This is a genomic window from Pantoea endophytica (assembly GCF_002858935.1).
Lineage (GTDB): Bacteria > Pseudomonadota > Gammaproteobacteria > Enterobacterales > Enterobacteriaceae > Pantoea > Pantoea leporis.
The window spans coordinates 1-57,671 of sequence record NZ_PJRT01000020.1 but is presented as its reverse complement, the minus strand read 5'-3'; the positions used below and the strand labels follow the sequence as shown (position 1 = coordinate 57,671).

Here is a 57,671-nt window from a genome sequence, read left to right as displayed (position 1 = left end):
AGACGACCCATTTCAGAACGCAGACGGTCACTGAACTTACGTTTCAGCAGCACTTCTGCCTGAGAAACGTCGCCACCACCGGTTGCCAGGTAGTAACGGCTGAAGTCACTGATGCGCCACTTGATGTAAGAATCAACGATCAGGTCTTTCTTCTCTTTGGTAACAAAGCGGTCAGCCTGGTTATCCATGGTCTGAATGCGCGCATCCAGTGATTTCATGGTTTCGATAAACGGAATTTTGAAATGCAGACCCGGTGCGTACACCAGCGGTTTGTTTTCGTCATCACGCAGAACCTTACCAAAGCGCAGCACGATGCCGCGTTGGCCTTCCTGCACCACGAACAGTGACGCGTAAAGCACCACCAGCACTACAATAATTACGGCGATGATTGGCTTACGCATCGATTACTCCCTCCCCTGGCGCTGGGTATCGTTGCGCAGCGCATTGGCGCGACGCTGATCCATGATGCTGTCTGGACTGTAAGATGAAGAATCTCCACGGCTCGCATTACTATCGGACGACGAAGGAGACTTCATTAGATTCGTCATTTTCTGACCGCCCTGGCCAGATGCCTGACCACCGCGCATCAGTTGATCCAATGGCAGGACCGTCAAATTATTACCACGATCGCTGATCAATACCTTGCGGGTATGACTCAGCACACGTTCCATGGTTTCAATATAGAGACGCTCTTTCGTGATTTCTGGTGCAGCTTTATATTCAGGCAGCAAGCGAGCAAAACGCGCCACTTCACCCTGCGCTTCTAACACCGTACGTTCTTTGTAAGCACGACCCTCTTCGAGGATACGTTGCGCCTGACCATTAGCACGCGGCTGAACTTCGTTCGAATAAGCTTCAGCTTCACGAACATACTGTTCACGGTTTTCACGCGCGGCAATCGCATCATCAAACGCGGCTTTTACTTCTTCTGGTGGACGCGCCGCCTGGAAGTTTACGTCCAGCAGGGTAATACCCATATTGTACGGACGGATAGTTTCGTCAAGCTCACGCTGAGTTTCGCTACGTACCACGGTACGACCTTCCGTCAGGATGCGGTCCATGGTTGAGCGACCAATCACGCCACGCAAGGCGCTGTCGGTGGCCTGACGCAGGCTGTCGTCGGCGCTGGTCACGGCATACAGATAACGCTCAGGATCCGTCACGCGATACTGCACGTTCATCTCAACGCGCACTACGTTTTCATCCGACGTCAACATCACGCCAGACGCGGCCAGTTCACGTACGGCTTCTACGTTTACGGCGCGAACCTGATCGACGAAAGTCGGTTTCCAGTTGAGGCCTGGCTCAACCAGATGGCTAAATTTGCCAAAGCGTGTGACGACGCCACGTTCCGCTTCTTTGATGGTGTAGAAACCGCTAGCCGCCCAGATAACGACTGCCGCTACGGCAACAATGCCAACCACTTTGCCACCGCTACCGCCGCTGCGCTGGCCATTGTCATTCTGTTTGCCACCGCCCAGTCCGCCGAGTTTTTTACTCAACTTTCGGAAGATATCATCCAGATCAGGTGGTCCCTGATCGCGACCTCCTTTATTTCCCCCAGAGTTGCCGCCTTGATTATTGCTGCTTCCCCACGGGTCGCGGTCCTGTCCGTTATTTCCGGGCTGATTCCACGCCATGTTTCTACTCCATTTATTGTATTTACGTTTTTTACCCTTCATCTTTCGGATTGCAGCTTCGTTGGCTGCCTTCGTTCACCCCAGTCACTTACTGATGTAAGCTCCTGGGGATTCACTCAGTTGCCGCCTTGCTGGAATCCGAAATATTCCGGTAAATCCTGCACATACGGCCTGCAACGATAATGACGACAATCTAAAAGATATTGAGTAAAGGCGTTTGGGCAATTTCAAACAATATAACTGGCTAGCGACGGCTCTTGTTTACACAGACGACGCCAATCAACTATCGGCATACGCACGTGCAAACTCACACAGCCATCATCTTCATTCCATTCTTTTTCTATAGCATGCAACTGATAAAAACGACTGCGCAAACGGCCCGCTTCCGGCGGCAGACGTAAATCGTACTGCGCGATTTCACCGGCTAAACGCTCAGAGAGCGCCTGCCACAGCAACGGCAGACCCACGCCGCTCTGTGCAGATAACCACACACGAATCGGCTGGTTCTCTTCGTTGCGATCGATACGCGGCACAAAGTCCTCCAGCATATCGATTTTGTTCATGATCAACAGCGCCGGAATTTCGTCAGCTTCAATCTCTTCCAGAACTTCATTTACCGCATCAATGTTGTCATTCACGCGCAAATCGGCAGCGTCAATCACATGCAGCAGCAATGTCGCCTGACGCGTTTCCTGCAGCGTGGCTTTAAACGCCGCGACTAAGTCGTGCGGCAAATGACGGATAAAACCAACGGTGTCTGCTAAAACCACTTCACCCACATCCGCCACATTCAGACGGCGCAATGTTGGATCAAGTGTCGCGAACAGTTGATCCGCTACGTACACATCCGCAGAGGTAATCGCGTTGAACAGGGTGGATTTACCGGCGTTGGTGTAACCCACCAGCGAAACGGTTGGCACGTCAGCTTTGGCACGCGCTTGTCTGCCCTGATCGCGCTGTTTTTCGACGCGTTCAAGACGGGAGAGAATCTGACTGATACGGCCACGCAGCAAGCGTCGGTCCGTTTCCAGCTGAGTTTCACCCGGACCACGTAAACCGATACCGCCTTTCTGGCGTTCAAGGTGTGTCCATCCGCGAACCAAACGGGTTGCTAAATGGCGTAGTTGTGCCAGCTCGACCTGCAATTTACCCTCATGGGTGCGGGCGCGCTGGGCGAATATATCGAGAATTAAGCCGGTGCGATCGATTACGCGACATTCGCACAGCCGTTCAAGATTACGTTCCTGAGCAGGAGTTAAGGCATGATCGAATAAAACGACCGATGCTCCACTCGCTTTTACCGCATCGGCAATTTCAACTGCCTTTCCTTCACCGACAAAATATTTGGGATGTGGCGCTTTACGGCTGCCCGTAATGACTTGCAGCGCTTCAACGCCCGCAGAAGAGACAAGAGTTTCAAACTCCTGCAAATCTTCCAGCTCTTTGTCTTGGGAGAACCAGATGTGTACCAGTACGGCCTGCTCACCGGCATCATAACGGTCAAACAAGCTATAACCTCGCTAAAATAAAATAACCAGGACAGGAAAACGTGCTCGTTCTCCAGCCCTGGCTTTACGGCAGCGCAAAATTATTCTGCGTTATCGCCGTCTTGTTGTGGCTGCGACTGAGCGCTTTGATTGCTTCCGCTGTGATGATAGTTGCTGCTACCACCGCTGCCGCCCGCGTTATTGCTATGGTGCGACACTGGACGAGAAGGAACCACTGTAGAGATGGCGTGTTTATACACCATCTGGCTGACCGTGTTTTTTAACAGAATGACGAACTGATCAAAGGATTCAATTTGCCCTTGCAGCTTAATACCATTCACCAAATAGATCGAAACCGGTACACGTTCACGACGCAATGCGTTCAAAAACGGGTCTTGTAAAGATTGCCCCTTAGCCATTCTATCTTTTCCTTATATGCTTGTTGTTTGTTGCTTTAAGAACCGTGGTTCAGAAAAACTGCGTAAAAATTTGCGCACGATAACGGACCAATTGTACACAATCATCCCTGCTACGCACTAACTACCTTAAGCACCGCATTACGCGCTAACTCTGGCTCATCACTGTTTAACCAGTGTACTTCAGGCCAGCCACGTAACCAGGTCATCTGGCGTTTAGCGAGCTGCCGAGTGGCGCAAATTCCCCGATAAACCATTTCGTCGTAATCGATTTCACCTGACAAATAAGACCACATCTGGCGATAACCAACACAACGAATGGAAGGCATGTCCGTATGCAAATCACCTCGCGCAAACAGTGCACGAGCCTCCGCTTCAAATCCTGACGCTAGCATCTGGTCGTAACGCAACGCAATGCGTTGATGTATCAGTTCACGACTCGCAGGTGCGATAGCAAACTGGTACACGTCGTAGGGTAACGCTTCGCCGGAGGTTTTTGTCAGTTCCGTTAAAGTTTTACCCGAAATAAAAAAAACTTCCAGTGCTCGCGAAAGTCTCTGCGGATCATTCGGATGAATACGACTACCGGCGACCGGATCGATTTCACACAGCTGACGGTGCAAGGCTTCCCACCCTTTCTCCGCCGCCATTTGCTCTATTCGCTGACGCACCTCGGGATCGGCCGAGGGCAACGGCGACAATCCTTCAAGTAATGCCTTGAAGTAGAGCATGGTTCCACCAACAAGCAACGGAATCTTCCCCTTCCGGGTGATATCCGTCATTTCTGCCAACGCATCGCGACGAAATTCTGCGGCGGAATACGCTTCCGCCGGATCGCGAATGTCCAGCAAACGATGGGGCGCCAGTGCTAACTCTTCTGCCGACGGTTTCGCCGTGCCAATATCCATCCCGCGATAGATTAAGGCAGAGTCAACGCTAATAAGTTCCACCGGAAGTTGCTGACGCAGCGAAATCGCTAATGCCGTCTTACCGGAGGCGGTAGGCCCCATCAAAAAAATTGCCTTTGGCCGGCTAGCCTGGTTTAGTTCACTCATGCTTCAACGCGTTTAGCGCGCTCTCAATCTCAATGGTCTGTAACAGACCTGAAGGCGGCGACTTCAGCAGTTGCGGACAAAGCCTTTCCAGCTCTGCCAGCAGTGCAATCGCCTGCGAGTGATTCCAGTGAGCGTCTTCTGCATCATCTCGACGCGCCAGCCATTGGGCCAACGTGGATGCAGAAACCTCTTGCTGCCGGGCCAGGTAGCCTAACAGTTCTGGAATCAAGATTTGTAAATTTTGTGTTCGTAACGGTAAAGGCACCGCGCGCAACGTCACGTGTTGCCCTTCTCGTTGTAAATCAATGCCCATCTGGCTCAGCAGCGCGGCATGATCGGCGATGGCAGCCAGCTCAGGCGCAGCAATTTTCAGGCGCACCGGGATCAGCAGCGGCTGCGGTTTTAAACCTTCTTCCCTTGGTTCAAGCTGGGCCTGTTTTAGCCAGCGCGCCGCCACGGCCAGCGATAACAATTGCAATGCGCTACCACGTTCCAGCAGCGCATATCGATCCTGCAAAACACTCAACACACGGCCGAAGCTTTGCGCATGGGCGGCCAGCGGCGCTTCACGCTTTTCCGGCAGACATACCGGAGCCGCGGCAGGAACTGGCGCAGCGTGCGGCGTTTCTACCATCGGCGTTTTCATCAACTGCTTATAGGCATTACCTTCACGCGCACTGTAAACCGGCTCTTTGTTCTGCCAGTTCGCGGCCGCAGAAGCGCCGCCGCTGCGTGGCGTGTTGCTGGGTTGTGCAAAGTGGTTCGCGCCTGCCGCCTGACGGTTTTCTGGCTGCCACTTTGGCGCTGGTTCTTCGGCGTGGGCGATGGGCAATTCCGGCGCGCGGCTGGCTTGCAGCGCACTCATCACACCTTGCCAGATAAAATCATGTACCAGACGCGACTGATGAAAACGCACCTCGTGCTTAGCCGGATGGACGTTGACATCCACCTGATGCGGGTCGATCTCCAGATAGAGCACGTAAGCCGGCTGTTGCTCGTCACCAAGCTGCGTTTGATAAGCCTGACGAATCGCGTGATTGATGAGCTTGTCGCGCATCATGCGTCCGTTGACGTAGCAATATTGCAGATCGGTAACCTGGCGCGAACCGTGAGGATCGGCGACCCAACCGCGCAGCGCTAAATCATCGTGCTGCCACTCAATGCGTAAAGCGTGCTGCATAAACGTGGTGCCGCAAATGGCCCCTAAACGCCGCTCCCGCTGCGCATCTTCACTGACCGCGCGATACTGACGCATTAACTTACCGTTGTGGCTAAGCGAAATAGCGACGTCAAAGCGTGCCAGCGCAATACGACGAATCACCTCATCGATATGGGTAAACTCGGTCTTTTCAGTGCGCATGAATTTGCGGCGAGCGGGCGTGTTATAGAACAGGTCGAGCACTTCCAGCGAGGTGCCCACCGGATGCGCAGCCGGTTTCACCGTCACATCCATGTCGCGCCCTTCCGCGTAGGCTTGCCAGGCTTCGCTTTGGTCGGCGGTGCGTGAAGTCAGCGTTAAACGAGAAACGGAACTGATACTGGCGAGCGCTTCGCCACGAAAGCCGAGGCTCATGATCGCCTCAAGGTCATCAAGCGAAGCAATTTTGCTGGTCGCATGCCGCGCCAATGCCATTGCAAGCTCGGCTTTGGCGATGCCGCAGCCGTTGTCGCGAATGCGGATGAGCTTCGCGCCACCTTTCTCAATATCGACGTCAATGCGCGTGGCGCCGGCATCAAGGCTGTTTTCCACCAGCTCTTTTACGACCGACGCCGGGCGCTCAACCACTTCGCCTGCGGCAATCTGGTTCGCCAGCTGCGGCGGTAAAATCTGTATTGGCATGGTGGTGATCCTTCTGGCTGGTTGGCTCACGGGGAGCCAACAATCAGGATTGCGGAATTTTTAAGTTTTGCCCCAGCATCACATTGCTCGACTTCATATTATTCGCCTGTATGATGGCTTTTGAGCTCACGCCATAGTGCGCGGCAATCGCCGTGAGGGAATCACCGCGCACCACTTTATGCCGGGTTGGACGACTCGCCGCCACGCTGACGCTGGATTTCGCGGGCACCTTCAGGCGCTGTCCCACCCAAACCACATCGCGCTTCAGGCTATTCATCTCACGTAACGTCGCCATGCTCACGCCATATTTTGCCGCGATGCCCGACAGCGTTTCGCCACGCGTGACGGTATGACGCTGCGTTGCGCCGGTATATTGCACCGTGCCGGTCGCCGGGTTGCTGGCGACGCTAACCGCTGGTGCGCTGTCCAGCGGCCGGTTTTCCTCCTTTGGGATCGATTGCAGCGGATGCGTAAGGAAATAATTGCGCAGGCCTTTATAAATCGACTGAGCAATCTTCTCCTGATACGCGCTGCTGCCAAGCAGCCGCTCCTCCGCGGCATTACTAATAAAGCCGGTTTCAACCAGTAAAGAGGGAATATCCGGGGAACGTAAAACGCCAAGGCTGGCATGTTCCGGCAGACGCTTATGCAGCGGCGTAATACCGCGCAACTGCTGCAGGACTTTGACGGCGACGTCATAACCTACACGCTGTGAATGACCAAACTGCAAATCCAGCACTGCCTGGCTAAGATAGGGATCGGCTTGGCTGTTCGCCAGCAGATCCCCTGCGCCGCCCAGCAGCTCAGATTGTTTCTCTTTCTGTTCCAGCCAGTTCGCCATTTCATTATTGGCGCGGCGGTTAGACAGCACCCAAACCGATGCGCCGGTGGCTGAGTGATTTGGCGCGGCGTCGGCGTGAATGGATACCAGCAGGTTCGCGTTCTCTTTACGCGCCACTTCTGAGCGGCCCATTACCGAGATGAAATAGTCGCCGTTACGCGTCAGCACCGGTTTGAACATCGGATCCTGATCCATCAGCGCTTTCAACTTACGCGCAATTGAGATGGTGACATTTTTCTCGTGCAAACCGTGCTGGCCGGATGCGCCGGGATCCTGACCGCCGTGCCCGGCATCAATCGCCACAATTACCACATCGTTGCGACTAACCGAGTTGCCGGGACGCACGGTGGTATTGCTGCTGGTCACCGCTGTCACCTGATTGGCGTTGAACGGATTGCCCTGGCTGCTGCTGCTCGGCTGGCTTTCACGCGCGGTGGTAACAGGCGCGGCAGCGGCCGGGCGCTTCGCTGGCTGCGTCCCACGAATGGTGAACACCACGCGATAATTACTGCCATCGCGCTGCGTGCTGGCGCGCGTCTGCGCGGGCTGCGTCAGTTCGAACACCAGACGCAGGCTTTGCTTATCCTTCGGCTGGCTATGGCGAATGCGCTGCACAATATTTTCGCCGCTAAAATTGAGCGGCAATCCTTTAATCGCGCCGCTTTGACGAATATCCAGCACCACACGATTGGGATTGTGCAGCGGGAAAAAACCATACACGGGCTGACCGTTAAAGCTCAGGGTGACGGTGGCCTGGCTATCGCCATTTTCGACTTTGATATCCGATAACGTGGCAGACAACGCCGAGGCAGAAAACAGGCACAGCAAGCCCAGTACAATGATTTTCATCCGTGACATCATGCCGGATCCCTGCCTTGCTGGAATTGGGTTAACAGCGCTTCGCCCGTGGCGGAAACCGCGCTTATTTCGGCTTCACGCGCCGCATCCACGTAGCGCAACGTCAGCGCTAAATCGGGCTCAGGCAGCACGCCGGTGCCCCTCTGCGGCCACTCCACCAGACAGAGCGCATCGCCGGCGAAATAGTCGCGGATGCCCATGAACTCTAGCTCTTCGGGATCGGCAAGACGATAGAGATCGAAATGGTACAGCGTGCGAGAGCCGAGCTCGTAGGGCTCGACCAGCGTATACGTTGGGCTTTTTACATTGCCTTGATGGCCGAGCGCCTGCAGAAAACCACGGCTAAAGGTGGTCTTACCGGCACCCAAATCGCCATAAAGATAGATCACCAGCGCGCTGTTGCAGACGCGCGCCAATTGCGCACCCAGATTCAGGGTTGCCGCCTCATCGGGCAAAGGGATAACACAGGTCTTCATGCTTTATTGTTGGATCATCTCTGGATTAACAAACTGCCACAGCAGCTCGAATAAATCAGTGGCTAACATGCCGCGAGTACCGCGCTGATGCGCGACGGCATCGGCTGTTGCCCCATGCGCGACACAGCCTGCGCAGGCTGCATCAAGTAATGTCAGTTTCTGGCCGAGCAGAGCGGCAATAATCCCGCTCAGCACATCGCCCATGCCGCCAGACGCCATGCCCGCGTTGCCCACATCGGCAATGGCGATGTCACCCGCCGCGCTGGCAATCACCGTGCCCGCGCCTTTCAGAACCACCACGCCGCCGTAGCGTTTCGCCAAGGCGCGCGCAGCGTGTAAGCGGTCACTCTCAATCTCGCTGGTTTTCACCCCTAGCAAGCGCGCAGCTTCGCCGGGATGCGGCGTAATGATGCGATTCTGACGGTTATCCTGCTTGATTGCCAGCAGGTTAAGCGCATCCGCATCCCAAAGCATCGGCTTTTCACTGACCGCGATCTTTTTCAGTGCCTTCTGAGCCCAATCGCGCTGGCCGAGCCCCGGTCCAACGGCGATCACATCCGCCCACTCCAGGGCCTGATCCAGCCGTTCATCGCTCAGCGCATCAACCATTAACTCCGGTCGCGCGGTGAGAATCGGACCAATATTATCTTCATGTGTCAGCACGCGCACAAGTCCGGCGCCGGTTCGCAGGGCGGCTTCACCGGTCATGCGAATCGCGCCCGCCGTGCCGCTGTCGCCGCCGACCACCAATAGCCGCCCCTGATCACCTTTATGAGAGGTAGCGCGACGTGGTTTCAGCCAGCACGTTAAATCCCCGGCGTCATAGCGTGAAATCGGTGCCTGCTCAGCGGCAAGATATGCCGACAAGCCCAACTCATGGTTGTGCAGAACGCCAACGTAATCGCGCGCCTTGCCGGTCAGTTGGCCGGGTTTCAGCGTAATCATGCTCAACGTGTGATCGGCGATGACCGTTTTGCCCGGCGCCGTGCCATTAGCCGCCAGCAAACCAGAGGGAATATCGATCGCCAGCACCGGTGCGGCATGCGCGTTGATGAGTGTGATCAGGCGATCGTAAGGATCGGCGGGCGCGCGATTCAGGCCGGTGCCGAGCAGCGCATCGACGATCACCTCAACCTGCTCCGGCCAGGGCGCATCCGCCGCATGAATCACACCGCCCGCCGCCAGCCATGCGTCTTGCGCCTGCTGCGCCTCTTCTGGCAAGGCTTTGCTGCCTGCGCACGCCAGCAGCGTCACGTTCAATCCTGCTGCCTGCGCCAGTCGCGCCACCACATAACCATCGCCGCCATTGTTGCCGTGCCCGCACAGGATCAACCAATGCTGCGCCTGCGGCCACAGCTGGCAGCCTAATTCATAGCTGGCTTGGCCAGCACGTTGCATCAGCTCAAACAGCGTTAAGCCCAGGCTATCGGCGGCATCGCGTTCCAGTTGCGCCATCGCCTGCGCAGGCCAGACAGAGTGTGTTAAACTGCGCGCGTTTGCTTCAATTGCCTGGTTTCTCATGTCATATCCTCTCGATCTTCAACAGCTCGCTGAACAAATTAAACAGTGGGGACGCGACCTCGGCTTCCAACAGGTCGGTATTTGCGATACCGATCTGAGCGCCGAAGAGCCCAAACTGCAGGCGTGGCTGGATAAGCAATATCATGGCGAGATGGATTGGATGGCGCGCCACGGCATGATGCGTGCGCGGCCGCATGAGCTGCTGCCTGGCACGCTGCGCGTGATTAGCGTACGCATGAATTACCTTCCAGCTAAAGCCGCCTTTGCCAGCACCTTAAAAAATCCGCAGCTGGGCTATGTAAGCCGCTATGCGCTGGGCCGCGACTATCACAAAGTATTGCGCAATCGACTGAAAAAGCTCGGAGAAATGATTCAGGCGCACTGTGGCGAACGCAATTTTCGTCCGTTCGTCGATTCCGCACCGATTCTGGAACGCCCGATTGCCGCTAAAGCCGGTTTAGGCTGGACCGGCAAACATTCGCTGATCCTCAACCGTGAAGCGGGTTCGTGGTTCTTCCTCGGCGAACTGCTGATTGATCTGCCGTTACCGGTCGATCAGCCCCAGGAAGAGCAGTGTGGACGCTGTGTCGCCTGTATCACTATCTGCCCCACTTCCGCTATCGTCGAACCTTACGTGGTCGATGCGCGTCGCTGCATCTCCTATCTCACCATCGAGTTGGAAGGCGCAATTCCTGAAGAGTTCCGTCCGCTGATTGGTAATCGAATTTATGGCTGCGATGATTGCCAGCTGATCTGCCCGTGGAATCGTTACGGCCAGTTAACCGATGAAGATGATTTCTCGCCGCGCGCGGTGCTGCATGCGCCGCCGCTCACCGATCTGTTCAAATGGGATGAAGCCAAATTTCTGCGTATCACCGAAGGTTCAGCGATTCGGCGTATTGGGCATTTGCGCTGGTTGCGAAATATTGCGGTGGCATTGGGCAATGCGCCCTGGGCAGAAGAAAATATGGCGGCATTAGCATTGCGCAGCGGCGAACATCCCCTGCTTGATGAGCATATTGAATGGGCGATTGCACAGCAGTTGCAGAAACGCGCGGCGCAAGCGGTAGAAGTGCAGCCAGCGAAGAAACAGCGACTGGTGCGCGCGGTCGAAAAAGGCCTGCCGCGTGATGCGTGATTGAGCAGTCGCACAGGATAAAACGCTTTTCCACATGCTGTGAATAAAATTATCCCACTGAATCGTGACGGAGATCGTAATTTCGTCTTAAGGGCAAGATCACAGTCTGAAATAGTTATAACCACTTAAAAATCAATCAATTAAGCGATTATTGTAAATATTCACGTCGTATTTAGCGCGCAGGGGTTTGTCCAGAGCTTGTGGATAACTCTGTTCAAAACAGTTTTAAACAACGGGGAAAACGCCGTCAGAAGCTTGCAGGCACATTGTGGATAACCTGTAAGATAACTGCATCAGACAACAAGCATTATCGCTGCTAGCGAGGCGTGCAAAATTTCCAGAAAAAAACGGTGTCGCATGCGATCAAAAAAGATCTGCAGCTGTTTTAATTCTGATTGCGCCTAAGGGCAAATAACATTAGTGAATATGAAAATCTGGAGCGGGAAACGAGACTCGAACTCGCGACCCCGACCTTGGCAAGGTCGTGCTCTACCAACTGAGCTATTCCCGCATAATCTTCGTATTTTAGTCTGCTACTGCGTTGGCTGCCTTCACTCACCCAGGTCACTTACTCATGTAAGCTCCCAGGGATTCGTTCAGTTGCCGCCTTGTTGCAAACTAAAATACTCGATTCTGACTCTTCGTATTTTTGTCACAACAATCACGCTAACGACTAAATCCGTGATTTGGATGGTTTACTACAAACTCTGGAGCGGGAAACGAGACTCGAACTCGCGACCCCGACCTTGGCAAGGTCGTGCTCTACCAACTGAGCTATTCCCGCATTAGAGGTTTACTACTCAACGAAAGTTTGGAGCGGGAAACGAGACTCGAACTCGCGACCCCGACCTTGGCAAGGTCGTGCTCTACCAACTGAGCTATTCCCGCATAATCATCGCCTGTTTATCTGCTGCTGCGTTGGCTGCCTTCACTCGCACAGGTCACTTACTGATGTAAGCTCGCTGTGACTCGTTCAGTTGCCGCCTTGCATCAAATAAATATGCTCGATTCTGAACTTCGCCGTTACTGCTTTTACTTTTTCGTTCCGAATTCCGAATCAAATTCTTCACCGGTACGGGGTGCGCATTATACGAGAAATCCTTTCAGTCGCAAGAGTCTAAAAGCAAAATTTTGCGCTTTCCGCGCGTTCGCTGCTTTTATCGACAACCTGATGATTTCCTGCGCACCCGCGGCGGTTAAAGCTGCAGGAAGTGCTCGCGATAGTACGCCAGCTCGGCGACGGACTCGCGAATATCATCCAGTGCCTGATGGCTACCGGACTTTTTAAAACCTGGCAAGATATCTGGTTTCCAGCGGCGCGCCAGCTCTTTCAGCGTGCTGACATCAAGATAGCGATAGTGGAAATAGGCTTCCAGTTCAGGCATGTACTTAAACAGGAAGCGACGATCCTGACCAATACTGTTGCCGCAAATCGGCGAGGTGTTCGCCGGCACCCACTGTTTCAGGAACTCGATGGTGGCCAGTTCCGCCGCACGGTCATCGTGCTCGCTGGCTTTGACGCGCGCCACCAATCCGCTATTGGTGTGCGTGCGCACGTTCCAGTCATCCATCAACGCCAACTGATCGTCAGATTGATGCACCGCGAACACCGGGCCTTCTGCCAGGATGTTAAGGTTGGCATCGGTCACGATGGTAGCGATCTCAATAATGCGATCGCGTTCCGGATCCAATCCGGTCATTTCGAGGTCGATCCAAATCAGGTTGTTTTCATTTCCAGCTGTCATGCGTTTCCCGCCTGTTGCCAAAGTCGTCATTAAACTCATTTCAGGTGTATCATAGACGTTTTGCCCAGCAGGGCGAAACCTGGCGAAAGCCGTGAGAGGATGCGTGAGTAAAAACAAACTGTCGAAAGGTCAACAACGTCGCGTAAGCGCCAACCATCAGCGTCGTCTGCAGCAACGGAGCGATAAGCCGGAGCCGGATGATAGTCTGTTTGGAGAAGCGGCTGATGGCGTGGTGATCAGCCGTTTCGGCATGCACGCAGACGTGGAAGATAGCGAAGGCGTTGTGCATCGCTGTAACATCCGCCGCACTATTCGCTCGCTGGTCACTGGCGATCGCGTTTTATGGCGCGCTGCCATTGGCGGCGGCAAAGGGATCGTCGAAGCGGTACACGAACGTAAGACGGTGCTAACGCGCCCAGACTTCTATGACGGCGTGAAACCGATCGCCGCCAACATCGATCAGATCATTATCGTTTCGGCGATCCTGCCAGAGCTGTCACTCAACATCATTGATCGTTACCTGGTCGCCAGCGAAACTCTTGGCGTGGAACCGCTGCTGGTGCTCAACAAAACCGACCTTTTAGATGCCGAAGGCCGCGCGTTTGTTGATGAGCAGATGGAGATCTATCGCAACATTGGTTATCGCGTTTTGATGGTTTCCAGCCACGCCAAAGATGGCCTGGTTGAACTGGAAAGCGCCTTAACCGGCCGCGTCAGCATCTTTGCCGGCCAATCTGGCGTGGGTAAATCGAGCCTGCTGAATAACCTGCTTGGTCTGGAGGTAGCGGCTGAAATTCTGACCAACGATGTGTCGAACGTTTCTGGATTAGGCCAGCACACCACCACCGCGTCACGCCTTTACCACTTCCCGGCGGGCGGCGATGTGATCGATTCACCGGGCGTGCGTGAGTTTGGTTTATGGCATCTGGAGCCGGAACAAGTGACGCGCGGCTTTGTCGAATTCCGTGAATTCCTTGGCGGTTGCCGTTTCCGCGACTGTAAGCACGATACCGATCCTGGCTGTGCCATTCGCGAAGCGGTGGAAGAGGGCAAGATTGATATCTCCCGCTTCGATAACTACCACCGAATTCTGGAAAGTATGGCGCAGGTAAAGACGCGTAAAAACTTTTCCTCCGACGCAGATTAAGCAGTACAACGGCACATTCGCCAACGCGCTGGGGCGCTGCTACAATCCGCCCCCTTTTTTGTTAACGACACGTAATTAAGCCAGGAGGCAACGGTGTTTGATCGTTTTAAACTCGGCCTGAATCATATTTTGCCTAAAAAAGGCCTCACCGAACTCGCCGGTTGGGGTGCCAGCCGCCGTGGTGGCTGGCTCACTAAAGCGGTCATCGACCTATTTGTCTGGTACTACAAAGTGGATATGGCGGAAGCCAGCAAGCCACATACCGGCAGCTACCGCACCTTCAATGATTTCTTCGTGCGTCCGTTAAAAGAGGGCGCGCGTCCGATCGATACTGATGCCTCATTACTGGCGCTGCCCGCCGATGGCGCGATCAGCCAGCTGGGCCGCATTGCCGGCGATCAGATCTTCCAGGCCAAAGGTCACACTTACAGCCTGCAGGCGCTGCTGGCCGGTAACGACGATCTGGCGGATCAGTTTCATGACGGCGAGTTTGTTACCACTTATCTCGCCCCGCGCGATTATCACCGCGTGCATATGCCGTGTAACGGCATCCTGCGCGAAATGATCTATGTGCCGGGCGATCTCTACTCCGTCAACCCGCTGACCGCACGTAACATCCCGAATTTGTTTGCGCGTAACGAGCGCGTGATCTGCGTATTCGATACCGATCATGGCCCGATGGTGCAGATCCTTGTCGGTGCCACCATTGTGGGTAGCATCGAAACCGTGTGGGCGGGCACCATTACGCCACCGCGCGAAGGTGTGATTAAACGCTGGCGCTATCCGTCTGCCGATCATGATGGTGCGGTGGTGCTGTTGAAAGGCCAGGAAATGGGTCGCTTCAAGTTGGGTTCAACCGTGATCAACCTGTTCGCGCCGAATCGCGTGAAGCTGGCAGAAAGCCTTGAAGCCGAAAGCAAAACCCGCCTCGGTCAGCCGCTGGCCATCGCCCTGCCTCAGCCTGGCGACAGCGTCTCACTTAGCAAATAACCCGGAATCTCTCCCGTGCGTGTTTTCCTCTCCTTGCTGCTGAGCCTTGTGCTCAGCAGTTCTGTATTTGCAGCCACCGTTCCGCAATCCAGCCAGCTAAAGCAGGAACTGGATGCGGCTAAATCGGCGAAAACCTCACCCGCGCAAACCGAGCAGGTGCAGGCGCTCGAATCGGCGATCAATTTCCTCAACGAGCGCGATGAGTCGCTGGAGCGCGCGAAGCAGTATCAGCAGGTGATTGATGATTTCCCGCGGCTGGCGCGCGAATTACGTCAGCAGATCGCCACGCTGACGGACAGCAGCAAGGCGGTGCGCAGCAATATGAGCAGCGCCGAGCTGGATCAGGAGCTGTTGCAGGTTAGCAGCCAGCTGCTGGAGGAAGGCCGTCAGGCGCAGCAGGAGCAGGATCGCGCGCGCGAGATCAGCGATTCACTGTCGCAGCTGCCGCAGCAGCAAACCGATGCACGCCGGGCGATGACCGAAAGCGATCGTCGCGCGCAGAGCGCTTCGACGGCGACTACGCCGCTGGCGCAGGCGCAGATTTACGCGCGTCAGGCGGAAAACGCCGCCAACAAAGCGCGCGTGGACGAGTTAGAGCTGGCGCAGCTTTCGGCGAATAACCGTCAGGAACTGGCGCGTATGCGCGCTGAGGTGCATCAGCGCAAAGCGACTCAACTGGATAACTATCTGCAGGCGCTGCGCAATCAGCTCAACAATCAGCGCCAGCGCGAAGCTGAACTGGCGCTTGAGCGCACCGAGCAGCTGGCGGAAAACAGCGGCGATCTGCCGAGTTCGATCAGCGATCAGTTCCGCGTTAACCGCGAACTCTCCGCAGACCTCAATCAGCAAGCGCAGCGCATGGATTTAGTCGCTTCACAGCAGCGTCTGGCCACCAATCAGACCTTGCAGGTGCGTCAGGCGCTGAGCACGCTGCGTGAGCAGTCGCAATGGCTGGGGGCATCCAATCTGTTGGGCGAAGCCTTGCGTGCGCAGGTTGCCCGTCTGCCAGAGATGCCGAAATCTCAGCAGATTGACAGCGAAATGGGCCAGCTGCGCGTACAGCGTCTGCATTATGAGGATCTGCTGGAGCGCCAGCAGGAACTGCGCAAAGCCAAGCAGGATGACGGCACGCCGTTCAGCAGCGATCAGGTACGTATCCTCGAAGCGCAACTTAAAACCCAGCGCGAACTGCTGAACTCACTGATTTCCGGTTGCGATACGCTGATTCTGGAAATCACTAAGCTCAAAGTTTCCAATACGCAGCTGCAGGATGCCTTAGCCGAAGTTAAAGATGCGACGCATCGTTATCTGTTTTGGACCGCTGACGTTAATACCATCGGCCTGAATTTCCCGGTGGAGATGGCGCAGGATCTCAAGCGTCTGTTGTCGCTGGATACCGCCGGCCAGCTCGGCAAAGCGCTGGCGATGATGTTTACCAATCGCGAAACCGTGTTGCCGATAATTGGTGCGATTCTGCTGGTTGGCTTCAGCATCAGCTCACGTCGTCACTACAACGCCTTTATGGAGCGCTCCGCCAGCCGCGTCGGCAAAGTGACGCAGGATCGCTTCAGCCTGACGCTGCGCACGGTATTTTGGTCGATTCTGGTGGCGGTGCCGCTGCCGGTATTGTGGGCCGCGCTCGGTTACGGTTTACAGCATGCCTGGCCTTATCCGTTCGCCGTGGCGATTGGCGATGGCATCACCGCCACGCTGCCGCTGCTGTGGGCCTTTATGATCAGCGCGGCGTTTGCACGTCCCGATGGCTTGTTTGTGGTGCATTTCCGTTGGCCGCAAGCGCGCGTGGCGCGTGCCATGCGCTATTACTCGCTGTCGGTAGGGCTGATTGTGCCGCTGATCATGCTGCTGATCGCCTTTGCCAATCTCGACGATCCGCAATTCTCCGGCACGCTGGGACGCGTGTGCTTCATCCTGATTTGTGGCGCGCTGAGTATCGTTACCGTTAGCCTGAAACGCGCCGGTATTCCGCTCTATCTGGATAAAGAGGGCAACGGCGATAACTTCGTAAACCGCATTTTGTGGAACCTGATGATTGCCCTGCCGCTGGTGGCTGCCCTCGCCTCCTGCATCGGTTATCTCGCCACCGCGCAGGCGCTGCTGGCGCGTCTGGAAACCTCGGTGGGCATCTGGTTCTTCCTGCTGGTGGTGTATCACATCATCCGCCGCTGGATGCTGATTCAGCGCCGCCGCATCGCCTTTGACCGTGCACGTCAGCGTCGTGCCGATATGCTGGCCAACCGCGCGCGCAGCGAAGAAGAGAAAGAGCAATCAACGCCAGCGAATGCCGACACCATCGAAATCGATGAGCCAAGCATTGATCTTGATGAGATCAGCGCACAGTCGCTGCGTCTGGTGCGTTCAATCCTGACGCTGATTGCGCTGGTTTCGGTGATTGTGCTGTGGTCAGAAATCCACTCGGCGTTTAGCTTCCTTGATAACATTCCGCTGTGGAATGCCAGCACCACCATTCAGGGTGTGGACAGCGTGCAGGCGATTACGCTGGGTGCGGTGTTGATTGCGATTCTGGTGCTGATCATCACCACGCAGCTGGTGCGTAACATGCCCGCGTTGCTGGAGCTGGCGCTGTTGCAGCATCTCAGTTTGGCGCCGGGCACCGGTTACGCCATTACCACTTTGACCAAGTATGCTTTGATGCTGATTGGCGGCTTGATTGGCTTCTCAATGATGGGCATTGAGTGGTCGAAGCTGCAGTGGCTGGTTGCTGCGTTGGGTCTGGGTTTGGGCTTCGGGATGCAGGAGATTTTCGCTAACTTTATCTCCGGCCTGATTATCCTGTTTGAGAAACCGATCCGTATTGGCGATACCGTGACCATTCGCGACCTGACTGGCAGCATTACGCGCATCAACACGCGTGCCACCACCATCACCGATTGGGACCGCAAAGAGATCATCGTGCCGAACAAGGCTTTCATTACTGAGCAGTTCGTGAACTGGTCGCTGTCGGATTCAGTGACGCGTGTGGTGTTGACGATTCCAGCGCCCGCCAGAGTCAACAGTGATGAAGTGACCAACATTCTTAAGCAGGCAGCCGATCGCTGCACCTACGTGCTCGATATGCCGGCGCCGGATGTGTTCCTGGTCGACCTGCAGCAAGGTATTCAGCTGTTTGAACTGCGCGTGCATGCGGCGGAGATGGGGCATCGTATGCCGCTGCGCCATGAACTGCATCAGCTGATTCTGCGCGGCTTTGAGGAGCACGGCATTGAGATGCCGTTCCCACCATTCCAGGTACGCATGGAGACGCTAGGAAAGCAAAACCCCGCGACTAACGGTGCGCCCGCTAATAAGACCTTCAAATCTGGCGGATTATAAAAACAAAACGCCCGGCAGATGCCGGGCGTTTTTTATTGCCGCTTAGAGTTCATCACTTCACAAACTCTTCGCCCTGCGAGATATCTTTCTTCAGCGTTTCCAGCATGCCGTTTAGCGCCTGCTGTTCAAAGGCACTTAGCGTGCCCAGCGGACGGCGTTCAACGATGCCGTTTTTGCCCAGCAGCAGCGGCTGCGAGAAGAAGCGGGCATATTCGCCATCGCCTTCCACATACGCGCACTCCACCACGTTGGCTTCGCCTTGCAGGGCACGAATCAATGACAGGCCAAAACGGGCCGCTGCCTGTCCCATCGACAGCGTCGCCGATCCGCCACCGGCTTTGGCTTCCACCACTTCGGTGCCCGCGTTCTGAATACGTTTGGTGAGATCCGCCACTTCCTGCTCGCTGAAGCTCACGCCTTTCACCTGCGACAGCAGCGGCAGAATCGTTACGCCGGAATGCCCGCCCACCACCGGCACTTCAATCTCGTTAGGCTGCTTGCCTTTTAACGCCGCGACAAAGGTATTGGCACGGATGATATCGAGGGTGGAAACGCCAAACAGGCGATTCTTGTCATACACGCCGGCTTTTTTTAGCACTTCGGCCGCAATCGCCACCGTCGTATTCACCGGATTGGTGATGACGCCAATCAGCGCTTTTGGCGCGGTACTGGCAACCTGTTCGATCAGGTTACGCACGATACCGGCGTTGACGTTAAACAGGTCGGCGCGATCCATGCCCGGCTTACGTGCCACACCCGCGGAGATCAGCACCACATCAGCACCATGCAGCGCAGGCGTAGCATCTTCACCGCTAAACCCTTCCACGGTGACTGCCGTTGGGATATGACTGAGATCGACCGCCACACCGGGCGTTACCGGGGCGATATCGTAAAGTGAGAGAGCTGAGCCTGCGGGTAATTGCGTTTTGAGCAGCAGTGCGAGCGCCTGGCCAATACCACCAGCGGCACCGAGAACGGCAACTTTCATCCTGAACTCCTTATTAAGGTGGGGCAGAGATATGCCGAAAATCCATCAGGTTACGAGTTTAATCAACTTCTCAGGCGATAGCGACTAAACCTGTCGCGCACTAAACACTACGCCGCAATCGGCTCCCGAGACATCTCCACTTCAGAAGTCGCCTGAATGATTCATTCGCAGCCAGAAGACAATGGACGGCAATGATCATCGATATTGTTGTTACCACTTCAATAATATAACAACTTTGCAACCTTCGCTTTGCGCGTCCACCCGCGATTTTGGTGCAACATCATATTCTGTTATGATGCCCGCCCCGCAGGTCATTACCGCGATTCTCTTACCAGACTTATTGCATAAAAATTCATCTAAATGCATAATAATTTATCTGCCGTGGGCCTGTTGCCCTCTGCAACCCCTTTTTAATTGGTAGCTTATGCGAAACCCATCGAAACAAGACGACTTGATTAAGGCGTTTAAAGCCTTATTGAAGGAAGAGAAATTCAGCTCCCAGGGCGAAATCGTGCAGGCGCTGCAGGAAGACGGCTTCGAGAATATTAATCAGTCCAAAGTTTCTCGCATGCTGACCAAGTTTGGCGCGGTGCGCACGCGCAACGCCAAGATGGAGATGGTTTACTGCCTGCCTGCTGAACTCGGCGTGCCCACTACCACCAGCCCGCTGAAAAATCTGGTGCTGGATATCGATTACAACGATGCGTTAGTGGTGATTCACACCAGTCCGGGCGCGGCGCAGCTGATTGCGCGCCTGCTGGATTCGCTGGGCAAAGCGGAAGGCATTCTCGGCACCATTGCCGGTGATGACACCATTTTTATTACCCCCGCGCGCACCTTCTCGGTAAAACAGCTGTACGACGCGATCCTGGTTTTATTCGAACAAGAGCTATAAAACCCTGCTGCATACCGGCAGTTCCTCTGCCGGTTATCTTGCCCTTTGCGCTTCATTTATAACCATTCTGTTACAAATCCCTTTGTAAATAATAAGTTATCCATATGCCTGTCGGTTCTTTTCAGCCGCTATCATTGGTACGACCTTTATGCCCGTTTAACCTTATGCGCTATTTTACGCTGCTTTACACATTGTGCTCAGTGTCTTTCCCTTCTCTATCTGTATCAGCCAGCGAGATCAACCACGATCTTTCGCACTAAAAGATAATTTGATGTAGATCATTGTTTTTACGGTGAAATAACCACCTATGGTTAAGATCCAGGCGTTTTTTATAACTTCAGGTTCTAAAAAAGTGCCATAAGGATAAAGAATTACAACCAAACATTATTAGCTCGGTATTAATTTCATGGGTGATTAGATCTATACTTGTTTTCGTGATGCAAATCACACGAAAGAAAAAGATAAAAATAGACGACGAGGAAAATTATCATGAACGTTAAAACTACTATCGCGACTTTAAGTGTTCTCTCTGCCCTGTCATTTGGTGCTTTTGCAGCAGATTCTATTAATGCCGAACAGGCAGCGAATCTGCAACCTGCGGGCACCATCAGCGTCAGCGGCGTGGGCGGTTCTCCAATGGATATCCGTCAGCAGTTAAACGATAAAGCCGACCAGCAAGGTGCTAAAGCCTATCGCGTGGTTGAGGCGAATACCGGTGACAGCTACCACGCAACCGCTGAGCTGTACAAATAAGTTATTGACTTAAAAAGCAATGTGAACGGCGACCCGTTTGAGACGCTCTTGCCTCTCAGGTTGCCGGCCCCCATTTCAGGAGAGTGAATCATGAAAACCAAATTAGCTATCGCAGTACTGGGCTTGGCTTCTGTTCTTTCTTTTGGCGCGAATGCCGCCAGCCTGGTTTCAAACCAACAAGCTGAACAGCTGCAATCTCTGAACCAAACCATCAGCGTGAGCGGTGTTGACGGCGACCAGACCAACGTGCGTCAGGAACTGTCACAGAAAGCCGATGCGCAGGGTGCCAGCCATTACCGCATCATCGAAAGCAACCGTGGCGATACTTTCCACGTAACTGCTGAACTGTACAAATAATCACTAATTGAACGTCCGGTGCCTTGATGGCGCCAGGCAATAGATCGACGACCCGCCACCCCTTTTCTGCCGCAGGTTGTTGATTAAACGAGGAGAAAATTATGAAAATCAAAACAACCATCGCAACTGCTACCCTGCTTTCCCTGTTCGCCTTTGGTGCTTCTGCAGCACAACTGGTCACCGAACAACAGGCGCAGAATCTGCAACCTACCGGCAGCACCATTTCAATCAGCGGAACCGGCGGTTCGCCAATGGACTATCGTGCCGAGCTTTCTCAGAAAGCGGATGAGCAAGGTGCCAGCGCTTACAAAGTGATTGAAGCGAAAACCGGCGACAGCTACCACGTGACAGCTGAGCTGTATAAGTAATTCCTCGTCAATTAAGACGAACCCTTTGGCCCCGCTCGCCGGGGCCCTTTTTACTTTATATTGAAGCGGAGCTGGCCTTCCAGCTCCTCTTCTGCTTCATCAAATAGCAGGATCAATGCGCCATACCGGCGTTTCTGCCCTTTCCCCAGATTTACAAATTCAATCTCCAGCGGCAACGGCAGTTGCTCACCGACAATCGCATCCCAAAGATCGTCAAGATCGTTGATGGCGAGATCGGCTAACGCAAAACGATCGCTAAACTGTCGATAAAAATGGGCTTGATCGACAATCTCGTCGAAATCGAAACGCTCGGTTCTCATCATGACGCCCTCTTGGTTGTTGCGGCTAGCTGAGCCCGCCGAGGTGCAACGCTTTAACTTCCAGATACTCTTCCATCCCCAACACCGATCCTTCGCGTCCCAGTCCAGACTCTTTCACGCCGCCAAACGGTGCCAGCTCAGTGGATACCGCGCATTCGTTAATGCCGATCATGCCCGCTTCCAGCGCCGCTGAGACGCGGAATACCCGCTGCAAATTCTGCGTGTAGAAGTAAGCCGCCAGGCCAAATTCGGTATTGTTGGCACGCGCAATCACCTCGGCTTCATCGTCAAAGCGGAAGCAAGCCGCAACCGGACCAAACGTCTCTTCCTGCGCCAGCTTCATCTCTTCATGCGCTTCGCCAATCACCGTTGGTTGCCAGAAGTTGCCGCCAAGAGGATGACGTTCGCCGCCGACCAGCAATTTGCCGCCTTTACTCAATGCATCTTTGACGTGCTCCTCCACTTTCTCCAGCGCGGACGGCTCAATCAGCGGGCCAACGATCACGCCTTCTTCCACGCCATTTCCGACTTTTAGTTTGCCCACCGCATCGGCCAGTTGATTAACGAAGCGATCGTAGACCGCGTTGTGCACATAGAAGCGGTTGACGCTGACGCACACCTGCCCGGCGTTGCGGAATTTGTTGGCAATCGCGCCCTGCACCGCCGCATCAATATCGGCATCATCAAACACGATATAGGGCGCGTTGCCGCCTAACTCCATCGAGACCTTTTTCATGGTCTCAGCCGCATTACGCATCAGCGTTTTGCCCACCGCGGTGGAACCGGTAAAGGAGATTTTGCGCACCGCCTTGCTGGCCATAATCGCGTCGCTGATGGCATGCGTATCGCCCGCCACCGCATTGAGTACGCCATCAGGCACACCGGCTTTCTGCGCCAGCGCCAGCAACGCGAAGGCGCTCAGCGGTGTGTTGTTAGCGGGTTTGATTATGCCGGTACAGCCCGCGGCCAATGCGGGGCCAAGTTTGCGCGTCAGCATCGCCATCGGGAAATTCCACGGCGTGATCGCCGCGACCACACCAATTGGTTCGCGCGTCGCCAGAATGCGCGAGCCCGGTTTAGCCGGCGGGATGATTTCACCGTTGGCGCGTTTCGCCTGCTCGGCAAACCACTGAATAAAGCTGGCGGCGTATTCCACTTCACCTTCGGCTTCTGTAAGCGGTTTACCCTGCTCGGCCGTCATCAACTGGCCGAGCCAGCTTTTATTCTCGATGATCAGCTGATACCAGCGATAGAGGATTTCGGCACGCGCCTTGGCGGTTTTATCGCGCCAGGCGGGAAACGCACGCTGCGCGGCGGCAATCGCCTGTTCGGTTTCTTGCTGGCCGGCTTTCGCCACGTTAGCGATAACTTCGCCGGTGGCAGGATTGGTCACCTCAAAGGTGGCGCTGGCGTTATGCCACTGACCATCAGCGAAATAGCCGGTCTTGAAAAATTCGTGTTGTTGCAGGGAAGTGGACATCGGTTTTCTCCTGTCAGTTTGCGTCCTGTCAGGAAAGTATAGATGCCAATATCAGAGGTTTTTGTGTCAGCGTGGGATCTAAAAGGCCGCTGCAGGTTGCAGCGGCCAGTTTCAGATTTGTATTAAGGTGTTCTGATACTTATCCAGCATCAGCGCCAGCCGTTTCACCGGCTCGGTGACGTTATCAGGCGCAGCATAGTGCTGCAGCTTCTCCTGATACACATCCAGCTCCTTGAGCAGCCGCTCGAAGTAATAGCGCCGCTTATCATCGCTGGTTGCAGAGATGATGCGATCGGCGGTGTAGCGCAGCTGGCGGTGATAGGCCGATAACTCTGCATTCACCGGCACTTCGGCATTGCGCAGGCGTTGATGGCCGATAATCAGGGTCAGCGCGATACGGTATTTATCGATATCGCCGGGGAACAGGTTGAGCAACAAAAACAATTGCTGATACAGCGCCGGCAAGTGGTTTTCACGACGACGCGCCTGATTAGTGGTCAGCGCAGCAACTGCGGCATACATAAAGCGATTCAGCAGTTTACGTCCGGTACGCTCCTTGGATTTATCGCGAATCAGCAGAATCACCATCATCGCTACAAAGCAGCCAATCACCTGGCCCAACACGTTATCGAGGAATACGTTGAACTCGAACTTCATCGGGTTATCCAGCACCAGCACGTTGATGGTACCAATCAACGCACCCAGCGTACCCAACTGACGACGCTGCACGAAGATGCCGCCGATAAAACCCAGCGCGCCGATGGCGATACACAACAGCAGCGCACTTTGCTGGGTCGCGGGCAGAATAAAGATGAAGTAGAGCGCGCCGAGCGGCACCGCAACCGTCATGCCGTAAAGGAAGTCTTTCGCCATCATCAACGGATTCGGCATACGCATCGCCAGCGCGGTAATTACCGCCAGCATCACCATGCAGCCGCTGCCTGATGTCCAGCCGGTATATAGCCAAAACAGCGATCCCAGCGCGGTGGCGACAAAGGTACGTATACCGTTGATCATCGCGTGATGGGTTTCCGCAGAGCGCGCCTGAATCACTACCTCACGCTGCAGAATGCTCTCTTCCAGCGTGGTGATGCGGCTATTACTTTTAATGCCGTTAATCAGCAGCAGATATTCAGTGGCCGCGCCGACCCAACTCGCCAGCGTCACCGGCACGGTTTTGCTGCTCACGCCAATCAGGCGACGCATCACCTTCATGCGCTTATGCACATCGTTGACGCTGTTGACCTCTTTTTCGATCAGCAAACGATAGTGCGGTGGAATGTATTCCGGACGCGAGTTTTGAATCAGGAAAGTTTCGGCGGCCTGCGTGATCAGCGTCAGCGATAAGGTGTTGAGCATTTGCAGGCGGCGGCTGGAGTTTTTCCAGCGTGAGGATTCCATCATCAGCTGGCCGCGCATGCCGTTGAGTGCCGTGGTGCGACGCACTAACGCGCTCCAGGCTTTATCCACTTCCTCTTTGTCTTCATGCGCGACGCACAGCTGCAGCAATTTGTAGTGCGCCACCAGCAGCACGTCCACTTCCTGCTCAATCACTTTCTTGATCGAACGCGGCGAGAACAGCATGTCGGCGAGGATGGCACACAGAATACCGATGACGATTTCACTGCAGCGCTCAACCGCGTACTGCGGAGCCAGCGTTAAGCCGCCGCTGGCATCCGCCGTCACCACGATGATCAGCGCGGTGTAACCGGCAAGACCCAACGCATAGGAGTTTTCGACTTTGATCAGCGAAGAGAGCCACACGCACATGCCGGCCCACATACAGCACAGCAGCAGCATCACCACCGGCGCGCGCACCGTGGCAATCATGATGGTGAGCGCGGCGATACAGCCAATAAAAGTACCGATGATGCGCAGAATGCCGCGATAGCGCAGCGCGCCAGAATAGGGATCGCCCCCCGCAGCAAAGGCGGTACCACCGGCCACGATGCCGGCGGTCATCACCGCCCAACGCGGCGTTTCCAGATTGAAGTGAAAGCCAATCATCAACGCCGCAACCAGCGCGAAGGTGAGCTTCACCGGGAAACGCAAAAACTCAATCATATCGCCCTCGCTTAACCAAACTCACGCAGGCGATTGAACAACTGTGCCAGCGGCGAGACTTTGGTTTCGCGATCCTGCGCACCGGTGATCACCACCGTCGCCGTGGTCCCCGCCGGGAAGCGGTTGCCCGGTTGCTCGTCGAGACGAATACGCACCGGCACACGCTGCGCCAGACGCACCCACTCCAGATTCGAGTCGATGGTTGCCATGCCTTTGCTGTCGCTGGTGCTGCTGCTGTTGGTTACGCCCGCCGCGATACTGTCAACGGTGCCGCGCAGTACCGCGTTGCTCCCCAACGGCGTGATTTGCGCGCGGAAGCCCGGACGCACGCCATCCAGCTTGGTCTCTTCCATATAGGCCAGCACATAGAAGGAGTGCTGTTGCACCAGCGCCACGGCTACCGAGCCGCGCGTGATGAATTCGCCCTGATAGACATTGAGGTTGGTGACCCAGCCGTCAGATGGCGCTTTGATAGTGGTGCGATCGAGGTCAATCACCGCCAGGTCGCGCGTGGCCACAGACTTCGCCAGCTGGTGCTCGCTGGTTTGCAGATCGTTATTGGATTGCTCAATCGCTTCACGCGACATGGCGCTGGTACCCAACTGATTGCGGCGACTGGCTTCACGGCGTTTTTCACTCACTAACGCCTGGTAATACTCGACATCCGCCTGGGCTTCGTCCAGCGCTTTTTGGTAGCGCGGACGGTCAACCACAAACAGCGTGTCGCCTTTTTTAACCAGCTGGTTGTCGTGCACCGGCACGTCAGTGATGATGCCGGTGACGTCAGGCGAGATCGCTACCACATCGGCAGAGAATTTGGCATCACGCGTCCACGGTGATTCGGTGTAGAACACCCAGGCGCGGAAGATGATCACGATGGCGATGACAACCAGCAGGAGTGTAATCGCGTATCGCGCGATTTTTCTTATTAGCGCTTTCACTTAAAAAACCTCAGACGAATAAACGGGATACAAGGTAAAACACGCAGCAATACAGCGCAGTGTTAAACAGTGCCGGATGCCAAACCAGATCGTAGATCCCGCTAGGCGTTAGCACGCGTTTCACCAGCCAGAACAGCGCCAGTGAAACCAGTAGTTCAATGAAGATGGGCGGAAAACTCAGCCCGAATACGACAAATACCGGAAGCACACTCATTTCGGATCCTTAGTTCGACCTTGCCGGATTGCACCGATACCTGCCCACGTGCCGTATAGCACGTTGGGTTTACGATCAGGGGATGACGGATAAACTGATGGCAACATTCAGGCCGCGTTGAGCTAATCATAGCGTATCATCGGGCTAACACAGCCGTGTTCAGGTGCAGTGAAGAGACCCAGCGCGCGTATAGTAACGCGCTTGACTATACGTTTTCTACATATTGTGAGCTAAATCACTTTTTAGCCAGAGTAAACAATGGATCGACTTAAAAGCATGTCCATTTTCGCCAAAGTGGTTGAATTGGGTTCATTTACCGCCGCGGCGCGCCAGCTACAGCTTAGCGTTTCGTCTATCAGCCAGATTGTCGCCAAACTGGAAGATGAGTTACAGGTTAAATTGCTTAATCGCAGCACGCGCAGCATTGGCTTGACTGAGGCCGGAAAGATCTATTTTCAGGGCTGTCGCCGCATGCTGGCGGAGGCGTCGCAGGTACACGAGCAGCTGTACGCCTTTAACAACACGCCGATCGGTATTCTACGGATCGGCTGCTCATCGACGATGGCGCAGAATGTGTTATCGGCGATGACCAGCGAAATGTTACGCGAATATCCGGGTTTGGGCGTCAATCTGGTGACGGGTATTCCTGCTCCCGATTTGATTGCCAACGGTTTGGATTTGGTGGTGCGCGTGGGCGCGCTGCAGGATTCGAACTTGTTCTCGCGTCGGCTGGGTGCAATGCCGATGGTGGTGTGCGCGGCGAAGAGCTATCTGGCACAGCATGGCACGCCGGAAAAACCCAGCGAGATCGATAATTTTTCGTGGCTGGAATATAGCGTGCGGCCGGATAACACTTTTGAACTGGTTGCGCCGGAAGGATTGGTTACCCGCCTTACGCCGCAGGGCCGTTTCGTCACCAACGATTCGCAGACGCTGATACGCTGGCTGAAAGCAGGTTGCGGTATCGCCTATGTGCCGTTGATGTGGGTGATTGATGAGATCAATGCGGGGGAGATCGATATTCTGTTCCCGCAATATCACTCGGAGCCGCGCCCGGTCTATGCGCTCTATACTGAGAAAGACAAGCTGCCGCTGAAAGTGCAGGTGTGCATTGATTATCTGACCGAGTATTTCAGGCAGGTAGCGCAGCAGTATCAGCAGCATCGGAAAGGTTGATAATAATCCTAATATTTTTAAAGGAAATATTTACTCTGCGAAATATTTAGCGCGCAAATGGCGCGCTATTAAACAGTAAAGACTTTATTCAGACCGGTCTTGTCCAGGATCATCGGACGCTTCGGTGCCAACCAAGACTTCATCAATTTTACCGAACCATTCTAATTTTAAAGTGAGTCCCATAAAGACCAACCTATTAATTTGTTCAGAGGATCTGTCTACCTTCTTGATAAGCTTTTTTTGCTTCATTCAAACTCATCTTATTTGCACCGCCCGAGAAATCAGGCTCTTTCGATTGAATGGGATCGTCCTCCCACTTACAAACGCTGCAAATCTCATAATCACCTAAATTATCGATTGTTCTTTCCCCACAACAAGGGCATGGAAATTCATTATTCATTGCTTACTCCAATATTCCATCTTTTTATCAGGCTTGAACATCGTTTTGGGAACACCATCCTTTGTTCTCACTGCAAAAGTGTTTGTTTCAGGATGGTAGAAAAGACGATCACCGTTCGCTCGGGTTTTTGTCAATGTCCCCTCAGGAGGGTTATTAACGAAATCATGAGTTGAATCCACATATTCTTTAGCATTGTTGAAAGAATCTTCTGAAAACTCTCTGGAATGTTTTATCCAGTGAGCATAAGCATTGGATACCGGAACTAACTCCTTAGTTTTAGTCCATATTGGTGTTTCTGGCTTTTTACTCAAATAAATATAAACCGGCGGAACACCTTCCACCGGAATATACAGAATATAATCCAGGAAGTGCCGCTCTTCCGGTAAGTGACCCGGAAGCGTAACAATGTCAGAGCTTTCAGGCATCGGATCAACAAAAGTAGGATCCGGTAAAACTGGACGATCTTGATTACCAGTGTGATGTGGATAATCCTCGCCTGAGTGATCGGGCGTCCAAATGATGGTTATCGGTTTTTCATCTTCAGTGGTGAAGGTATATGCACTGAGTTTACTGTCCCATTCCATCTGCCTTACACGCGCTTCGCCATGCGGGGTATGCCATCCACGCGGCACCAGATTTCCGTCGCTGTCATTTTCCCACGTAAAGCGGACGCGGGTCGGGGCTGTACCACGTTTAGCAGCGATCTGCTGCAACAAAATTGGTGTGATGAAATCCTGCTCACCTTCATTGAGTTTGCCCGGCATCATGCCCATTAGAAATCCAGCCACGGAAGCCCCTGCTCCAGCCGTCGCAATTCCTGCTGCACGTAATGCCCACGTCCCATAAGTTGAGGTGCGTCCGCCAATTAGCTCAAGTACGTTTGAACTGGCAGCCACGGCCTGAGCGCGTGCTGTTCCAGCCGCAGCAGCTGTCGCCGCTTGGTAGTCCATCTCTTCATGATGACCAAAAAACCATTTGTATAACGCGCTTCGTTCTTTCGGCTTTGGAATTTCTTCTGACTTAGAGGGGTTATTTTTCTTCGTTGCCTGAGCACGCTGCGGCACATCAACTTCAGTCGCAGGATCGACATCTGCTGCCGCTCTGAAAATGCCCATATTGGCAAAGTTAGTATGCGGTTCCCGTTCGTCTCCGGCATCATTGCAGCCATCACCGCGCAGGCAAGATTTGGCAAAAACTCGGTTACACTCCCGTTCATCGGCGAGTCTTTTCTCTTCCTCTTCATGCTTTGTTTTCCGAGCGGCTGCAGCTGCGGCGTGTTTATCACGAGCAATTTTTTCTGGCGATGGCCCCTTTCCTAACCATTGACCGACCGGAGCAATAATCCGATTCGAACCGGGTGGGCAACCACAGATAACTAAGCAGCGATCAACTGCTACGGCCACATTGTGAATTCTGGATTTTTCTTCACCTTCCCCTACTTGTCCCTCCTTGCCGCAGACTGGGCATGGCGTGGTCTTATCGCCCTTTCGGATGATGCCAAAACCATGATGGCTAAATCTGTTTAGTGGCAGAGACGAGATTAATCTTGCACCGGTAGTGGTTTTATCGCATGAGAGTGCGAGTCCCCGCCCGAATTCGTCATCGCGGTATCCCATCTATTACGCTCCGAATTCAGCAAGCTGATTTGCAGGCATAAGTGACTTGATGTACTTCGTATCCATACGAACTCCATGTACTTTATAGGGCTAATTTCGTCGCCGGATAATACATGGATTAATTTTGCACCTGAATGACCACGATTAGAAATGGATCTAAATGTCACAAAAATAATGGGATTTCACAACGAGGAGGAAAGGTTGAAGCCGGAAAGCATGTATAAAAACGGCGCGATAAACGCGCCGTTGCAGAATGTGTAAAGCGTAAAGGCTATTAGGCAGTACCACCTACGGTGATTTTATCCAGCTTCAGCGTTGGCTGGCCCACGCCAACTGGCACGCTTTGTCCCTCTTTACCGCATACGCCGACGCCTTTATCCAGCGCCAGATCGTTGCCGACCATCGAGATCTGCTGCATCGCTTCGATGCCGGAGCCAATCAGCGTGGCGCCTTTTACGGGCGTCGTCACTTTGCCGTTCTCGATCAGATAAGCTTCTGAGGTGGAGAACACGAACTTGCCGGACGTGATATCAACCTGGCCGCCGCCGAAGTTTGGCGCGTAAATGCCGTACTCCACGCTTTCAATGATATCTTGCGGCGTCGATTTGCCTGCCAGCATGTAAGTATTGGTCATGCGCGGCATTGGCAGGTGCGCGTAAGATTCACGGCGACCATTGCCAGTTGGGTTGACGCCCATCAGGCGCGCATTCAGCTTGTCCTGCATGTAGCCTTTCAGCACGCCATTTTCGATCAGCATGTTGTACTGGCCCGGCACGCCTTCATCATCGACCGCCAGCGAACCGCGCAGACCTTCAATGGTGCCATCGTCAACCACGGTACACAGCTCTGAAGCCACCAGCTGGCCCATTTTGCCGCTGAATACCGATGTCGCACGACGGTTGAAGTCACCTTCCAGACCGTGTCCAACTGCTTCGTGCAGCAGCACACCCGGCCAACCTGCGCCCAGCACCACCGGCAACATGCCAGCGGGTGCCGCCACGGCGGAGAGATTGACCAGCGCCATGCGCACCGCTTCGCGCGCCCAGACATCGGCACGCACATCACCGCTCTCATCAGCGAGGAAGAATTCATAACCGGTACGCGCGCCGCCGCCGCTTGAGCCACGTTCGCGTTTACCCTGATCTTCCACCTGCACGCTGATGGAAAGACGCACCAGCGGACGAATATCTGCGGCCAGCGTGCCGTCAGTTGCGGCGACCAGCACTTGTTCGTAAACACCACTCAGGCTGGCATTCACTTCCTGCACACGTGGATCGGCAGCACGCGCCACTTTATCAACACGGTGCAGCAGGGCAATTTTGTCTTCGCGCGTCAGGCTATCCAGCGGATTAACGGGCGCATACAACGAACGGTTCAGCACCGCCGATAAGGTATGCGCTTTGCCGTTGCCTTGTTCACGCACGATGCTGCGCGCCGCTTCAGACGACTGACGCAGTGCATTCAGGGAAATCTGGTCAGCGTAGGCGAAACCGGTTTTCTCGCCGCTCACGGCGCGGACGCCCACGCCCTGATCGATATGGTAAGAACCATCTTTGATAATTTTGTCTTCCAGCACCCAGGATTCGTGGAAACTGGACTGGAAATAGAGATCGGCATAATCCAGACGACGTTCTGAAAGCTGCCCTAACAGGGAATAAAGGTCCTGCTGATTAATGCTGTTCGCAGTTAGCAACTGCTCACTTACCAGATTCAGAGTCATCGTTTCTCACTCATTATGTGCTCGGATAGTCATAGCCTGCGGCAATTACCCGACGGCGTCAAATTCACTTCTTCTCGTCTTCACGCGGTTTGCGCAGTACTTCATTGATTTCCGGCTTATCCAGCGGTCCGCTGATGTGGTAGCGCAACAGTGAAATCTTATTCCACAGCGGTCCCAGCACTTTGCTGGCGGCGAAGACCGCAGCACCGACCACCGGATTGATGACGAATGCAGTGGCAACGCCGACCGACGCGGAGATTTCCGGGGCGACCACCGCTTCCATGTCGATCTGACGCTTCACCAAATCGATGTTGCCCTTCATGGCGATATCCGCTTCCAGGCCATCCACCAGCAGGTTATCGGTACGCATCACACCGTTTTCAATCCACGCGGTGCCGTTGATCGAATCGAAATAGAAACCGTCACTAAAGGTGTCGCTGAAATCGAATCGCATCTTGCGTAGCAAGGCATCAAAGCTAAACAGACGCAGCAACTGCCCGGCGCGGCCGGTGTTCACATCGGCGATCTGGCCTTTACCAAAGTGGGTTTTCAGCGTACCGCTTAGCGTCTCTTCCGATGGCTGCCACGGCGCAGAACGCCAGTGCAGATCGTAATCGAGTTTAAACGGTGCATCGCGCAGCGGCGTATTCATGCCAAACCAGTTAGCCGCGTCATTGATGTTGTCGCCGCTCAGGCTGCCCTTCAGCGAAGTGCGCTGATCGCCGGGTTTATTCACCCATTCACCCGCCACATTTAATTTTGAGCTGCCAGAATCAATCGAGGCGTTAGTAAGTGCTAACGTATCGCCTTGCGGCTGTAGCTTCGCCTGCATGTGGCCAAACTTCTGCCCGCGAATCCAGCACTCATCACAGTTGAGCTGCAACGCTGGCCAGCTGCTGAAGTTGATGTTGCTGCTGTTGCCGCCAAACGGCGATGATTTTCCATCGCTTTTCTCAGCCCATTCAGGATTGTAGTAAAGATAGCTCAGGTTGATCTGCCATGGAGAGCGCTGCGCCGTCTGCAAACTGCCACGTGCTTCACGGCTCTCCAGCTGCAAGTGGGTGTTGCCGGCTGGCCCCTGCGTAACAGTAGCGTTAACGTCTTGCCATTGCTGACCACCAAGCGTCAGCGCCGGTGTGCGCAGAATAAAGTCGCCCGGCAGCGCCGCGCCGCCCACTTCCGGCTCGCCCTGAGCGTTACGCGCACTGCCCGCGCCAGCCATCATCCCCATCCAGGCTTCGCCATCCAGCGGCGGGAGATTCAGCTCCATGCCGCGCTTTTCCGGCAGCTTCGGTGTGCTTTTCGCATCATTCAGCCAGATCCCGCGATCAACGCGCAGCTGCGGCTCCAGAATCCAGCGGCTATTGAAACGATGGCGCTCGCGCACGCTGCCGCTCAAGGTAAAGCCTTTCAGATCGCCATCCGCGTTGATGGTAATCGGCATCGCTTCACCGGCCGCTTTATCCAGCGGTGCTGGTAAGTGACTGCTTACTGCTTTGCCCTCGCCTTGCAGTGCCACTTTGTAGGTTGCGCCACCTTTATGCGGCAGCGTGATATCCACGTTGCCCTGCCACGGTAAAGAGCCGTCTAACTGACGCGTGATGGCATCAGGCAGCACCTTGATATTACCTGGCTGCCAATCGCCCAGCAGTTTGACGTTCACGCCAAAATCGTTGGGATTCTCTTTCGTGCTGAAACTCACGCCCGTTGGCTGCCCGAACCAGTTGGCCTGCAGCTCTTCACTCTCCAGATTGCCGTTATTGTAACGGAAGCGGCCGGTGAGATTGTTCAGCGTGGTATTTAACGGCTTGATATGCAGGCTGTTGTTGTTCAGCACCACATTGCCGCTGGCGTGCACCTGCTCGCCATCCAGTGGAATATCAAGATTCAACGTGCCGCGCACATTGCCGCCAATCTGTAGCTCCTGCAGCGCCGCGCCGAGCGTCGGTTTCAGCGGCGTTTGCTCGAAATAGTCAGCGATTTTTTTGCCTTCGCCGCTGATGTCACCATCGATGATCAACTTCTCTTTCAGGTAATCCGGAATCACCGCGCTGACATTGCGCGCATCAACCTCGCCGAGCCTGGTTTTATCGGCTTTCATCCACAAACCGTTGTTGAGGAAGTCGAGATTGATGTCGAGGTTTTCCAGCGCTGGCCAGCCGGGCTGGAACTGGAAGGTGGCATTGCGCAGCGGAACCCAAACTTCAAACATGCCGTCATTGTGTTTGAACGGGAACAGCGAGGGATCGCCAGCAAACAGCAGCGTGGCGTTATCCACCTGCCCGCCTTTAATCGCGTCACTGAGATAGTGAGTAAGATCGTGGCCCATCAGCTGCTGCGGGAAATAACGCCACGCATCGCCAGCATCGGTAACGCGAATTCCGGCGAGAATATCGAGGCGCGGCGCGCTACCCAAATTCTGCTGGTAGCGGAAATCGCCGCGTGCCCACAGCGAACGGGCCTGCACATCCAGCTGATGTCCATCCAGCGTTAAGCCGTTAGCATCGCGCAGCCAGTTGAGCTGGCCAGTGATCTGTTTAATCTGCAGCGGAGCCTGGAACATATCGCCGTACGGCACTTCCGCCTGGCCCATCGCCACATCCAGCAAGCCGTTGTTTAAGCTGCCGCTGGCGCTCCCGCTGAGATTGCTGATACCCGGCAGTAATTCCCACTGTTGCCAGGCGAGATCGCGCCATTTCACCTGCAAACGCGTTTGCTCAGGCTGCTGCAGCGGAATATCCAGCGCCAGCGCATCAATGTGGCCGCGCGGCTGCAGCGCACGCCAGTTATCCAGCAAGGTTGGAGAAAGCGGTGCAAACAGCGGAACGATGGGCGCCAGACGTTCTAAATCCAGCTGCGTGGCACGCACGCGCATCTCCGGCGCACTGTTGGCGCCGAGCATCTGCTTATCTTCTGGCTTCCACAGCAGGGAAAAATGTCCTGGCGCCCATGCGATGCCATCCGTTCTCAAGCGGGTTTGCGGTACCGAAAGGCTCCAGCCATTCTGGTAGCGCGACAAGTGCGCGGTTAAGCCATCAACCTCTAATTGATGATCGCCCTGCTCGCCGCGCCAGCGCGCGCCACCTTTGCTCAACAGCAAATCACCGGCGTAGAGATCGCCATCGCGCAAATTCGCCCACGCGGCCAGACTGAAGCGCGCGCTTTCAAGGCTGGTGTTATCACGCAGCCACGGACCAATCCACGGTCGCACATCCACATCATCGGCCTGCATCCAGATGCGGCCATCGCTGAGTAAACCGTTGCTGTCGTTGAGATCGAGCCTCACCTGCACCACGCCATGCTGGCCGGTAAAACTGGAGAGGCTCACTTCGCCCTCGGCGCGGTGACGGGTATTTTCGTTCAGCCAGGTAAGGCGCGGAATCGCCAGTTCAGCATGCTGGCCGGACGGCGTCAGAAAACGGATGCTGCTGTCGCGCAGATCGAAGTGGTCGAACTGACGCAAAAACAGATCGTTGATTTGCGCCGGTTTGAAGCTGTTCTTCTGTTCGTCACTGGTGAACAGCGGATGATTGGTTTCGAGATGCAGCTGCCAGAAGGTGAGATCGCGGAATTGCCAGCGCCAGTGCAGCAGCGATTGCCACACATTGAGCGCCAGATTGACGCGGCCGATGGTCAGTTGCCCATCTTCCTGCATCGCGACGTTGAGATTGCGCATCTGCAGCGTCGGGCCAAAATTCTCCCATTTGCCCTGCAGTTCGCTGGCCGTCACCGTGACGCCGCTGACGCGTGAGATCGTCTGCAGAATATCGCTGCGATAACTGTTGAGGTGCGGCATCACGAGGCGCAACCCGCTGACCAGCAGCGCCACAATTACGATGATTGCGGCGAGCAGCAGTAACAAAATCCTCGGCAACCGCCTCACACACCTCTCCTTGCTGTCCGTTGGCTTGCGGAACTCAACCTCAAAATCACATCATGACGACATCAAACTGCTCTTGGGTATAGAGCGGTTCAACATGAACTTTGACCTGTTTACCGACGAAGATCTCCACTTCCGCCAGCGCGTGTGACTCTTCGCCCTTCAGCGCGTCGCCCACCGCCGGGGAAACGTACACCAGGAAACGGTCGGAATCGTAGGCGTGATGCACGCGCACAATTTCACGCATGATCTCATAGCAGACGGTTTCCACCGTTTTCAAGGTGCCGCGCCCTTTACACACCGGGCAATCGGCGCACAGCACATGTTCAATACTTTCACGCGTGCGTTTACGCGTCATCTCCACCAAACCGAGCGCCGAGAAACCATTGATGCCGGTTTTCACCCGATCTTTGCTCAGCGCGCTCTCCAGCGAATGCAGCACGCGGCGGCGATGCTCGTCGTTACTCATGTCGATGAAATCGATAATGATGATGCCGCCGAGGTTGCGCAGTCGCAGCTGACGCGCGATCGCTTGCGTCGCTTCAATGTTGGTGTTGAAGATGGTCTCGTCGAGATTGCGGTGTCCGACAAACGCGCCGGTGTTGATATCCACCGTGGTCATGGCTTCGGTTTGATCGATAATCAGATAGCCGCCGGATTTTAGCTCGACCTTACGCTCCAGCGAACGCTGGATTTCGTTCTCAACGTCGAACAGATCAAAAATCGGCTGTTTACCGCTGTAAAGCTCCAGCTTGCTGGCCATTTCCGGAATATATTCGCTGGTAAATTCCACCAGCAAATCACAGGTCAAACGTGAGTCCACGCGAATGCGATCCAGCGCGGCACCGGCGAAATCACGCAGCACGCGCTGCGCTAATGCCAGTTCACCGTAGAGCAGGCAGCGCGTCTGATTACGCTTTTTACGCTCGCTGACTTTGGTCCACAAACGTTTCAGGAAAGCGGCATCCTGCGACAACTCTTCCGAACCAATGCCTTCCGCAGCGGTACGAATAATAAAGCCGCCGAGATCGTCACAGTGCGCAGCAACCACCGTTTTCAGTCGTTCGCGCTCGGCTTCGCTCTCAATACGCTGCGAGACGCCGACGTGTGACGCGCCAGGCATAAACACCAGATAGCGCGAGGGCAAAGTAATGTCGGTGGTGAGGCGCGCGCCTTTAGTGCCCAGCGGATCTTTCACCACCTGCACCATCAGATCCTGGCCGGGACGCACCAGCTCGCCAATGTCGCGCACCACAAAATTTTTCTTCTCATCACCCGCCACGCATTCGGTGTGCGGCATGATGTCGGAAGCGTGCAGAAAGGCGGCTTTTTCCATGCCGATATCGACAAAGGCCGCCTGCATACCAGGTAAGACGCGACTGACGCGTCCTTTATAGATGTTGCCCACGATGCCACGTCGTGCTTCACGCTCAATGTGGATTTCCTGCAGAATGCCGCCATCAATGTAGGCAACACGGGTTTCCGAAGGTGTCACATTTACCAGCAGTTCAGCCGTCATCTTGTCCCCTTAACGCCCGCAGTGACTGAAAATGACTCAGCAGCTCACCGGTCTCAACCAGCGGTAATCCCACTACGGCGTGATAACTTCCATTAATCTTGCGGACAAAATTGCCGCCAAGGCCCTGAATTCCGTACGCGCCGGCTTTATCCATCGGCTCGCCACTGGCGATATAGTGCGAAATTTCCTCCGCCGTCATCGTGCGGAAGGTCACGTCCGTGGTCACCAGACAATCCAGCTCACGCTGCGTATCGGCCAGCGCCACCGCGGTCATCACCTGATGAGTTTGTCCCGACAGCTTGCTCAGCATCGCGGCGGCGTGCGCGGCATCCTGCGGTTTTTCCAGTACTTCACCGTTCAGCACCACGATGGTATCAGCACCCAGCACCGGCAGATCCTGCGGTGCCACCGCGACGCCCGCGCGCGCCTTATCCGACGCCAGACGACGCACGTAAGCGTCAGCCGCTTCTTCAGGCTGACGCTGCTCTTCTACGTGGGTAATCAGGCGTTCAAATTGCAGACCAAGCTGCGTTAACAGCTCACGTCGACGCGGTGAACCGGATGCGAGGTACAGGCTTATCATAGTATTCCTTACTGAACAGCGAATTGACGGCGAATCTTTCTCATCAATAAGAATAGCCAGGGCCACAGGACGCCGTCGACCACGCTACTCCAGAAGATTTCCGGACGGAAAGAAACGTTGATCACCAGGAATTCTGCCCAGAAAACAATCACATCCACCGCAAGGGACAGCACCATAACCATTAATGCCTGCTGCCACAACGCTAAGTTTCGGAATAACTGAAATTTAAAGGCCACCAGATACGCGATGATGCTAAAGGCTAATGCGCGCACGCCCAGCGTTGAACCCGCCACCAGATCCATAATGGCACCAAGACAAAAACCGGTACCAACATTCACCCGATGCGGCAGCGCCAGCACCCAATAAATGAGGATCAGCAATAGCCATGATGGCCGGAACATATAGATCTGTTCCGGCCACGGCATGATTTGCAGGATGAGGGCAATCAGAAAGGACAGCCAGATAACCCATCGGCCCTGGCTGCGATATCGACTCAAGGCTGGCCTCCGCGTGTGTTCGCAGAATTCCCTTGCGAACGACTGCTGTTAGCGGGTTGCGGTGGCCCCATTTGCTGCGAAGACTGCAAAGTATCAGGTGCCGGTGGGCCCATTTCGCCTGCTGGCGGCAGGACCTGCGGCATCATCTGCATTAAACGTTCGTTGGCCACGCGGTGCACTTCGTCCGGTGCCATCGGTGCGACGCCGTTGCGATCCGCGCCCCACAGCAGCAGCAGATAGCGCAAACGCTGCAAGCCAGCGGCTGGACGCGCCTGAATCACCGTGTAAGCGCGCTGCGTATCGACTTTCACCGAAGAGACCACGCCAACCGGATAACCTTCCGGGAAGCGGCCGCCCAGGCCAGACGTGACTAACACATCGCCCACGCGAATATCGGTGTTGCCCGGTAGATGCTCCAGCTGCAGATCTTCGCTGCAGCCATTACCGGCGGCTATAACACGAATATCATTACGCAGCACCTGAATCGGCAACGCATGCGACGCGTCGCAAATCAGCAGTACGCGACTGGTCACCTGACCGACCGCGACCACCTGACCGACTACCCCTTTATCACTGATCACCGGCTGGCCTTCGTAAACGCCGTTTACGCTGCCTTTGTCGATAACCACCTGATCGGTATAAGGATCGGTGCCGGTGGAGATCACCTGCGTTACCATCTTGTGCTCATCCTGGCGCAGCGGCGAGCCAAGCAGTTCGCGCAGACGCGCGTTTTCCTGCTTATATTGCCCCAGCATCAGCAAGTCACTGTTTTTCAGGAAGAGCTCACGGCGCAGTGCTTTATTTTCCAGTTCCAATTGCTGACGTGACGCCAGGGTTTCGGAAACGCCATCAAGAAGTTGTCTTGGCCCGTTGGCCAAAAAATAAAATGGACTGACCGATGTGTCCAGGTAGTTGCGGATCTGGGAAAAGGAGCTCACGCGGCTATCGGCGATAATAATCGCGATAGCCACAATGACTGCCAGAAAGAGGCGCAACTGCAGGGAAGGTCCCCTGCTAAAAATCGGCTTCATAAATTCTGCGTGTTCCTCGACATCAGGGAAGAAGCGTTAGCCTAAATCACCAACGCCTCAGGGCTGGACGCATTTCGCCGTCGTGCGTTGCAGCAGCAGCGTCAGCATAGGCGCTATTCCCTGCGCAATTTGACCAGGGCCTCAGCCGTTGAGGAATTACTCCTCGCTGAACAAATCGCCGCCATGCATGTCGATCATTTCCAACGCTTTACCACCGCCGCGTGCTACGCAGGTCAGCGGATCTTCTGCCACGACTACCGGAATACCGGTCTCTTCCATCAGCAGGCGATCGAGGTTACGCAGCAATGCGCCACCTCCGGTCAGCACCATACCGCGCTCGGAGATGTCAGAGGCCAGCTCTGGCGGGCACTGTTCCAGCGCAACCATCACCGCGCTCACGATGCCGGTCAGCGGTTCCTGCAGCGCTTCAAGAATCTCGTTCGAGTTCAGGGTAAAGCCACGTGGCACACCTTCTGCCAGGTTACGGCCGCGAACTTCAATCTCGTGTACTTCATCGCCCGGATAAGCAGAACCGATACCATGCTTGATACGCTCTGCAGTCGCTTCACCAATCAGTGAACCGTAGTTGCGGCGAACATAATTAATGATAGCTTCATCGAAGCGGTCACCACCAATACGCACAGAAGAGGAGTAAACCACGCCGTTCAGCGAGATCACTGCTACTTCAGTGGTACCACCACCGATATCCACCACCATAGAACCGGTTGCTTCAGAAACCGGCAGACCTGCACCAATCGCCGCAGCCATTGGCTCTTCAATCAGGAACACTTCGCGTGCGCCTGCACCCTGTGCAGATTCACGGATGGCGCGACGCTCAACCTGGGTCGCACCCACCGGTACGCAGACCAGCACTCGCGGGCTTGGACGCATAAAGCTATTGCTATGCACTTGCTTAATGAAGTGCTGCAGCATTTTTTCGGTAACGAAGAAGTCGGCGATCACGCCATCTTTCATAGGACGGATAGCAGCGATGTTGCCCGGCGTACGGCCCAGCATCTGCTTAGCGTCATGACCGACAGCCGCTACGCTCTTTGGGGAGCCGGCACGATCCTGACGAATGGCAACCACAGAAGGCTCGTTTAACACGATGCCTTGTCCTTTCACGTAAATCAGGGTATTCGCGGTACCCAAGTCAATGGACAAGTCATTGGAAAACATGCCACGAAATTTTTTAAACATACTAAGGGATAATCCTGCAAGCTGGGGGCGGAAAATAAAATCCGCCTACTTTACCAACCACGCGAAGCCGCTACAAGGCGCAAAAACGTTCGGCTTCGGTGAAAAAATACGCTGAATACTTTTTTGGCCTGATCGTAGGGTCTTTTGCCGCAGTTAAATGGCGTTAACACGCCGTTTTAACCTAAATTGCCCCGGCGCTAGCCGGCGAATTTCGACATAAAATCTAACATTTCCAGCCGCCAGCATCGCGCGCTCCGGCACTAATAAGCGATAAAAACAGCCATCAGCCTGCACTTCGCGCGCTGAAGGTCTAAATTCGATAACGTTGCGAGTGTTTCTTTACATTACTGTTGACCGGCAACGAAGGCGCAAAGAAATCGCCCTGCCCGCCCGAAACACCTAATCCCGACAGCGTTTGCCACTCCGCGCGTGTTCGCACACCCGCGGCGAAAACTTGAGTTGGCGATGACTTACACACTTCCAGCAAGCTCTGCACAAACAGCTGGTTCTCGGTGCGTCGTTCAATATTGCGTACCAAACCCGGCGCAAGTTTAATCACTTCTATCGGGAATTGTTTGATATAAGCGCTGCTCACCACCGTCAAACCAGCCTGATCCACCGCAATGCGACAGCCAAATGCGGTTAACATGTGAAAAACCGGCACTAAACGGCTGATGTGTTGACAAACGTCGGCCTCAGCAAGTTCAAATAAAAAACGTTTTCTTTGCGATTTGCTGCACTGTAGCAGCAGTTTTTGCAGCCAGCGCTGAAAAGGCCGCTGCAACAGCGAATCAATATTCACGGGAAGTGCCAGAGTTTCATCCGGCCACACTTCCGAAAGCGCCGCGATGCGCGTCACCAGTTGACGATCCCAGCTGTCAGTCATACCCAGCTGCAATACCAGCGGCATAAACTCAGCCGACACCACTTCTTTGTCGCCATCAAACACACGCGTCAGTAATTCACGATGATGGACTTTTCCATCCAGCAACACCGCCGGCTTTTGGTAAAGTCGCGGACCACCACGATTGAGCGTGTTCTCCAGCAAGGTCCGCCAGCGCACACTGCCGCGCCCCATATCCAGCGTATTGCCTTCGCCAACCGACCAGCTATTACCGCCCTGCAATGCCGCACGCCGCGTAGCCATCTCCACATTTTCCATCACCTGCGACACGCTCTGACCGCTGCGCCACGCGCTGATGCCGATGTGGATCAAATCATCACGATCGACCATGCGCATCGGCGGCAGTGAATCGACGGCATTAATCAGTTGATCGGCAATGCTGTTGGCTTCTTTTAAAGTGCGATGCGGCAGCAAGACGGCGAAGTCACTGCGGAAATATCGCGCCAGCAGCGCGCCCGGATAGCGCAGCACAAAGGTCGACAGCATATTAATCAAATCAAACAGATACTCTTCCACCAGCGTTGGGCCGAGGGTTTCGTGCAGCATATCGAGGTCCGGCAGACGCACCATCATCACCACGCCGTGCGTGCCGACATCTTCCTGATCTTCCAGCAACGTCGCCAATTGGTTATCAAAGAACAAACGATTGTTCAGGCCGGTACGCGGATCTTGCGCCGCAAAGGTGCGAATTAAAGTATCGATGCGTAAACGCTGCTCGCCCGCTTCCTGCAAATCGCCCAGCAGCGCATCGATGGCGCGACTGGCTTTCGGCGGCCATTCCGCCGCATGGTCACCCTGCGAATGACGTTCACCGGTCAGAATGCGATCGGCGCGCGCTTCTAACTGTTCCATATCCTGCCAGCGCCGCTTGAGCCAACGGTTGGTCATGACCAGCAGCACGCACATGATAGCGACGACCGTAAACAGGACCACCAGCGTATAAGTGCCGGTAAAGGAGCGAAACAGCGTTTTGGCCGGATCCAGCACCACCACGCGCAGTTCGAGGCCCGGCGAATGCGTCAGGGGCAAATCGAACTGCACAAAGCGATTAGGCTCATCTTCTAACATCGGATTTTCATGGCGGGCTAAACTGAACACTAACGTATCGCCGTTCAGCAGTTGCATCTGTTCGGCATTGACCACCGGCATCATGCGCGTCAGCCACTGCGTGATTTCCTGCGGCGATTGTGAAGCCAGTGCTTTATCCACTTCAGTCGCCAGCGTTTGCATCCGCGTTTCTACGCGCTGCTGCGATAGCCAGATAAAACTAAAAGCGCAGCCCACCAGCATCAATATCATCGCCAGTAAACTTAATAAGGTAATAAACGCAGAAAATTTAGTTGTTAATCGCATCCCTGTGCCTGCATCACTGCGGTTATGAACGGTGTTAATCCGTCGGCGCCACGCTTACCCCTGGCGCAAACCTGAGCAAAATAGCACAAATCAAGGTGTGATTCAGCGCCAGACTGGCATCAAAATCGCACATAACACAGCATGATAAGCGCTACGGCGCGAGTATAGCGTTAAACCGTGATGGCCTGACTTTGCTATGGGCTTTTTCGTCCTATTCTCAAAGAGGGCGATGCGCCAGGAAATTTCACATTTTTCCCCGCAAGTTCGCGCCTGACACTGAAGTTGAGCATGCTGGTCATAATTTACTATTCACAGGAGAACGTCATGAACCTGAAGCACTTGCTCACAGAAGCCGACGTCACGCCAGAAAGCGTCTTTAATATGCGCCGCCGTCAGGTGCTGAAAGCGTTGGGATTAGGCGCAGCAGCAGCCAGTTTACCCGGCACCGCGCAAGCCGATGTGCTGAGCTGGTTTAAAGGCAATGATCGTCCGCCCGCGCCCGCTGGCCGTGATTTAGATTTTACTAAACCGGCTGAATGGCAAGCCGATTTGCCGCTCACGCCGTTTGATAAGGTGTCAGGTTATAACAACTTCTATGAATTTGGCCTTGATAAAGCCGATCCTGCTGCCAACGCTGGCACGCTGAAAACCGATCCATGGAAGCTGCGTATCGAAGGCGAAGTTGCCAAACCGATCACGCTGGATATGGATGACATCTTCAAGCGTTTTGCCATGGAGCAGCGCATCTACCGCATGCGCTGTGTCGAAGCCTGGTCGATGGTGATTCCGTGGGTCGGTTTTGAACTCAACAAGCTGCTCAAACTGGCTGAACCCACCAGCAATGCGCGCTTTGTGGCGTTTGAAACGCTATACGCACCCGACCAAATGCCGGGTCAGAAAGATCGCTTTATCGGCGGCGGGCTGGATTATCCCTATGTGGAAGGCTTGCGGCTTGATGAAGCGATGCATCCGCTGACGCTGCTGAGTACCGGCGTGTATGGCAAAGCGCTGCCGCCGCAGAATGGCGCACCGATTCGCCTGACGGTGCCGTGGAAATATGGCTTCAAAGGGATTAAATCGATTGTGAAGATTACGCTGACGCACGATCGCCCGCCAACGACCTGGAGCCAGATCGCCGCCAATGAGTATGGTTTCTACGCCAATGTGAACCCGCATGTAAATCATCCGCGCTGGTCGCAGGCAACCGAGCGGTTTATCGGCGCGGGCGGCATTCTGAAGGTTGATCGCCAACCTACGCTGCTGTTCAACGGCTACGCGAAAGAGGTGGCGTCGCTGTATCGCGGCCTGGATTTACGGGAGAACTATTGAGTGCGCCTCTCTTTACGTCACATCACCGCGTTAAAAGTCGTGCTGCATCTGGCGGCTTTTCTGCCGTTTGTGTATCTGTTTATGGCAGCGAGTCAGGGCTGGCTGAGCGCTGATCCGGCGAAAGATATCCAGCACTTTACCGGCAGAATGGCGCTTAAGTTGCTGCTCGCCACGCTGCTGGTCAGCCCGCTGACACGCTACCTGAAACAGCCGCTGCTGATTCGCACTCGCCGCCTGCTCGGCGTGTGGTGTTTCGCCTGGGCCAGTTTGCACCTTACCAGCTACTACCTGCTGGAACTTGGCTACGATCATCTGCGTTTACTCGGCAGCGAGCTGGTTTCGCGTCCTTATTTGTTACTGGGGATGATCAGCTGGATTATTCTCTTCGCCCTCGCCATCACCTCATTCCAGCGCATGCAGCGCAAACTGGGTCGTCGCTGGCAAACGCTGCATAACGGCGTCTATCTGGTCGCGATCCTCGTGCCGATACACTATATCTGGTCAGTGAAAGTGCTCTCCCCGCAGCCGGTGATCTACGCCGTGCTGGCCATTGCGCTGTTAGCGTGGCGTTACAATAAGTTGCGTAAACTTCTCCCCAGATAATCCCCGCACGGTTGTGTTCCTCCCGCGAGATCTGTTAAAAAGTGTGGCCTTCGGGCCGCATTCGATCAACTTCGCAGATAAGACCAGTATTTTGCTGCGAATGTCGACGAAACGGATATAATGCCCGGCTTTATTGCAAGCGAAGTCTGGTTTTTCATCCGCAAGGGTGACAAACGCGAGATGTCGCGGTATTTTACGCGATGCCTTACTGATTGCAGGAGATAGCAGCAAGATGGCGCACAAATTTCACATACTGCTTTTGAACGGTCCCAACCTGAATCTATTGGGAACCCGCGAGCCTGATAAGTATGGTCACACTACGCTGGCGCAAATCGTCGGCGATCTGACGCAACAGGCCGATCAGCACCATGTGAAATTGAGTCATTTGCAATCGAACGCAGAGTTTCAGTTGATTGACCGTATTCACGAAGCCCGCGGCAACGTGGATTACATCATCATCAATCCTGCTGCGTTCACGCATACCAGCGTTGCACTGCGTGATGCCCTGTTGGCGGTTAGCATTCCTTTTATTGAGGTGCATCTCTCGAACGTGCATGCACGCGAACCGTTCCGACATCACTCCTATCTTTCCGATGTATCTGCCGGCGTCATCTGTGGACTTGGCGCTGATGGATACGCGTGGGCTTTACAAACGGCAGTAAAACGCCTGTCACATTCCAATTAAACAGAGTACGGAACCACACTCATGGATATTCGTAAAATTAAGAAACTGATCGAACTGGTTGAAGAGTCTGGCATCTCCGAGCTGGAAATCTCCGAGGGCGAAGAGTCCGTTCGTATCAGCCGTTCACCTGCAAATGCCGGCTACCCAATGATGCAGCAGGCTTATGCTGCGCCAATGATGCAGCAGCAGCCTGCGCTGTCTACCGCGGTGGCGCCTGCCGCACCGGTTGCAGCAGAAGCCGCTAAACCAGAAATCAGTGGCCACATCGTGCGTTCACCAATGGTCGGCACTTTCTATCGCACGCCAAGCCCAGACGCGAAAGCTTTCGTTGAAGTTGGCCAGAAAGTGAATGCCGGCGACACCCTGTGCATCGTTGAAGCGATGAAAATGATGAACCAGATCGAAGCCGACAAATCCGGCGTTGTGAAGGCGATTCTGGTCGAAAGCGGCCAACCGGTTGAATTTGACGAGCCGCTGGTCATCATCGAATAACGAGGCGAAGCATGCTGGATAAAATTGTCATTGCTAACCGTGGTGAGATCGCGCTGCGCATTCTGCGTGCCTGCAAAGAGCTGGGCATTAAGACTGTTGCCGTGCACTCCACCGCGGACCGTGACCTGAAGCACGTGCTGCTGGCAGACGAAACCGTCTGCATCGGCCCGCCACCTTCAGTCAAAAGCTACCTGAACATCCCGGCACTGATCTCCGCCGCTGAAATTACCGGCGCGGTCGCGATCCACCCGGGTTACGGCTTCCTCTCTGAGAACGCCGATTTCGCCGAGCAGGTTGAGCGTTCAGGCTTTATCTTCATTGGCCCAAAAGCCGACACCATTCGCCTGATGGGCGACAAAGTGTCTGCCATCACCGCCATGAAGAAAGCAGGCGTACCAACAGTGCCAGGTTCTGATGGCTCGCTGACCGACGACATGGAAAAAAACCGTGCCTTCGCTAAGCGCATCGGTTATCCGGTGATCATCAAAGCCTCCGGCGGCGGCGGCGGTCGCGGTATGCGCGTAGTGCGCAGCGACAAGGATCTTGAGCAATCCATCAACATGACAAAAGCGGAAGCCAAAGCGGCTTTCAACAACGACATGGTTTACATGGAGAAGTACCTCGAAAATCCACGCCACATCGAAATTCAGGTGCTGGCCGACGGCCAGGGTAACGCTATCTATCTGGCGGAACGTGACTGCTCAATGCAGCGTCGTCACCAGAAAGTCGTCGAAGAAGCGCCAGCGCCAGGCATCACGCCGGAACTGCGTCGCTACATCGGTGAGCGCTGCTCTAAAGCCTGTATCGATATCGGCTATCGCGGTGCAGGTACCTTCGAGTTCCTGTACGAAAACGGTGAGTTCTACTTCATCGAGATGAACACCCGTATTCAGGTGGAGCATCCGGTGACTGAGATGATCACCGGCGTCGATCTGATCAAAGAGCAGCTGCGTATTGCTGCTGGTCAGCCGCTGTCGATCAAACAGGAAGACGTGGTGATTCGCGGTCATGCGGTTGAATGCCGTATCAACGCCGAAGATCCCAACACCTTCCTGCCAAGCCCAGGCAAGATCACCCGTTTCCACGCGCCGGGCGGCTTTGGTGTACGTTGGGAATCGCATATCTATGCCGGTTACAGCGTGCCACCGTACTACGATTCCATGATTGGTAAGCTGATTACCTACGGTGAAAACCGTGACGTGGCAATCTCGCGCATGAAGAATGCGCTGGCGGAACTGATCATCGACGGCATCAAGACCAACATTGAGCTGCAGATGAAAATCATGTCCGACGAAAACTTCCAGCAGGGTGGCACCAACATCCACTACCTGGAGAAAAAACTCGGCCTGCAAGAGAAGTAATTGCAGCGCAGAGCAAAGCAGAGGCCGGTTAACTCCGGCCTTTTTCATTTTTGTCGCCTTTGAGGTTACATAATGGATTGGCGTTTTTTACAAGCAAACAAAGAGGCGCGCTGGTCACTTTATCTGACGCTGGCCTACCTTGCCGTTTGGGGACTTTCTGCCTGGCTGGGCGGCAATGAGATCGGCTTGTTTGGCTTACCAAGGTGGTTCGAGCTTTCGTGTCTGTTCGCTCCGCTGCTGTTTATTGTGTTGTGCTGGCTGATGGTGCGAGTGCTGTTCCGCGACATGTCGCTGGAGGATAACGATGGACTCTGAAATCATTCTTCCGCTGCTGGCCTATCTGGTGCTGATCGCCGCGCTGTCGGTGTTTGCCATGCGCAAGCAGCGTCAGGGCAACTTCCTGAGCGAATACTTCCTCGGCAGCCGTTCGATGGGCGGTTTTGTGCTGGCCATGACCATCACCACCACATATATCAGCGCCAGCTCGTTCATTGGCGGCCCCGGCGCAGCCTATAAATATGGCCTTGGCTGGGTGCTGCTGGCGATGATTCAGGTGCCTGCCGTCTGGCTTTCGCTTGGCGTGTTAGGCAAGAAATTCGCCATTCTGGCGCGTCGCTACAACGCCGTGACGCTCAACGACATGTTGTATGGCCGCTACGGCAGCACGCTGCTGATTTGGCTCTCCAGCATTAGTTTGTTGGTGGCGTTTATCGGCGCAATGACCGTGCAGTTCATCGGCGGTGCGCGCCTGCTGGAAACAGCGGCCGGCATTCCTTATGACACCGGCCTGCTGATCTTCGGCGGCACCATCGCGCTCTACACCGCTTTCGGTGGCTTCCGCGCCAGCGTGCTGAACGATGCGATGCAAGGTTTGGTAATGCTGATCGGCACCTTCCTGCTGCTATTCGCAGTGATTCACCACGCTGGCGGATTAGCCTCCGCAGTGACCAAACTGCATGATATCGATCCGCAGCTGACCTCACCAGAAGGCGTGGGCAATGTCATCAACCCAACCTTCCTCAGCTCGTTTGCCGTGCTGGTGTGTTTCGGGGTGATTGGTCTGCCCCACACCGCGGTGCGCTGTATTTCGTATAAAGACAGCAAAGCCATGCATCGTGGCATTGTACTCGGCACCATTGTAGTGGTGATCCTGATGCTTGGTATGCATCTGGCCGGCGCGCTGGGGCGCGTAATTTTGCCCGATCTCACCATTCCCGATCGAGTGATTCCTACGCTGATGATTACCGTATTACCGCCCATGGCGGCGGGCGTATTTCTTGCGGCGCCGATGGCGGCCATTATGTCGACCATCAACGCGCAGCTGCTGCAATCCTCCGCTACGCTGATCAAAGATCTCTATTTGCGCATTGCCCCGCAGCACAGTGAAAATGAAGCGCGCCTGCGCATGCTGTCAGGCACCATCACTTTTGTGCTCGGTGTGCTGCTATTGCTGGCAGCGTGGAATCCGCCCGATATGATTATCTGGCTGAATCTGCTGGCATTTGGTGGCCTTGAAGCGGTATTTCTATGGCCGCTGGTGCTGGGTTTGTACTGGGAGCGCGCCAACTCCACCGGTGCGATCAGCGGCATGCTGGTCGGCGCGGGATGCTATACGCTGCTTGCCAGCCTGAATATTGAGTGGTGGGGCTTCCACCCCATCGTTCCGTCATTGACCTTAAGCCTGCTGGCCTTCCTGGTGGGCAATCTGTTTGGCCGCACGCCTGCAACGCATGCCGCGGCACTGGAATAAAGAGAAACGCTATGCCTTGGATTCAAATCAAAATTAACAGCACCGGCGAAAACGCCGAAACCCTGAGCGATGCGCTGATGGAGGTTGGCGCGGTGTCGGTCACTTTCCAGGACACGCACGACAATCCAGTGTACGAGCCGCTGCCGGGCGAAACGCTGCTGTGGGGCGATACCGATGTCATCGGCCTGTTCGACGCTGAAACCGAGATGAGCGATGTGGTGGCCGAGTTAAGCCAGCATCCGCTGCTGGGATCCGCGTTTCGCCATAAGATCGAGCAGATCGAAGACAAGGACTGGGAGCGCGAATGGATGGATAACTTCCACCCGATGCGTTTCGGTGAGCGTCTGTGGATCTGCCCAAGCTGGCGCGATGTGCCGGATCCAAATGCCGTCAATGTGATGCTGGATCCGGGCCTCGCCTTTGGTACCGGCACGCATCCTACCACATCGATGTGTTTGACCTGGCTTGATGGCCTGGATCTGCAGGGCAAAACGGTGATCGACTTTGGCTGTGGCTCCGGCATTCTCGCTATCGCTGCACTGAAATTGGGCGCGGCGCAGGCGATCGGCATTGATATCGATCCGCAGGCGATTCAGGCCAGCCATGATAACGCCGAGCGTAATGGCGTCTCTGAGCGTCTGGCGCTCTATCTGCCCCACCAGCAGCCGGAAAACTTGCAGGCTGACGTGGTGGTCGCCAACATCCTCGCGGGTCCGCTGCGTGAGCTGGCACCGCTGATTAGCGTGCTGCCGAAAGCCAGCGGTCATCTTGGATTGTCCGGCGTGTTAGCGAGCCAGGCTGAAAGCGTGTGTGAAGCCTACGCTGAGCGTTTTGAGCTCGACGCGGTTGCAGAGAAAGAAGAGTGGTGCCGCATCACCGGCGTACGCCGCTAACCTGCCCGCTTGCCAGTCGGGCTAACTGACTGGCAAGCCGTACTATTTTTCTGAGACCCGTCTCAAAGCGCCAGCCCTTCTCATCCGTTGCCGTTTCTTTACATTTCAGTCATTACAATCCTGCTCCAGGCGATAGCGCTATCCCTGCTGGCAATGCCTTTGATGGCATTTCACTTCGATAAATCGCTGAAAGTAATGGATGATGAAAAAGAAACTTTGTTTATTCGCTCTGCTGACAAGCATGGCATCGTATGCGCACGCTCACAGCTCAAACTGGTCTTATGAAGCGCCGGATGAATGGGGCAATCTGCACGCCGATTATCACACCTGTAAAAGCGGTGTGAACCAGTCGCCTGTCGATATCCGCAAGGTGGTGAATGGACAATTGCCGCCGCTAACGTTGAGCTATCAAGCCAAACAAAAATCCATCATCAATAACGGTCACACCATCCAGATCAACGTCAAAGATGGCGATGCGCTGGCGCTGGATGGCGAAGCTTATACGCTGCGTCAGTTCCACTTCCATACGCCGAGCGAAAATCTGATTGATGGCAAACGCTTTCCGCTGGCCGCGCATTTCGTCCATGCCAGCGAAGAGGGACATCTGGCGGTGGTTGGCGTGATGTTTGAAGCCGGGGCGGAAAACCCTGCGCTGGCGGAGATCCTGCGTGAACTGCCACCTGAAGTTAACAAAGAGGCGGCGCTGCAACAGCCACTCAATCTCAGCGCTTTGATTCCGGGTCAAAAGAACTACTATCGCTTTAGCGGTTCGTTGACGACGCCACCTTGTACCGAAGGTGTGCGCTGGTTAGTGATGAAGCAAACTGTTTCGGCATCAACTGAACAGCTTAAAACGTTCGCCAAACTGTTAGGTGAGCACGGCAACAGTCGCCCAGTACAGCCGCTGAATGGTCGCGTGGTTATTGAATAGTTGCCTGATGTCTGAGGTTATATCTGTCACTCCTCCACGACGTAGGTTTTTGGGGAGTGACGCTAACCCTACGTGACTAAGTAGTTCAATTAATAATCATAATGGCGTCATTTCTTTCGCTAATTACCGGAAGAAGCGGTTTTTATGTTGTGATTTCGGTCATGTTTTGAGAAAAATTTTTGTACACAATTTCACCATATTTTTTTAATCTCATGAATTATAAAGATTAATAACTTATCCCTTACTGGATAACGCTATTTCCGTGCTCTGTGAGAGCGAATTGTTCAAAGTTTGGCCTTTCATCTTCTCTAAAAAATGCGTAATATACGCCGCCTTGCGAACAGTTAGGGTCACTTCTTTTTTCATGCGCATTGGACAACATCAGCTACGTAATCGACTCATTGCTGCGCCTATGGCCGGAGTATCCGATAAGCCATTTCGCACCCTGTGTTACGAGAACGGCGCCGGAATGACTGTCTCCGAGATGCTGTCGTCGAACCCGGAAGTTTGGGCCAGTGACAAATCCCGTTTGCGCATGGTGCATAGTGACGAGCCTGGTATCCGCGCCGTGCAAATTGCTGGTTGCGATCCTGATGAGATGGCTGCTGCCGCGCGCATTAATGTGGCGTCTGGCGCGCAGATTATCGATATCAACATGGGCTGCCCGGCCAAAAAAGTGAATCGTAAGATGGCAGGTTCAGCGCTGCTGCAACATCCGCAACTGGTGGAGTCGATTCTCACCGCGGTGGTTAATGCAGTGGATGTACCGGTTACGCTGAAAATTCGTACCGGCTGGGACAAAGAAAATCGTAATTGTGTAGAGATTGCCCAATTGGCTGAACGCTGTGGCATTCAGGCTCTCACCATTCATGGCCGCACGCGCGCCTGTTTGTTTGAGGGATTTGCTGAATACGACAGCATTCGGACAGTTAAGCAGAGCGTTTCCATTCCGATTATTGCGAATGGCGACATTACTGACCCGCATAAAGCCAGAGCGGTGCTCGACTATACCGGAGCCGATGCTCTTATGGTTGGCCGTGCCGCTCAGGGAAGACCGTGGATCTTCCGGGAAATCCAGCATTATCTGGACACAGGGGAGCTGCTGGCACCGAAGCCGCTGGCTGAAGTGAAGCAAATGCTGATTGGACATATACGGGAGCTGCACGACTTTTACGGTCAGCGCAAAGGATACCGTATTGCCCGAAAACACGTTTCCTGGTATTTGCAGGAAAGTGCTCCTGATGACCAGTTTCGGCGCACATTCAACGCCATAGAGGATGCCAGCGAACAGCTGGAGGCGTTGGAGGCATACTTCGAAAATCTTGCGTAAACGAAATAAAGAGCTGAAAGAACTATGTTCGAACAACGCGTAAATTCTGACGTACTCACCGTTTCTACCGTTAACTCTCAGGATCAGGTGACCCAAAAGCCACTGCGTGATTCGGTTAAACAGTCACTGAAGAACTATTTTGCTCAACTGAACGGTCAGGATGTGAGTGATCTGTATGAGCTGGTATTGGCAGAAGTCGAGCAGCCTCTGTTGGACATGGTGATGCAGTACACCCGTGGCAACCAGACCCGTGCAGCTCTGATGATGGGTATCAACCGCGGTACCCTGCGTAAGAAGCTGAAAAAATACGGCATGAACTAATCTGTTCGTTGCTGCGATAACGCCAGCCTTGCGGCTGGCGTTTTTGTTTCTGCTGCCGGTAATTTCCTGAGGTTAAAAACGCATGAAACAATTGGCGCGATAATGGTAACGATAGTTGCAATTGCAGCAGTGATATCCTATCCCTCTTAGCAACGCATTTCCCCTCACTTTATTACGCGCTCACTTATCCTTTCATCACCCTTCAGCCCGCTTTCTCTGTGATCCTCAACCGCTTCGGCCGTAAGCGTGCAAACTCATACATCCACTCCTGAGCGTTAGCTCACACTGCTTCCATATAGTGAAACTTTTTGCACTATTTGTGATCGTGTCGTCTCGTCATGCTGCCTTTTGGTGCGCCATATTAGCCAGAATCTTCTGAGTGCTTCAGTTTATTAAAAGATCTTTCCAGAGAATTCAGGATTCTGCAAACCTGGCATCAGGTTTGCAGAGTTGTGGATGGCTAACCACCACAGACAGAAAACAGCGCACATTAAAGTGCGCGCAAACATAACAACACACGATATCGCCACACAGGATGCTTTATGAAAAAGATGATGCTTTCCACTCTGGTCGCTGCAGCCTCGCTGTTAGCTGTTGCTCAACAAGCGCACGCTGGCACCACGCTGGATGCCATTAAGAAGAAAGGTTTTATACAGTGCGGCATCAGTGACGGCCTGCCAGGCTTCTCTTATGCTGACTCTAACGGCAAATTCACCGGTATTGACGTGGATGTATGCCGTGCAGCCGCTGCCGCAGTATTTGGCGACGCAACTAAAGTGAAATACACCCCGCTGACCGCAAAAGAACGCTTCACCGCGCTGCAGTCTGGCGAAGTAGACATCTTATCTCGTAACACCACATGGACCTCATCACGCGATGGCGGCATGGGCTTCCTGTTTGCAGGCGTGAACTATTACGACGGTATCGGCTTCCTGACGCACCAGAAAGCCGGTCTGAAAAGTGCTAAAGAGTTGGATGGCGCCACCGTGTGTATCCAGGCCGGTACTGATACCGAGCTGAACGTGGCTGACTACTTCAAAACCCATAAAATGCAGTACACCCCAGTGACCTTCGACCGCTCTGACGAATCCGCTAAAGCGCTCGACAGCGGCCGTTGCGACACCCTCGCGTCTGACCAATCTCAGCTGTATGCGCTGCGTATCAAACTTGGCAAGCCAGACGAGTTCATTGTACTGCCAGAAGTGATCTCGAAAGAGCCGCTGGGGCCCGTGGTACGTCGCGGTGATGACGATTGGTTCACCATCGTCAAATGGTCGCTGTATGCCATGCTGAACGCGGAAGAGATGGGTATCAGCTCTAAAAATGTCGATGACATGGTAGCGAAACCGACTACGCCGGATATGGCACATCTGCTGGGCGCGGAAGGTGACTTCGGTAAAGACCTGAAGCTCGATAACAAGTGGGCTTACAACATCATCAAACAAGTGGGTAACTATCAGGAAGTGTTCGACCGTAACGTCGGTAAAGACAGCGCACTGAAAATTAAGCGCGGCCAGAATGCGCTGTGGAATGCGGGCGGCATCCAGTACGCTCCGCCAGTTCGTTAATTCCATTCTGCCAGTCGGGCACCGCATCCTGCGGTGCCCACGCGTAATCTTCACTGAGGTTTTAACATGTCGCAACGCCCAACCGTAAAAAGGGATTTTTCGTTCGGTAATCCTACGGTTCGCGCCTGGCTTTACCAGATCGTCGCGATTGTTGCCGTGCTTGCTGTGGTGGGATATTTAATCCACAACACCGTAATCAATCTGGCCAATCGTGGCATCACTTCCGGATTCGGGTTTCTGGATCGCAGTGCCGGCTTCGGCATCGTCCAGCACCTGATCGATTACACCGAAGGCGACACCTACGCGCGCGTGTTTATGGTGGGGTTGACCAACACCCTGCTGGTTTCCGCGCTCTGTATTGTTTTCGCTTCGATCCTTGGCTTTGCCGTGGGCCTGGCTCGCTTGTCTGAGAACTGGCTGCTGCGCAAGCTTTCAACCATTTATATCGAGACCTTCCGTAATATCCCGCCGCTGCTGCAGATCTTTTTCTGGTACTTCGCGGTACTGCGTAACCTGCCCGGCCCACGTCAGGCACTCAACGCTTTTGATTTGGCATTCGTCAGCAATCGCGGTTTGTATATTCCGTGGCCCGAGTACGCACCTGGCACATGGCCATTCCTGATCGCGCTGGCGTTAGCGGTGCTGGGTTGCGTGGCGCTGTTCCGCTACAACCGTAAGCATCAGTTAAAAACCGGCCAACTGCGTCGCACCTGGCCGGCTGCGGTTGGGTTGCTGATTCTGCTGCCGCTGATTGCTCATACCTTGTTTGGCGTTGCCATGCATTGGGATGTGCCGGAACTGCGTGGATTTAACTTCCGCGGCGGTTTCGTGATGATCCCTGAGCTCGCCGCGTTGACTCTCGCGCTGTCGGTTTATACCTCGTCGTTCATCGCCGAAGTGATTCGTTCCGGTATTCAGTCGGTGCCACATGGTCAAAGCGAAGCCGCACGTTCGCTCGGTTTACCTAATCCAGTGACCATGCGACAGGTGATCATTCCGCAGGCAATGCGTGTGATTATCCCGCCACTCACCAGCCAGTACCTCAACATCGTGAAAAACTCATCGCTGGCGGCCGCTATCGGCTATCCAGATATGGTTTCGCTGTTTGCCGGTACCGTGCTGAACCAAACCGGTCAGGCGATAGAAACCATCGCGATTACCATGGCGGTTTACCTGATTATCAGCCTGATCATTTCACTGCTGATGAACCTCTACAATCGCAAAATTGCGCTGGTTGAGCGTTAAGAGAACGGGATCATTATGTCTGTTACTACACATGAAACACCGCCGATTCCGACCAATCCACTTAGCAAGGCTTGGCTCTGGGCACGCAAAAATCTGTTCTCCAGCTGGCTGAATACATTGCTGACGTTGTTCAGCATCTGGCTTATCTGGAACGTGATTCCTCCGGCACTGAACTGGCTGGTATTTCAGGCTAACTGGATTGGTGAGACGCGCGCAGACTGTACCAAAGAAGGCGCATGTTGGGTGTTTATCCATGCACGCTTTGGCCAGTTTATGTATGGGCTCTATCCGCATGAACTGCGCTGGCGCATCAACCTGTCGCTGGTCATCGGCTTGCTCTCGATTATTCCGATGTTCATCAAATCAATGCCGCGTCGCGGTCGCTACATCGCTTGTTGGGCGGTGGTCTATCCGATTGTGGTTTGGTTCCTGATGTACGGTGGTTATTTCGGTTTAGAGCGCGTAGAGACTCGCCAGTGGGGCGGCCTGACATTAACGCTGATTATCGCTTCAGTGGGGATTGCCGGCGCGCTGCCGTTGGGGATTTTACTGGCGCTGGGACGCCGCTCTGAAATGCCGGTGGTGCGTACACTTTCGATCATCTTCATTGAGTTCTGGCGTGGTGTACCGCTGATCACCGTACTGTTTATGTCGTCGGTGATGCTGCCACTATTTATGGCGGAAGGTACCACCATCGACAAACTGGTGCGTGCGTTGGTTGGCGTGATTTTGTTCCAGTCTGCGTATGTCGCGGAAGTGGTGCGCGGCGGTTTGCAGGCGCTACCAAAAGGCCAATATGAAGCCGCTGAATCTCTGTCGCTGGGCTACTGGAAAACCCAGATGCTGGTGATTTTACCGCAGGCGCTCAAGATGACCATTCCCGGCCTGGTGAATACCATCATTGCGCTGTTTAAAGATACCAGCCTGGTGATCATCATCGGCTTATTCGATCTCTTCAGTAGCGTGCAGCAAGCCACCGTTGATCCAACCTGGTTGGGTATGTCGACGGAAGGCTATGTATTTGCTGCCATGGTTTACTGGATTTTCTGTTTTAGCATGTCGCGCTATAGCCAGTATCTGGAGAAGCGTTTTCACACCGGGCGTGCATCGCACTGAGGTTTAACATGACACAAACTATGACTAATGCGGCTGATGCCATGATGATTACACTCGAAAACGTTAACAAATGGTACGGTCAGTTCCATGTATTGAAAGACATCAATTTAAAAGTAAAACCACGCGAACGTATCGTACTGTGCGGACCGTCCGGTTCGGGTAAATCGACCACTATTCGTTGTATCAATCACCTCGAAGAACATCAGCAAGGACGCATTGTGGTGGATGGCATCCATCTCAATCACGATGTGCGTAATATTGAACGAGTTCGAACCGAAGTCGGCATGGTTTTCCAGCACTTTAATCTTTTCCCGCATCTTACCGTTTTGCAAAACTGTACGCTGGCACCGATTTGGGTACGCAAAATGCCGAAGAAAGAAGCAGAAGAGCTGGCCATGCATTACCTTCAGCGTGTACGCATTGCTGAGCATGCGCATAAATTTCCTGGCCAGCTTTCAGGTGGTCAGCAACAGCGTGTGGCGATCGCCCGTTCACTCTGTATGAAGCCGAAAATTATGCTGTTTGATGAGCCAACCTCCGCGCTCGATCCCGAGATGGTTAAAGAAGTACTCGATACGATGATTGGCCTGGCAGAAGATGGCATGACCATGTTGTGCGTTACCCATGAGATGGGATTTGCGCGTACGGTGGCGGATCGTGTGATCTTCATGGATCGGGGTGAAATTGTCGAAGAAGCCCCGCCTCAGGAGTTCTTTGCCAATCCGAAATCAGAACGTACACGTGCGTTTCTGTCACAGGTTATTCATTGATATCCAGTGAGTTAGATTAAGAAACACCTCTGCTGAAAAGCAGGGGCTTTTTTTATAACTGCAATTTGAATTGGGTTAGGTTTGTGAGTGACAGCTGAAGGTTTCTGATGCATACAAAAAAGCCCTGAACTTTCGTTCAGGGCTTTTGTGTTTGATGCCTGGCAGTTCCCTACTCTCGCATGGGGAGACCCCACACTACCATCGGCGCTACGGCGTTTCACTTCTGAGTTCGGCATGGGGTCAGGTGGGACCACCGCGCTAAAGCCGCCAGGCAAATTCTGTAATTTACCGAACTCACGCTTTAAAACTGGTGCTGATACCCAGAGTCGAACTGGGGACCTCACCCTTACCAAGGGTGCGCTCTACCAACTGAGCCATATCAGCACACTTTAATTTGATGCCTGGCAGTTCCCTACTCTCGCATGGGGAGGCCCCACACTACCATCGGCGCTACGGCGTTTCACTTCTGAGTTCGGCATGGGGTCAGGTGGGACCACCGCGCTAAAGCCGCCA

50 protein-coding genes, 4 tRNA genes and 2 rRNA genes (1 of these 56 running past the window's edge) are annotated in these 57,671 nt (G+C 54.4%); 24 read left to right on the top strand and 32 right to left on the bottom strand.

Going from position 1 to position 57,671, the window contains the following annotated elements:
- The 9 genes from hflC to nnr all read right to left on the bottom strand — a co-directional run.
- A protein-coding gene (hflC, locus tag PZBJ_RS13350) for a protease modulator HflC (protein ID WP_101762865.1) crosses the window boundary here: on the bottom strand, window positions 1-401 show its beginning. Its footprint begins 604 nt before the window's first position; only the first 401 of its 1,005 coding nucleotides appear in the window; its start codon is at window positions 399-401; its stop codon lies off the left edge, out of view.
- 3 nt (window positions 402-404) lie between these two features.
- The gene (gene hflK, locus PZBJ_RS13345; protein WP_101762864.1) at window positions 405-1,640 is read right to left on the bottom strand and encodes an FtsH protease activity modulator HflK; all 1,236 of its coding nucleotides are present in this window, start codon (window positions 1,638-1,640) and stop codon (window positions 405-407) included.
- 227 nt (window positions 1,641-1,867) lie between these two features.
- Entirely contained in the window at window positions 1,868-3,148 is a 1,281-nt protein-coding gene (gene hflX, locus PZBJ_RS13340; protein ID WP_007892011.1) for a ribosome rescue GTPase HflX, read from the bottom strand.
- Between the two features lie 80 nt (window positions 3,149-3,228).
- Window positions 3,229-3,546 (bottom strand): RNA chaperone Hfq, encoded by a 318-nt coding sequence (gene hfq / locus PZBJ_RS13335; protein ID WP_101762863.1) that lies wholly within the window; start codon window positions 3,544-3,546, stop codon window positions 3,229-3,231.
- A gap of 110 nt (window positions 3,547-3,656) precedes the next feature.
- On the bottom strand, window positions 3,657-4,598 hold the full coding sequence (gene miaA / locus PZBJ_RS13330; RefSeq protein WP_101762862.1) for a tRNA (adenosine(37)-N6)-dimethylallyltransferase MiaA: 942 nt from the start codon (window positions 4,596-4,598) through the stop codon (window positions 3,657-3,659).
- A complete protein-coding gene (gene mutL, locus PZBJ_RS13325) occupies window positions 4,591-6,438 on the bottom strand; it encodes a DNA mismatch repair endonuclease MutL (protein ID WP_101762861.1) in 1,848 nt (615 codons plus the stop codon). The genes miaA and mutL overlap by 8 nt, the downstream gene beginning before the upstream one ends.
- A 43-nt stretch (window positions 6,439-6,481) precedes the next feature.
- Complete coding sequence (amiB, locus tag PZBJ_RS13320; protein ID WP_101762860.1) at window positions 6,482-8,140, bottom strand: N-acetylmuramoyl-L-alanine amidase AmiB; 1,659 nt, start codon at window positions 8,138-8,140, stop codon at window positions 6,482-6,484.
- Complete coding sequence (gene tsaE, locus PZBJ_RS13315) at window positions 8,137-8,613, bottom strand: tRNA (adenosine(37)-N6)-threonylcarbamoyltransferase complex ATPase subunit type 1 TsaE (protein WP_101762859.1); 477 nt, start codon at window positions 8,611-8,613, stop codon at window positions 8,137-8,139. Before tsaE ends, amiB begins: the two co-directional genes overlap by 4 nt.
- A 3-nt stretch (window positions 8,614-8,616) precedes the next feature.
- Complete coding sequence (gene nnr / locus PZBJ_RS13310; protein ID WP_101762858.1) at window positions 8,617-10,134, bottom strand: bifunctional ADP-dependent NAD(P)H-hydrate dehydratase/NAD(P)H-hydrate epimerase; 1,518 nt, start codon at window positions 10,132-10,134, stop codon at window positions 8,617-8,619.
- On the opposite strand from nnr, the gene queG reads away from it, so the two are divergent.
- Window positions 10,133-11,272, top strand: a complete 1,140-nt coding sequence (queG, locus tag PZBJ_RS13305) for a tRNA epoxyqueuosine(34) reductase QueG (RefSeq protein WP_101762857.1) — start codon at window positions 10,133-10,135, stop codon at window positions 11,270-11,272. The two genes, nnr and queG, sit on opposite strands and share 2 nt — an antisense overlap.
- 435 nt (window positions 11,273-11,707) lie before the next feature.
- On the opposite strand, the gene PZBJ_RS13300 is transcribed toward queG, so the two are convergent.
- The 4 genes from PZBJ_RS13300 to orn all read right to left on the bottom strand — a co-directional run bounded on the left by PZBJ_RS13300 (window position 11,708) and on the right by orn (window position 13,017).
- Window positions 11,708-11,783: transfer RNA gene (locus PZBJ_RS13300), tRNA-Gly, on the bottom strand.
- Window positions 11,784-11,980: 197 nt separating this feature from the next.
- A tRNA-Gly gene (locus tag PZBJ_RS13295) sits at window positions 11,981-12,056 on the bottom strand.
- 28 nt (window positions 12,057-12,084) lie between these two features.
- A tRNA-Gly gene (locus PZBJ_RS13290) sits at window positions 12,085-12,160 on the bottom strand.
- A 308-nt stretch (window positions 12,161-12,468) separates the two neighbouring features.
- Window positions 12,469-13,017, bottom strand: a complete 549-nt coding sequence (gene orn, locus PZBJ_RS13285; RefSeq protein WP_101762856.1) for an oligoribonuclease — start codon at window positions 13,015-13,017, stop codon at window positions 12,469-12,471.
- Between the two features lie 103 nt (window positions 13,018-13,120).
- Here orn and rsgA point away from each other — a divergent pair, with 103 nt between their 5' ends.
- The 3 genes from rsgA (at window position 13,121) to mscM (ending at window position 18,505) form a co-directional block, all read left to right on the top strand.
- Window positions 13,121-14,164 carry a small ribosomal subunit biogenesis GTPase RsgA gene (gene rsgA / locus PZBJ_RS13280; protein ID WP_101762855.1) on the top strand — a complete coding sequence of 348 codons (1,044 nt, stop codon included), beginning with the start codon at window positions 13,121-13,123 and terminating at the stop codon, window positions 14,162-14,164.
- 93 nt (window positions 14,165-14,257) lie between these two features.
- Complete coding sequence (asd, locus tag PZBJ_RS13275; protein WP_101762854.1) at window positions 14,258-15,154, top strand: archaetidylserine decarboxylase; 897 nt, start codon at window positions 14,258-14,260, stop codon at window positions 15,152-15,154.
- Window positions 15,155-15,169: 15 nt separating this feature from the next.
- Window positions 15,170-18,505: a miniconductance mechanosensitive channel MscM gene (mscM, locus tag PZBJ_RS13270; RefSeq protein ID WP_101762853.1), complete on the top strand. Its 3,336-nt coding sequence runs from the start codon at window positions 15,170-15,172 to the stop codon at window positions 18,503-18,505.
- Window positions 18,506-18,557: 52 nt separating this feature from the next.
- Here the strand turns inward: mscM and mdh are convergent, their stop codons facing one another.
- The gene (gene mdh / locus PZBJ_RS13265) at window positions 18,558-19,493 is read right to left on the bottom strand and encodes a malate dehydrogenase (RefSeq protein WP_101762852.1); all 936 of its coding nucleotides are present in this window, start codon (window positions 19,491-19,493) and stop codon (window positions 18,558-18,560) included.
- Window positions 19,494-19,917: 424 nt separating this feature from the next.
- Between mdh and argR the strand changes: the two genes are divergently transcribed.
- The 4 genes from argR (at window position 19,918) to yhcN (PZBJ_RS13245) (ending at window position 21,866) form a co-directional block, all read left to right on the top strand.
- Window positions 19,918-20,388 carry a transcriptional regulator ArgR gene (argR, locus tag PZBJ_RS13260; protein WP_008101964.1) on the top strand — a complete coding sequence of 157 codons (471 nt, stop codon included), beginning with the start codon at window positions 19,918-19,920 and terminating at the stop codon, window positions 20,386-20,388.
- 489 nt (window positions 20,389-20,877) lie between these two features.
- On the top strand, window positions 20,878-21,141 hold the full coding sequence (yhcN, locus tag PZBJ_RS13255) for a peroxide/acid stress response protein YhcN (protein ID WP_101762851.1): 264 nt from the start codon (window positions 20,878-20,880) through the stop codon (window positions 21,139-21,141).
- A 90-nt stretch (window positions 21,142-21,231) separates the two neighbouring features.
- Window positions 21,232-21,498: a YdgH/BhsA/McbA-like domain containing protein gene (locus PZBJ_RS13250; protein ID WP_101762850.1), complete on the top strand. Its 267-nt coding sequence runs from the start codon at window positions 21,232-21,234 to the stop codon at window positions 21,496-21,498.
- Window positions 21,499-21,599: 101 nt separating this feature from the next.
- Window positions 21,600-21,866: a peroxide/acid stress response protein YhcN gene (gene yhcN / locus PZBJ_RS13245; protein ID WP_008101968.1), complete on the top strand. Its 267-nt coding sequence runs from the start codon at window positions 21,600-21,602 to the stop codon at window positions 21,864-21,866.
- A 50-nt stretch (window positions 21,867-21,916) separates the two neighbouring features.
- Here yhcN (PZBJ_RS13245) and PZBJ_RS13240 read toward each other — a convergent pair whose 3' ends face one another.
- The 5 genes from PZBJ_RS13240 to aaeX form a co-directional block, all read right to left on the bottom strand.
- On the bottom strand, window positions 21,917-22,186 hold the full coding sequence (locus tag PZBJ_RS13240; RefSeq protein ID WP_036647722.1) for a barstar family protein: 270 nt from the start codon (window positions 22,184-22,186) through the stop codon (window positions 21,917-21,919).
- Window positions 22,187-22,211: 25 nt separating this feature from the next.
- Entirely contained in the window at window positions 22,212-23,666 is a 1,455-nt protein-coding gene (locus PZBJ_RS13235) for an NAD-dependent succinate-semialdehyde dehydrogenase (protein WP_101762849.1), read from the bottom strand.
- Between the two features lie 111 nt (window positions 23,667-23,777).
- Window positions 23,778-25,730: a p-hydroxybenzoic acid efflux pump subunit AaeB gene (gene aaeB, locus PZBJ_RS13230; RefSeq protein WP_101762848.1), complete on the bottom strand. Its 1,953-nt coding sequence runs from the start codon at window positions 25,728-25,730 to the stop codon at window positions 23,778-23,780.
- An 11-nt stretch (window positions 25,731-25,741) separates the two neighbouring features.
- The gene (gene aaeA, locus PZBJ_RS13225; RefSeq protein ID WP_101762847.1) at window positions 25,742-26,671 is read right to left on the bottom strand and encodes a p-hydroxybenzoic acid efflux pump subunit AaeA; all 930 of its coding nucleotides are present in this window, start codon (window positions 26,669-26,671) and stop codon (window positions 25,742-25,744) included.
- Between the two features lie 10 nt (window positions 26,672-26,681).
- Window positions 26,682-26,885, bottom strand: coding sequence for a p-hydroxybenzoic acid efflux pump operon protein AaeX (aaeX, locus tag PZBJ_RS13220; RefSeq protein WP_021508145.1), 204 nt, complete (start codon window positions 26,883-26,885; stop codon window positions 26,682-26,684).
- A 258-nt stretch (window positions 26,886-27,143) separates the two neighbouring features.
- Here aaeX and aaeR point away from each other — a divergent pair, with 258 nt between their 5' ends.
- Window positions 27,144-28,061: an HTH-type transcriptional activator AaeR gene (aaeR, locus tag PZBJ_RS13215; RefSeq protein WP_101762846.1), complete on the top strand. Its 918-nt coding sequence runs from the start codon at window positions 27,144-27,146 to the stop codon at window positions 28,059-28,061.
- Between the two features lie 205 nt (window positions 28,062-28,266).
- On the opposite strand, the gene PZBJ_RS13210 is transcribed toward aaeR, so the two are convergent.
- From PZBJ_RS13210 to csrD, 10 genes are all read right to left on the bottom strand, one after another.
- Complete coding sequence (locus PZBJ_RS13210) at window positions 28,267-28,461, bottom strand: CPCC family cysteine-rich protein (RefSeq protein WP_101762845.1); 195 nt, start codon at window positions 28,459-28,461, stop codon at window positions 28,267-28,269.
- Window positions 28,458-30,077, bottom strand: a complete 1,620-nt coding sequence (locus PZBJ_RS13205; RefSeq protein ID WP_101762844.1) for an S-type pyocin domain-containing protein — start codon at window positions 30,075-30,077, stop codon at window positions 28,458-28,460. Before PZBJ_RS13205 ends, PZBJ_RS13210 begins: the two co-directional genes overlap by 4 nt.
- Before the next feature lie 274 nt (window positions 30,078-30,351).
- Complete coding sequence (gene tldD, locus PZBJ_RS13200) at window positions 30,352-31,797, bottom strand: metalloprotease TldD (RefSeq protein WP_101762843.1); 1,446 nt, start codon at window positions 31,795-31,797, stop codon at window positions 30,352-30,354.
- Window positions 31,798-31,861: 64 nt separating this feature from the next.
- The gene (gene yhdP / locus PZBJ_RS13195) at window positions 31,862-35,680 is read right to left on the bottom strand and encodes an AsmA2 domain-containing protein YhdP (protein ID WP_101762842.1); all 3,819 of its coding nucleotides are present in this window, start codon (window positions 35,678-35,680) and stop codon (window positions 31,862-31,864) included.
- 46 nt (window positions 35,681-35,726) lie between these two features.
- A complete protein-coding gene (gene rng, locus PZBJ_RS13190) occupies window positions 35,727-37,196 on the bottom strand; it encodes a ribonuclease G (protein WP_101762841.1) in 1,470 nt (489 codons plus the stop codon).
- Window positions 37,186-37,779: a Maf family protein gene (locus PZBJ_RS13185; RefSeq protein WP_101762840.1), complete on the bottom strand. Its 594-nt coding sequence runs from the start codon at window positions 37,777-37,779 to the stop codon at window positions 37,186-37,188. Before PZBJ_RS13185 ends, rng begins: the two co-directional genes overlap by 11 nt.
- Window positions 37,780-37,787: 8 nt before the next feature.
- Entirely contained in the window at window positions 37,788-38,276 is a 489-nt protein-coding gene (mreD, locus tag PZBJ_RS13180; RefSeq protein WP_101762839.1) for a rod shape-determining protein MreD, read from the bottom strand.
- Window positions 38,273-39,307, bottom strand: coding sequence for a rod shape-determining protein MreC (mreC, locus tag PZBJ_RS13175; protein WP_008101989.1), 1,035 nt, complete (start codon window positions 39,305-39,307; stop codon window positions 38,273-38,275). The genes mreD and mreC overlap by 4 nt, the downstream gene beginning before the upstream one ends.
- Window positions 39,308-39,463: 156 nt before the next feature.
- On the bottom strand, window positions 39,464-40,507 hold the full coding sequence (mreB, locus tag PZBJ_RS13170) for a rod shape-determining protein MreB (protein ID WP_007891976.1): 1,044 nt from the start codon (window positions 40,505-40,507) through the stop codon (window positions 39,464-39,466).
- Between the two features lie 310 nt (window positions 40,508-40,817).
- A complete protein-coding gene (gene csrD, locus PZBJ_RS13160) occupies window positions 40,818-42,764 on the bottom strand; it encodes an RNase E specificity factor CsrD (RefSeq protein WP_101762838.1) in 1,947 nt (648 codons plus the stop codon).
- Window positions 42,765-43,088: 324 nt separating this feature from the next.
- Here csrD and msrP point away from each other — a divergent pair, with 324 nt between their 5' ends.
- The 15 genes from msrP (at window position 43,089) to PZBJ_RS13085 (ending at window position 57,158) form a co-directional block, all read left to right on the top strand.
- On the top strand, window positions 43,089-44,093 hold the full coding sequence (gene msrP, locus PZBJ_RS13155; protein WP_101762837.1) for a protein-methionine-sulfoxide reductase catalytic subunit MsrP: 1,005 nt from the start codon (window positions 43,089-43,091) through the stop codon (window positions 44,091-44,093).
- Window positions 44,094-44,696: a protein-methionine-sulfoxide reductase heme-binding subunit MsrQ gene (msrQ, locus tag PZBJ_RS13150; protein ID WP_101762836.1), complete on the top strand. Its 603-nt coding sequence runs from the start codon at window positions 44,094-44,096 to the stop codon at window positions 44,694-44,696.
- A 232-nt stretch (window positions 44,697-44,928) separates the two neighbouring features.
- Window positions 44,929-45,381 carry a type II 3-dehydroquinate dehydratase gene (gene aroQ / locus PZBJ_RS13145; protein WP_101762835.1) on the top strand — a complete coding sequence of 151 codons (453 nt, stop codon included), beginning with the start codon at window positions 44,929-44,931 and terminating at the stop codon, window positions 45,379-45,381.
- Between the two features lie 21 nt (window positions 45,382-45,402).
- Window positions 45,403-45,873 carry an acetyl-CoA carboxylase biotin carboxyl carrier protein gene (gene accB / locus PZBJ_RS13140; protein WP_101762834.1) on the top strand — a complete coding sequence of 157 codons (471 nt, stop codon included), beginning with the start codon at window positions 45,403-45,405 and terminating at the stop codon, window positions 45,871-45,873.
- Between the two features lie 11 nt (window positions 45,874-45,884).
- Complete coding sequence (accC, locus tag PZBJ_RS13135; protein WP_008101999.1) at window positions 45,885-47,234, top strand: acetyl-CoA carboxylase biotin carboxylase subunit; 1,350 nt, start codon at window positions 45,885-45,887, stop codon at window positions 47,232-47,234.
- 72 nt (window positions 47,235-47,306) lie between these two features.
- A complete protein-coding gene (locus PZBJ_RS13130; RefSeq protein WP_101762833.1) occupies window positions 47,307-47,549 on the top strand; it encodes a YhdT family protein in 243 nt (80 codons plus the stop codon).
- Window positions 47,539-48,984, top strand: coding sequence for a sodium/pantothenate symporter (panF, locus tag PZBJ_RS13125; RefSeq protein WP_101762832.1), 1,446 nt, complete (start codon window positions 47,539-47,541; stop codon window positions 48,982-48,984). Before PZBJ_RS13130 ends, panF begins: the two co-directional genes overlap by 11 nt.
- 11 nt (window positions 48,985-48,995) lie before the next feature.
- Complete coding sequence (gene prmA / locus PZBJ_RS13120) at window positions 48,996-49,877, top strand: 50S ribosomal protein L11 methyltransferase (RefSeq protein ID WP_101762831.1); 882 nt, start codon at window positions 48,996-48,998, stop codon at window positions 49,875-49,877.
- A gap of 241 nt (window positions 49,878-50,118) precedes the next feature.
- A complete protein-coding gene (locus tag PZBJ_RS13115) occupies window positions 50,119-50,808 on the top strand; it encodes a carbonic anhydrase (RefSeq protein ID WP_101762830.1) in 690 nt (229 codons plus the stop codon).
- A gap of 364 nt (window positions 50,809-51,172) precedes the next feature.
- Window positions 51,173-52,138: a tRNA dihydrouridine synthase DusB gene (gene dusB, locus PZBJ_RS13110; protein ID WP_101762829.1), complete on the top strand. Its 966-nt coding sequence runs from the start codon at window positions 51,173-51,175 to the stop codon at window positions 52,136-52,138.
- Window positions 52,139-52,162: 24 nt separating this feature from the next.
- Entirely contained in the window at window positions 52,163-52,459 is a 297-nt protein-coding gene (gene fis / locus PZBJ_RS13105) for a DNA-binding transcriptional regulator Fis (RefSeq protein WP_007891954.1), read from the top strand.
- A 542-nt stretch (window positions 52,460-53,001) separates the two neighbouring features.
- On the top strand, window positions 53,002-54,027 hold the full coding sequence (locus PZBJ_RS13100; RefSeq protein ID WP_101762828.1) for an amino acid ABC transporter substrate-binding protein: 1,026 nt from the start codon (window positions 53,002-53,004) through the stop codon (window positions 54,025-54,027).
- 66 nt (window positions 54,028-54,093) lie between these two features.
- Window positions 54,094-55,272, top strand: coding sequence for an amino acid ABC transporter permease (locus tag PZBJ_RS13095; RefSeq protein WP_101762827.1), 1,179 nt, complete (start codon window positions 54,094-54,096; stop codon window positions 55,270-55,272).
- Between the two features lie 15 nt (window positions 55,273-55,287).
- Window positions 55,288-56,388 carry an amino acid ABC transporter permease gene (locus PZBJ_RS13090; RefSeq protein WP_061720212.1) on the top strand — a complete coding sequence of 367 codons (1,101 nt, stop codon included), beginning with the start codon at window positions 55,288-55,290 and terminating at the stop codon, window positions 56,386-56,388.
- 8 nt (window positions 56,389-56,396) lie between these two features.
- Window positions 56,397-57,158, top strand: a complete 762-nt coding sequence (locus PZBJ_RS13085) for an amino acid ABC transporter ATP-binding protein (protein ID WP_061720213.1) — start codon at window positions 56,397-56,399, stop codon at window positions 57,156-57,158.
- 156 nt (window positions 57,159-57,314) lie between these two features.
- On the opposite strand, the gene rrf (PZBJ_RS13080) is transcribed toward PZBJ_RS13085, so the two are convergent.
- From rrf (PZBJ_RS13080) to rrf (PZBJ_RS13070), 3 genes are all read right to left on the bottom strand, one after another.
- Window positions 57,315-57,430, bottom strand: a 5S ribosomal RNA gene (gene rrf, locus PZBJ_RS13080).
- Between the two features lie 36 nt (window positions 57,431-57,466).
- A tRNA-Thr gene (locus tag PZBJ_RS13075) sits at window positions 57,467-57,542 on the bottom strand.
- Window positions 57,543-57,557: 15 nt separating this feature from the next.
- Window positions 57,558-57,671 (bottom strand): 5S ribosomal RNA (rrf, locus tag PZBJ_RS13070); the annotation flags it as partial.

Bases quoted from the DNA above. Each gene is read 5' to 3' on its own strand.
- PZBJ_RS13185 (WP_101762840.1), bottom strand. From the start codon at position 37,779: ATGATAAGCCTGTACCTCGCATCCGGTTCACCGCGTCGACGTGAGCTG.
- queG (WP_101762857.1), top strand. From the start codon at position 10,133: ATGTCATATCCTCTCGATCTTCAACAGCTCGCTGAACAAATTAAACAG.
- PZBJ_RS13210 (WP_101762845.1), bottom strand. From the start codon at position 28,461: ATGAATAATGAATTTCCATGCCCTTGTTGTGGGGAAAGAACAATCGAT.
- tldD (WP_101762843.1), bottom strand. From the start codon at position 31,797: ATGACTCTGAATCTGGTAAGTGAGCAGTTGCTAACTGCGAACAGCATT.
- orn (WP_101762856.1), bottom strand. From the start codon at position 13,017: ATGACAGCTGGAAATGAAAACAACCTGATTTGGATCGACCTCGAAATG.
- miaA (WP_101762862.1), bottom strand. From the start codon at position 4,598: ATGAGTGAACTAAACCAGGCTAGCCGGCCAAAGGCAATTTTTTTGATG.
- aaeB (WP_101762848.1), bottom strand. From the start codon at position 25,730: ATGATTGAGTTTTTGCGTTTCCCGGTGAAGCTCACCTTCGCGCTGGTT.
- aaeX (WP_021508145.1), bottom strand. From the start codon at position 26,885: ATGAGTGTGCTTCCGGTATTTGTCGTATTCGGGCTGAGTTTTCCGCCC.
- aaeR (WP_101762846.1), top strand. From the start codon at position 27,144: ATGGATCGACTTAAAAGCATGTCCATTTTCGCCAAAGTGGTTGAATTG.
- panF (WP_101762832.1), top strand. From the start codon at position 47,539: ATGGACTCTGAAATCATTCTTCCGCTGCTGGCCTATCTGGTGCTGATC.
- tsaE (WP_101762859.1), bottom strand. From the start codon at position 8,613: ATGAAGACCTGTGTTATCCCTTTGCCCGATGAGGCGGCAACCCTGAAT.
- PZBJ_RS13130 (WP_101762833.1), top strand. From the start codon at position 47,307: ATGGATTGGCGTTTTTTACAAGCAAACAAAGAGGCGCGCTGGTCACTT.
- mreB (WP_007891976.1), bottom strand. From the start codon at position 40,507: ATGTTTAAAAAATTTCGTGGCATGTTTTCCAATGACTTGTCCATTGAC.
- nnr (WP_101762858.1), bottom strand. From the start codon at position 10,134: ATGAGAAACCAGGCAATTGAAGCAAACGCGCGCAGTTTAACACACTCT.
- PZBJ_RS13095 (WP_101762827.1), top strand. From the start codon at position 54,094: ATGTCGCAACGCCCAACCGTAAAAAGGGATTTTTCGTTCGGTAATCCT.
- amiB (WP_101762860.1), bottom strand. From the start codon at position 8,140: ATGATGTCACGGATGAAAATCATTGTACTGGGCTTGCTGTGCCTGTTT.
- mreC (WP_008101989.1), bottom strand. From the start codon at position 39,307: ATGAAGCCGATTTTTAGCAGGGGACCTTCCCTGCAGTTGCGCCTCTTT.
- yhcN (WP_101762851.1), top strand. From the start codon at position 20,878: ATGAACGTTAAAACTACTATCGCGACTTTAAGTGTTCTCTCTGCCCTG.
- yhcN (WP_008101968.1), top strand. From the start codon at position 21,600: ATGAAAATCAAAACAACCATCGCAACTGCTACCCTGCTTTCCCTGTTC.
- PZBJ_RS13115 (WP_101762830.1), top strand. From the start codon at position 50,119: ATGGCATCGTATGCGCACGCTCACAGCTCAAACTGGTCTTATGAAGCG.
- dusB (WP_101762829.1), top strand. From the start codon at position 51,173: ATGCGCATTGGACAACATCAGCTACGTAATCGACTCATTGCTGCGCCT.
- aroQ (WP_101762835.1), top strand. From the start codon at position 44,929: ATGGCGCACAAATTTCACATACTGCTTTTGAACGGTCCCAACCTGAAT.
- PZBJ_RS13240 (WP_036647722.1), bottom strand. From the start codon at position 22,186: ATGAGAACCGAGCGTTTCGATTTCGACGAGATTGTCGATCAAGCCCAT.
- hflK (WP_101762864.1), bottom strand. From the start codon at position 1,640: ATGGCGTGGAATCAGCCCGGAAATAACGGACAGGACCGCGACCCGTGG.
- accC (WP_008101999.1), top strand. From the start codon at position 45,885: ATGCTGGATAAAATTGTCATTGCTAACCGTGGTGAGATCGCGCTGCGC.
- mutL (WP_101762861.1), bottom strand. From the start codon at position 6,438: ATGCCAATACAGATTTTACCGCCGCAGCTGGCGAACCAGATTGCCGCA.
- rng (WP_101762841.1), bottom strand. From the start codon at position 37,196: ATGACGGCTGAACTGCTGGTAAATGTGACACCTTCGGAAACCCGTGTT.
- prmA (WP_101762831.1), top strand. From the start codon at position 48,996: ATGCCTTGGATTCAAATCAAAATTAACAGCACCGGCGAAAACGCCGAA.
- accB (WP_101762834.1), top strand. From the start codon at position 45,403: ATGGATATTCGTAAAATTAAGAAACTGATCGAACTGGTTGAAGAGTCT.
- PZBJ_RS13090 (WP_061720212.1), top strand. From the start codon at position 55,288: ATGTCTGTTACTACACATGAAACACCGCCGATTCCGACCAATCCACTT.
- csrD (WP_101762838.1), bottom strand. From the start codon at position 42,764: ATGCGATTAACAACTAAATTTTCTGCGTTTATTACCTTATTAAGTTTA.
- PZBJ_RS13100 (WP_101762828.1), top strand. From the start codon at position 53,002: ATGAAAAAGATGATGCTTTCCACTCTGGTCGCTGCAGCCTCGCTGTTA.
- PZBJ_RS13205 (WP_101762844.1), bottom strand. From the start codon at position 30,077: ATGGGATACCGCGATGACGAATTCGGGCGGGGACTCGCACTCTCATGC.
- msrP (WP_101762837.1), top strand. From the start codon at position 43,089: ATGAACCTGAAGCACTTGCTCACAGAAGCCGACGTCACGCCAGAAAGC.
- hfq (WP_101762863.1), bottom strand. From the start codon at position 3,546: ATGGCTAAGGGGCAATCTTTACAAGACCCGTTTTTGAACGCATTGCGT.
- mdh (WP_101762852.1), bottom strand. From the start codon at position 19,493: ATGAAAGTTGCCGTTCTCGGTGCCGCTGGTGGTATTGGCCAGGCGCTC.
- PZBJ_RS13235 (WP_101762849.1), bottom strand. From the start codon at position 23,666: ATGTCCACTTCCCTGCAACAACACGAATTTTTCAAGACCGGCTATTTC.
- fis (WP_007891954.1), top strand. From the start codon at position 52,163: ATGTTCGAACAACGCGTAAATTCTGACGTACTCACCGTTTCTACCGTT.
- PZBJ_RS13085 (WP_061720213.1), top strand. From the start codon at position 56,397: ATGACACAAACTATGACTAATGCGGCTGATGCCATGATGATTACACTC.
- PZBJ_RS13250 (WP_101762850.1), top strand. From the start codon at position 21,232: ATGAAAACCAAATTAGCTATCGCAGTACTGGGCTTGGCTTCTGTTCTT.
- argR (WP_008101964.1), top strand. From the start codon at position 19,918: ATGCGAAACCCATCGAAACAAGACGACTTGATTAAGGCGTTTAAAGCC.